General features: G+C 40.6%; 49 protein-coding genes and 1 other annotated feature (1 of these 50 running past the window's edge). Of the genes, 11 read left to right on the top strand and 38 right to left on the bottom strand.

Annotation, left to right across the window (positions count from 1 at the left end; translation table 11 throughout):
* Window positions 1-116: 116 nt before the first annotated feature.
* The 9 genes from D0469_RS11170 to D0469_RS11125 all read right to left on the bottom strand — a co-directional run bounded on the left by D0469_RS11170 (window position 117) and on the right by D0469_RS11125 (window position 9,816).
* Window positions 117-932 (bottom strand): HAD family hydrolase, encoded by an 816-nt coding sequence (locus D0469_RS11170; RefSeq protein WP_117326819.1) that lies wholly within the window; start codon window positions 930-932, stop codon window positions 117-119.
* Between the two features lie 7 nt (window positions 933-939).
* Window positions 940-2,055: a cysteine protease StiP family protein gene (locus tag D0469_RS11165; RefSeq protein ID WP_117326818.1), complete on the bottom strand. Its 1,116-nt coding sequence runs from the start codon at window positions 2,053-2,055 to the stop codon at window positions 940-942.
* A 19-nt stretch (window positions 2,056-2,074) separates the two neighbouring features.
* A complete protein-coding gene (locus D0469_RS11160) occupies window positions 2,075-3,469 on the bottom strand; it encodes a phosphoribosyltransferase family protein (RefSeq protein WP_117326817.1) in 1,395 nt (464 codons plus the stop codon).
* Window positions 3,414-4,607, bottom strand: a complete 1,194-nt coding sequence (locus D0469_RS11155; RefSeq protein WP_199478483.1) for an HpcH/HpaI aldolase/citrate lyase family protein — start codon at window positions 4,605-4,607, stop codon at window positions 3,414-3,416. Before D0469_RS11155 ends, D0469_RS11160 begins: the two co-directional genes overlap by 56 nt.
* Window positions 4,608-5,040: 433 nt before the next feature.
* Complete coding sequence (locus D0469_RS11145) at window positions 5,041-5,619, bottom strand: TerD family protein (RefSeq protein WP_117326815.1); 579 nt, start codon at window positions 5,617-5,619, stop codon at window positions 5,041-5,043.
* 97 nt (window positions 5,620-5,716) lie between these two features.
* The gene (locus D0469_RS11140) at window positions 5,717-6,298 is read right to left on the bottom strand and encodes a TerD family protein (protein ID WP_117326814.1); all 582 of its coding nucleotides are present in this window, start codon (window positions 6,296-6,298) and stop codon (window positions 5,717-5,719) included.
* A gap of 46 nt (window positions 6,299-6,344) precedes the next feature.
* The gene (locus D0469_RS11135; protein ID WP_117326813.1) at window positions 6,345-6,956 is read right to left on the bottom strand and encodes a TerD family protein; all 612 of its coding nucleotides are present in this window, start codon (window positions 6,954-6,956) and stop codon (window positions 6,345-6,347) included.
* 109 nt (window positions 6,957-7,065) lie between these two features.
* Complete coding sequence (locus D0469_RS11130; protein WP_233523029.1) at window positions 7,066-8,163, bottom strand: toxic anion resistance protein; 1,098 nt, start codon at window positions 8,161-8,163, stop codon at window positions 7,066-7,068.
* 9 nt (window positions 8,164-8,172) lie between these two features.
* Window positions 8,173-9,816 carry a YceG family protein gene (locus tag D0469_RS11125; RefSeq protein ID WP_158553433.1) on the bottom strand — a complete coding sequence of 548 codons (1,644 nt, stop codon included), beginning with the start codon at window positions 9,814-9,816 and terminating at the stop codon, window positions 8,173-8,175.
* A 315-nt stretch (window positions 9,817-10,131) separates the two neighbouring features.
* On the opposite strand from D0469_RS11125, the gene D0469_RS11120 reads away from it, so the two are divergent.
* Together D0469_RS11120 and D0469_RS21660 are read left to right on the top strand one after the other, a co-directional pair.
* Window positions 10,132-11,436 carry a VWA domain-containing protein gene (locus D0469_RS11120; RefSeq protein ID WP_117326811.1) on the top strand — a complete coding sequence of 435 codons (1,305 nt, stop codon included), beginning with the start codon at window positions 10,132-10,134 and terminating at the stop codon, window positions 11,434-11,436.
* Between the two features lie 85 nt (window positions 11,437-11,521).
* The gene (locus D0469_RS21660) at window positions 11,522-12,439 is read left to right on the top strand and encodes a thermonuclease family protein (protein WP_233523028.1); all 918 of its coding nucleotides are present in this window, start codon (window positions 11,522-11,524) and stop codon (window positions 12,437-12,439) included.
* Window positions 12,440-12,515: 76 nt separating this feature from the next.
* On the opposite strand, the gene D0469_RS11110 is transcribed toward D0469_RS21660, so the two are convergent.
* Complete coding sequence (locus D0469_RS11110) at window positions 12,516-13,556, bottom strand: ATP-grasp domain-containing protein (RefSeq protein ID WP_117326830.1); 1,041 nt, start codon at window positions 13,554-13,556, stop codon at window positions 12,516-12,518.
* Between the two features lie 252 nt (window positions 13,557-13,808).
* Between D0469_RS11110 and D0469_RS11105 the strand changes: the two genes are divergently transcribed.
* On the top strand, window positions 13,809-14,042 hold the full coding sequence (locus D0469_RS11105) for a hypothetical protein (RefSeq protein WP_117326810.1): 234 nt from the start codon (window positions 13,809-13,811) through the stop codon (window positions 14,040-14,042).
* Window positions 14,043-14,062: 20 nt separating this feature from the next.
* Window positions 14,063-14,215, top strand: coding sequence for a hypothetical protein (locus D0469_RS21115; protein ID WP_158553431.1), 153 nt, complete (start codon window positions 14,063-14,065; stop codon window positions 14,213-14,215).
* Between the two features lie 108 nt (window positions 14,216-14,323).
* Here D0469_RS21115 and D0469_RS11100 read toward each other — a convergent pair whose 3' ends face one another.
* The gene (locus D0469_RS11100) at window positions 14,324-15,727 is read right to left on the bottom strand and encodes an aspartate kinase (RefSeq protein WP_117326809.1); all 1,404 of its coding nucleotides are present in this window, start codon (window positions 15,725-15,727) and stop codon (window positions 14,324-14,326) included.
* 313 nt (window positions 15,728-16,040) lie between these two features.
* A complete protein-coding gene (locus D0469_RS11095; RefSeq protein ID WP_117326808.1) occupies window positions 16,041-17,012 on the bottom strand; it encodes a YsnF/AvaK domain-containing protein in 972 nt (323 codons plus the stop codon).
* 196 nt (window positions 17,013-17,208) lie between these two features.
* On the opposite strand from D0469_RS11095, the gene D0469_RS11090 reads away from it, so the two are divergent.
* Window positions 17,209-17,343 (top strand): BA3454 family stress response protein, encoded by a 135-nt coding sequence (locus D0469_RS11090; RefSeq protein ID WP_117326807.1) that lies wholly within the window; start codon window positions 17,209-17,211, stop codon window positions 17,341-17,343.
* Between the two features lie 250 nt (window positions 17,344-17,593).
* Here the strand turns inward: D0469_RS11090 and D0469_RS11085 are convergent, their stop codons facing one another.
* The 4 genes from D0469_RS11085 to D0469_RS11070 all read right to left on the bottom strand — a co-directional run bounded on the left by D0469_RS11085 (window position 17,594) and on the right by D0469_RS11070 (window position 21,232).
* Window positions 17,594-18,517, bottom strand: a complete 924-nt coding sequence (locus D0469_RS11085; protein ID WP_117326829.1) for a siderophore ABC transporter substrate-binding protein — start codon at window positions 18,515-18,517, stop codon at window positions 17,594-17,596.
* Window positions 18,518-18,586: 69 nt separating this feature from the next.
* On the bottom strand, window positions 18,587-19,345 hold the full coding sequence (locus D0469_RS11080; protein ID WP_117326806.1) for an iron ABC transporter ATP-binding protein: 759 nt from the start codon (window positions 19,343-19,345) through the stop codon (window positions 18,587-18,589).
* Window positions 19,342-20,289 carry an iron chelate uptake ABC transporter family permease subunit gene (locus D0469_RS11075; RefSeq protein ID WP_117326805.1) on the bottom strand — a complete coding sequence of 316 codons (948 nt, stop codon included), beginning with the start codon at window positions 20,287-20,289 and terminating at the stop codon, window positions 19,342-19,344. The genes D0469_RS11080 and D0469_RS11075 overlap by 4 nt, the downstream gene beginning before the upstream one ends.
* The gene (locus D0469_RS11070; protein ID WP_117326804.1) at window positions 20,282-21,232 is read right to left on the bottom strand and encodes an ABC transporter permease; all 951 of its coding nucleotides are present in this window, start codon (window positions 21,230-21,232) and stop codon (window positions 20,282-20,284) included. Before D0469_RS11070 ends, D0469_RS11075 begins: the two co-directional genes overlap by 8 nt.
* A 782-nt stretch (window positions 21,233-22,014) precedes the next feature.
* On the opposite strand from D0469_RS11070, the gene D0469_RS11065 reads away from it, so the two are divergent.
* Window positions 22,015-22,245 (top strand): hypothetical protein, encoded by a 231-nt coding sequence (locus tag D0469_RS11065; protein ID WP_117326803.1) that lies wholly within the window; start codon window positions 22,015-22,017, stop codon window positions 22,243-22,245.
* A 743-nt stretch (window positions 22,246-22,988) separates the two neighbouring features.
* On the opposite strand, the gene D0469_RS11055 is transcribed toward D0469_RS11065, so the two are convergent.
* From D0469_RS11055 to D0469_RS11040, 5 genes are all read right to left on the bottom strand, one after another.
* Window positions 22,989-23,336 carry a hypothetical protein gene (locus D0469_RS11055; protein ID WP_117326801.1) on the bottom strand — a complete coding sequence of 116 codons (348 nt, stop codon included), beginning with the start codon at window positions 23,334-23,336 and terminating at the stop codon, window positions 22,989-22,991.
* Window positions 23,337-23,659: 323 nt separating this feature from the next.
* Window positions 23,660-24,691, bottom strand: a complete 1,032-nt coding sequence (locus D0469_RS11050; RefSeq protein ID WP_117326800.1) for a DmpA family aminopeptidase — start codon at window positions 24,689-24,691, stop codon at window positions 23,660-23,662.
* Window positions 24,691-25,638, bottom strand: a complete 948-nt coding sequence (locus D0469_RS11045; RefSeq protein WP_117326799.1) for a dipeptidase — start codon at window positions 25,636-25,638, stop codon at window positions 24,691-24,693. Before D0469_RS11045 ends, D0469_RS11050 begins: the two co-directional genes overlap by 1 nt.
* 309 nt (window positions 25,639-25,947) lie before the next feature.
* A complete protein-coding gene (locus D0469_RS21110) occupies window positions 25,948-26,112 on the bottom strand; it encodes an RNA polymerase sigma factor (RefSeq protein ID WP_158553429.1) in 165 nt (54 codons plus the stop codon).
* Window positions 26,113-26,251: 139 nt separating this feature from the next.
* A complete protein-coding gene (locus tag D0469_RS11040; protein ID WP_117326798.1) occupies window positions 26,252-28,978 on the bottom strand; it encodes a GTPase domain-containing protein in 2,727 nt (908 codons plus the stop codon).
* Between the two features lie 737 nt (window positions 28,979-29,715).
* Between D0469_RS11040 and D0469_RS11035 the strand changes: the two genes are divergently transcribed.
* A complete protein-coding gene (locus D0469_RS11035) occupies window positions 29,716-30,069 on the top strand; it encodes a hypothetical protein (protein WP_117326828.1) in 354 nt (117 codons plus the stop codon).
* A gap of 162 nt (window positions 30,070-30,231) precedes the next feature.
* On the opposite strand, the gene D0469_RS11030 is transcribed toward D0469_RS11035, so the two are convergent.
* The gene (locus D0469_RS11030) at window positions 30,232-30,414 is read right to left on the bottom strand and encodes a hypothetical protein (protein ID WP_117326797.1); all 183 of its coding nucleotides are present in this window, start codon (window positions 30,412-30,414) and stop codon (window positions 30,232-30,234) included.
* 313 nt (window positions 30,415-30,727) lie between these two features.
* Window positions 30,728-30,973 (top strand) — a binding site (T-box leader).
* Window positions 30,974-31,022: 49 nt separating this feature from the next.
* On the opposite strand from D0469_RS11030, the gene brnQ reads away from it, so the two are divergent.
* The 3 genes from brnQ to D0469_RS11015 all read left to right on the top strand — a co-directional run bounded on the left by brnQ (window position 31,023) and on the right by D0469_RS11015 (window position 35,095).
* Window positions 31,023-32,348 (top strand): branched-chain amino acid transport system II carrier protein, encoded by a 1,326-nt coding sequence (gene brnQ, locus D0469_RS11025; protein ID WP_117326796.1) that lies wholly within the window; start codon window positions 31,023-31,025, stop codon window positions 32,346-32,348.
* Between the two features lie 311 nt (window positions 32,349-32,659).
* Window positions 32,660-33,550, top strand: coding sequence for a glycerophosphodiester phosphodiesterase (locus D0469_RS11020; protein ID WP_117326795.1), 891 nt, complete (start codon window positions 32,660-32,662; stop codon window positions 33,548-33,550).
* Window positions 33,551-34,234: 684 nt separating this feature from the next.
* A complete protein-coding gene (locus D0469_RS11015; RefSeq protein WP_117326794.1) occupies window positions 34,235-35,095 on the top strand; it encodes a transporter substrate-binding domain-containing protein in 861 nt (286 codons plus the stop codon).
* A 1,248-nt stretch (window positions 35,096-36,343) separates the two neighbouring features.
* On the opposite strand, the gene D0469_RS11010 is transcribed toward D0469_RS11015, so the two are convergent.
* The 15 genes from D0469_RS11010 to D0469_RS10940 all read right to left on the bottom strand — a co-directional run bounded on the left by D0469_RS11010 (window position 36,344) and on the right by D0469_RS10940 (window position 49,448).
* Window positions 36,344-37,174 carry a PhnE/PtxC family ABC transporter permease gene (locus D0469_RS11010; protein WP_117326827.1) on the bottom strand — a complete coding sequence of 277 codons (831 nt, stop codon included), beginning with the start codon at window positions 37,172-37,174 and terminating at the stop codon, window positions 36,344-36,346.
* 41 nt (window positions 37,175-37,215) lie between these two features.
* Window positions 37,216-38,001, bottom strand: a complete 786-nt coding sequence (locus tag D0469_RS11005; RefSeq protein ID WP_117326793.1) for a PhnE/PtxC family ABC transporter permease — start codon at window positions 37,999-38,001, stop codon at window positions 37,216-37,218.
* Entirely contained in the window at window positions 37,991-38,779 is a 789-nt protein-coding gene (phnC, locus tag D0469_RS11000; RefSeq protein WP_117326792.1) for a phosphonate ABC transporter ATP-binding protein, read from the bottom strand. Before phnC ends, D0469_RS11005 begins: the two co-directional genes overlap by 11 nt.
* 43 nt (window positions 38,780-38,822) lie before the next feature.
* Complete coding sequence (phnD, locus tag D0469_RS10995; RefSeq protein WP_117326791.1) at window positions 38,823-39,866, bottom strand: phosphate/phosphite/phosphonate ABC transporter substrate-binding protein; 1,044 nt, start codon at window positions 39,864-39,866, stop codon at window positions 38,823-38,825.
* Window positions 39,867-40,003: 137 nt separating this feature from the next.
* A complete protein-coding gene (locus D0469_RS10990) occupies window positions 40,004-40,711 on the bottom strand; it encodes a phosphonate C-P lyase system protein PhnL (protein WP_117326790.1) in 708 nt (235 codons plus the stop codon).
* A gap of 42 nt (window positions 40,712-40,753) precedes the next feature.
* Entirely contained in the window at window positions 40,754-41,932 is a 1,179-nt protein-coding gene (gene phnM, locus D0469_RS10985) for a phosphonate metabolism protein PhnM (RefSeq protein WP_117326789.1), read from the bottom strand.
* 26 nt (window positions 41,933-41,958) lie between these two features.
* A complete protein-coding gene (locus D0469_RS10980) occupies window positions 41,959-42,804 on the bottom strand; it encodes an ATP-binding cassette domain-containing protein (RefSeq protein ID WP_117326788.1) in 846 nt (281 codons plus the stop codon).
* Between the two features lie 14 nt (window positions 42,805-42,818).
* Entirely contained in the window at window positions 42,819-43,661 is an 843-nt protein-coding gene (locus D0469_RS10975) for an alpha-D-ribose 1-methylphosphonate 5-phosphate C-P-lyase PhnJ (RefSeq protein ID WP_117326787.1), read from the bottom strand.
* Complete coding sequence (locus D0469_RS10970; RefSeq protein ID WP_117326786.1) at window positions 43,652-44,785, bottom strand: carbon-phosphorus lyase complex subunit PhnI; 1,134 nt, start codon at window positions 44,783-44,785, stop codon at window positions 43,652-43,654. The genes D0469_RS10975 and D0469_RS10970 overlap by 10 nt, the downstream gene beginning before the upstream one ends.
* Window positions 44,786-45,382 carry a phosphonate C-P lyase system protein PhnH gene (gene phnH / locus D0469_RS10965; RefSeq protein WP_117326785.1) on the bottom strand — a complete coding sequence of 199 codons (597 nt, stop codon included), beginning with the start codon at window positions 45,380-45,382 and terminating at the stop codon, window positions 44,786-44,788.
* 17 nt (window positions 45,383-45,399) lie between these two features.
* A complete protein-coding gene (phnG, locus tag D0469_RS10960) occupies window positions 45,400-45,825 on the bottom strand; it encodes a phosphonate C-P lyase system protein PhnG (protein ID WP_117326784.1) in 426 nt (141 codons plus the stop codon).
* Between the two features lie 288 nt (window positions 45,826-46,113).
* A complete protein-coding gene (locus tag D0469_RS10955) occupies window positions 46,114-46,812 on the bottom strand; it encodes a GntR family transcriptional regulator (protein ID WP_325048949.1) in 699 nt (232 codons plus the stop codon).
* A 68-nt stretch (window positions 46,813-46,880) separates the two neighbouring features.
* Window positions 46,881-47,540, bottom strand: a complete 660-nt coding sequence (locus D0469_RS10950; protein WP_117326782.1) for a DapH/DapD/GlmU-related protein — start codon at window positions 47,538-47,540, stop codon at window positions 46,881-46,883.
* A complete protein-coding gene (locus D0469_RS10945; RefSeq protein ID WP_117326781.1) occupies window positions 47,509-48,414 on the bottom strand; it encodes a PHP domain-containing protein in 906 nt (301 codons plus the stop codon). Before D0469_RS10945 ends, D0469_RS10950 begins: the two co-directional genes overlap by 32 nt.
* A 218-nt stretch (window positions 48,415-48,632) precedes the next feature.
* Entirely contained in the window at window positions 48,633-49,448 is an 816-nt protein-coding gene (locus D0469_RS10940; protein ID WP_117326780.1) for a uroporphyrinogen-III synthase, read from the bottom strand.
* Between the two features lie 276 nt (window positions 49,449-49,724).
* Here D0469_RS10940 and D0469_RS10935 point away from each other — a divergent pair, with 276 nt between their 5' ends.
* The gene (locus tag D0469_RS10935) at window positions 49,725-49,910 is read left to right on the top strand and encodes a hypothetical protein (RefSeq protein ID WP_117326779.1); all 186 of its coding nucleotides are present in this window, start codon (window positions 49,725-49,727) and stop codon (window positions 49,908-49,910) included.
* Between the two features lie 405 nt (window positions 49,911-50,315).
* Here D0469_RS10935 and D0469_RS10930 read toward each other — a convergent pair whose 3' ends face one another.
* Window positions 50,316-50,961 carry the final stretch of a glycoside hydrolase family 13 protein gene (locus tag D0469_RS10930; RefSeq protein WP_117326778.1) on the bottom strand. It continues 1,037 nt past the right edge of the window, so only the last 646 of its 1,683 coding nucleotides appear in the window; its start codon lies off the right edge, out of view; it ends in the stop codon at window positions 50,316-50,318.

Below are 50,961 nucleotides of genomic sequence, written 5' to 3'. Positions count from 1 at the left end.
TTGGCTTATGACCTCGAGGGGCTGGGCGCTGGAGCTAGACATCTGTCCATGTTAAAACAGTATTTATTTAAAAATAAAAAACCTTGTCGTGACAAGGTTTTTTGCATTGCTTAATATTAAATCCCCCGTGCTTCATAAGAGGAAAGCACTGCCTCCAAAATATCTTCAGCCGCCTGAATGCCTTGCCGCCTCGTTCTGCGAATATGTCTACCCAGGTTAAGTGATGTTTCAGCAAGCTCTCCGTGCAAGGGAGCGATTGCGAAGTCAGCTACTTCCAGCATACAAAGGTCCAATAATGAATCCCCTGCTGCAGCCACGAATGTTTTACCCATTTTTTCTTTAACATAAGCTACCGCATCCCACTTGTTGACTGATTCAGGAACAAGATAGAGCTTTCTTCCCTGCAAAGACATCCGCCAGCCCTGACCTTCAATTTCTTTGCGGAAATCCGCCAGTTCATCAAGAGGAGCAAGATCTCTCTGAACGATACAATAATGAAATAATTCATCTGCTGTGCGCTGTGACAGCACCCAATCTTCACGCGCAAGCCTGCTGAAGCTTTTCAGCAGGTCCTCGCTGGCAAGTGAGCTTTCATTTATTTTTGTTTCAATATGCTGTTTCCAATCTTCATCAGCTTTCCCATTAACGAGTATATTGCCGCCGTTGCTCGTCACTGCCAAAGAAGGGATGATTTCTTTTTGAAAAATGGCGATACGCATGAATTGTTCCATCGTTCTTGTCGTTACCGGAAGGAACATCATTTTAGAGTTAACCTCTTTTAATAGATCAATAGCCTTATTGCTCATGAAAGAGATTTCACGCTCTTCATAAGTCTCTACTAAGGTTATCTCAGGTTCTGCCTCCCCCTCTTTCAAACGGAACGCTCTCCTGGAATAAATTAGCGTTTGATCTAAATCACTTGCAAAAATCATAAGTCCGTTATCTCCTTATTGTCTTGATTAACCCGCAGCAGGCATAAGACATGTTTTGATATTCCACTATAGGCACGCCCCTGTCTTCCGCAAGCAAAATGATGTGTTTTAACCTTTCATCATTTTTATCCTTCACAAGGATTTTCCACGGTACTCTCCGCAAGAGGACCCTTGTTGTTTCCCCGACACCGGGTTTAATCATATTAACGTTCTCAATGCCAAATTCTTTTTGAATTTTCTTCACATTATCTAAACCCGTCCACTTAGGCAGTGAATATGATTGCTTAACACAGGATAGCTTATCTTGAATTATTTGAGTTACTTTAGGAAATTCCGAAACAATCCGGTCAATAAAATCATTCGATACATCCTCATTTTCCAGATGGCTATAGTATTTCGCACCGTGAAAATCGCCTTCCTGAATATAATCCTTATTAAGGACGGTGCGGCTAATCAATCCTGAAACCGTAGAATTCAGGCAGGCGCTGGGAATGAGAAAATCCTCCCGGGTGCCATAAATATGAGCGCAGTATCCTGGGTCTGCAAGGACCGCGAGTTTTTCATCGATATCAAAACCATATTCATCTTTAATCTGCTTGCATGATGAGTTTAATTCACGGGTGATAGCTCCTTTTCCTGTCCAGCCATCGACAAATTGAATTTTCCCCTCAGGATGCTGATTTTTGATAAAGCTAATGGCATTCGTATCAATACCTCTGCCGCGAATAATTGACACACTATAATGAGGAACACTGATACCGAGCGCAAATGATAAATATCTTTTAATCAGAATACCAATCGGCGTTCCAGCTCTCGCAAGCGAAACTAACACAACTTGTTCCCCTTTACTCTCGGCGATCTGTTCAGCGACGACCCCCACAGCAACTGCGAGCTTAGATGAATACTCATTAAGTGATTGGTGATAAAGATTCATATATTCAGGAGATGGCTGGTATTCAATAGGCAGCATTTCAGAATAATGGACCCCGGATTGAATCGCCTCTTCTCGGTCTTCCGTACCCTTTTCTATCATTACTTCACTTAAATCCTTTAATAAAAAAGTCACATCATCGACCGGGTAACTGCCCATTGAAGTGAAGCGGTTCTGAGTAGTAATTCTCATAAACTCTCCTCCTCTTTTATTAATTCATGAATACAGTGTACAAGTTGGCAGCACCTGTCTTTTTCAGCTGCGCTAACAGCTGATCCAAGCTTTTCTCATCTACCGTTCTTTCAAAGAAAATATAAATATCATCATATTGCTTGTATTCAATATTATAAAAATAGTTAGTGATCGTATGATCTTCCGGGCAATTGAATGCAAATCCGCTCTTCACCGCATAACCCTGCTGGTTTACCCGATGGATTGGGCTCCTGGTGGTTGATTGATAGAAAAGATTCTCACCCATTGCAGCCGCTATTTTCATAGGGAGATACATAAATTCGCCTGTTCCAAGACATAGCGCCTTTCCTGCAGATCTGGTTTCTGCCAGTAACCGCCCGATTGCTTCGGTATAGTGGTCAATATCTGCCCTCTTACCTGCTGATAGGCCACTGAATCTGCCAGTCATTCCAGAATAAGGCGTATCATTGACTTGTCCGCTGCTGTTCACCGATGTGCAGGAGATATCGGGGATTTTCTTAAAATGTGAATAAGTATGGAGGTTGATTCGATGGATAGAAGGTAGGGCAGGCCGCACAGCACTTTCATACTTCCATTCCTTTTCTTTTTCAACAGGGTCACCATCCACATCGATTTCTCCCGCACATAAAGACACTGACTGAATCGAAATTCCCAGCCTTTTTTCAAGGTCTTTATACTTCTGTCTATCAGCTTCAGATCTCCAGTCAAGGAGTGAGGCGACAATATATTGGCGGCGCGGATATTGGGCATGAAGAGACTCAATGATATTGAGGGCAGTTTTCCCAGTTGTAATTTCATCGTCAACCAATACAATAGGCCCGGTTCCCTCCAGGAGTTCCCTGTTTACAAAACACGCCTGATCAGTGGCATGTGAATGCTCTTCTTTAAAATTAATGCTCGGCTTAATTTCGTTAATTTTTTCCCGTGTCGTATGGATATAATGAGCATTATTAAAAACATCAAACGTGCTATGTCCCAAGGCGGTAGCCGTTTCAGCAAATCCGATAAACAATGTTTCCTCAGGCAGGTCAAAACCTTTCTTGCTCAAGGAGCGATAAACCTCGTCCGCATTTTCATCAAACAGCATAGCCCGAATTACTTGATCCTTATTTCTCGCTGATATCCCATATATTATTTCCATGATGCGCATCCCAAGCAAAGCACCGCTAAGAAGGGATGTCACTGGTTTAACCGGGATATGCTTTCCGAGTATGCGGCTGACAAAGAGAAAAGCCCGCTTTTTATTTTTACGAGCGGCCATCCCAAACAAAAAATCGAGAGGGATGCCATAAGGGTTTTCATTTAACCGTACTTCAACTTTAAGAGAATCAAGGATATTAAATGTAAAGCGTTTCTGGTTCTGTGAGTATGTCGATGTATGAGTTGTGGTCATGGAACACCCCGTAAGAGTTTGCCTTCGCAATAATTTTCTTAGCCCAGTTGTAATGAGGCTTAATTTCATTCATTTTGTTGGAATGCTGGCTTTTCATCACACCTGCTGCACCATTGGCGCTTTCGATTATGCTTTTCGCATCCATATATTCTTCAAAAGTGATAACACTTAGTGCATGTACAGGCTTAATATGAGTAGGGTGAATAACCGTTTTTCCAGTAAGCCCGTTATTTTTATCAAGATTCACTTCTTTAATCAGGCCATCAAGGTATTGGTTAAGCATTCCTTCACGGAAAGATAGTCCTTCTTTCCCCATGCTCTCAAATGGGCTTTGCCGAAGCTGTGGCTTGAATATTCTATCACCTTTTTTAAAATACTCCCACACTGGTCCTGATACAGTATATTCCTTCTCACTCCGCGCAAACAGATTGACAATGTCAGCTATGCAATCGCGTATGACCGCGATATCGTATATGGTGGTATCGCTGCTCCTGCGTATCCCAAAAAGTCCGCTAAAATCTGTGGCACCCATTCTGACATTTAAAATATTGTTAAAATTCTGGTCAAGAAGCTGTTTAATATCGAGCAATGCTGACAACCGTGTTTCTTTATAAATGATTTCAGCCGTTTCTAAAATCGGCATTCCATACAAGTTTAAACTGTTTGTTGCGTTAAGAGCATGGAGTGTATCCAAATACCTTTGGCCGCAGTCAAACGAAAACTTCGGAAAGACAAATCCCGTTAGCATGGCCAAAGAACTGCCGAGCTGCTCTGAAACAAACTGCATTTGCTCTTTATTCCGCACTCTTATGAAGATTAACGGAAGGTCTTCATATGACAACAAGCCTTTTTCGATATTCATTGCCAGCTGCTGAAGCTGAGTAATAACATTCCATTCCGCTTTTCCGATTTCCTTATCGCTGATAGCATCCTCCAGGCACAGTACCAAAGAAGTCAGGCCATCATGCTTATTGGAAAGGATATCAGCACAAATAGACGTACGGGTTCCAGGCATATATAGCGTGGCACCTAATGAATTTGCAAGCATCTCCCTGCCACTGTCTTTCGTAAATCTGACAGGCGCTTGATAAAACACTGCAGCTTCCTTGTCCTTTGATATATAATCAAAATGCCTCAACCGAAGTTCTCCTCTCACGAAAAGCGCAAGCGCCCTGGTTAGCCCTGACAGAGTTGTGCGGCTTTTGGTCACAATACCGCATAAGGCAAGCGGTGACAGAAGGCGCGCTTTTTGCCTTCCGAAGCAATTGCCTTATGACCAATGTTGCGATGGCACTTGATCGCAACACAAGGTTGTGACGACCTTTGGCTGCGGTGGCTTTTGATCGCAATTTGGTCACAACATTCGAGGGGCTTTATTTTCCTACGGAAAAAAAGTTGCCGGGCGCTGGAGCTAGACATCTTTTACTTGTTAACAAGATATACCCTTTTATCTTACAAAAAAAGAAGCAGGATGCTGGATCCTGCAAATTAATCCTATTATATACCGTTGAAACGGCAAGGTTAACCCATTTCTGTTTCCTTTAAGAGGCAAATATTGGACCTCTTGGCTGTTAAACCGAAAGGCCGTAGTTTTGGCATAGTGCGGCAAGACCGCCTGAGAATCCGCTTCCGATCGCGCTAAACTTCCAGTCGGAGCCATGGCGGTACAATTCACAAATAACAACAGCTGTTTCTATTGAGAAATCTTCGCCAAGATCATAGCGTAAAACTTCCTGGCTGTTTTCTTCATTCACTACTCGCACAAAAGCATTTGAAACCTGCCCAAAATTTTGTTTTCTGGCAGCAGCCTCATGGATCGTAACAGTTATTGCAATTTTATGGATTTGGGATGGGACTTTACTGAAATCAATTTTGATTTGTTCATCATCCCCGTCCCCTGCACCTGTTCTGTTATCTCCCGTATGCTCAACAGCTCCGCTCGGATCTTTGAGATTATTATAAAAAATAAAATCAGTATCATTGGGACACTTATTATTTTGGTCAGTTAAAAAGGCACATGCATCCAGGTCAAAATCAAAGCCGCCAGAATAGCGGTTTGTATCCCAGCCTAACCCGATGATTACCCGCGTTAAGCCCGGATTGGACTTGGTTAAATCAATTCTTTGGCCTTTTGCTAACGAGATTGACATCGAATCCTCCCTCCTAGTAAAGCGCATGTGCGCTATAGCTCATCATGCCGAAAAGAGAAACCCTAAATACTAAGGCTTCTCTTTCTTTAAAGTTATATTAGCCTACCTGTAAGCCGTAATCTGTCACAAGCGCAGCCAGCCCGCCCTGGTATCCGCTTCCGATTGCATTGAACTTCCACTCTCCGTTATGGCGGTATAGTTCAGCTACAACAACCGCTGTTTCGATGGAGAAGTCTTCTCCAAGGTCATAGCGGATTAATTCTTGGTTGGATTGCTCGCTTACTACGCGAACAAATGCATTGGAAACCTGTCCAAAGTTTTGGCGGCGAGCTTCCGCATCATGTATAGTGATCGTAAAAGCAACTCTTTCAACTTCAGCAGGAATGGCAGATAGATCGATTTTGATCTGCTCGTCGTCTCCATCCCCTGCACCAGTTAAGTTGTCTCCGCTATGTACAACAGAACCGTTTCCGCCCTGCAAGTTGTTAAAGTAAACAAAATCCTTTTCAGAGCTTACTTTTCCTGAAGCGTTCAGCAGGAACACTGAAGAGTCCAAATCGAAATCATTTCCGCCATCATACTTGTTTGTATCCCAGCCAAGACCGATAATGATATTTTTTAACCCTGGGTTAGTTTTAGTTAAATCTACTTTTTGACCTTTGCTTAAAGAAATCGCCATGAATGAAAACCTCACTTTTTATAATTTTTTATATTATTAAAAAATATTAAATATATTTATTCGCAATCTCAGTGATGGTTGTATCCTTCGTCCCATCACCGACCGCGTTGAACTTCCACTCGCCATTATGGCGATAGATTTCGCCGGCAAAAAGGGAAGTCAATCCTGAATAATTATCGGAAAGATTAAAGTGAATCAGCTCTTCTCCAGTAGAATTATTGACGATCCGGATAAAGGCATTTCGAATCATTCCAAAATCCTGTTTTCTGGATACTGCTGAATAGATGTTCACCACAAATACCATTTTATGAATCGAAGGAGAAACCGCATTCAAGTTAATAACAACTTGTTCGTCGTCTCCATCTCCATCACCGGTCAAATTATCCCCGGAGTGTCTGACACTTCCGTCGGCACTCGTTTTATTGCCAAAATATATTAAGTTATTCTTGTTGGTAAGCTTTCCATTTTCATCAAGCAGGAGTACAGATGCGTCACAATCAATATTAGGTGCACCGCCCCCTCCGAATAACCCGCCAAGAAGCCCCTTCGGTTTATCCGGTGTTACCGGATCCCAGCCCAGGCCAACCATTAACGAAGTTAATCCAGATCTTCCTTTCGTCAGGTCTACCTTTTGGCCTTTTTGCAATGATATTGCCAACAAAATCACTCCCTATATCCTTATTATCCTGGATACTAAATCACGAAAGTCGTGATACATTTATTCTAACATTTCACTTTGTTAATTCAAAATCTAAACCACTATATAATTATTGCTGTATTTGCCTTGTTTGATAGTTATCCCGCAGTTCAAGCAGCCGTCTTGTTCCCTCTTCCCGGGTGCGTTTATTTTCCTCTTCAATGCTCTTCGTTTCTTCAAGTCCCTTAAGGATAATATTCCAAGATTCTTCAATCGTTTCGATTTTTATGCTGGGTGCGCCGGCAAGGCGGGCAATCTGTGTGCTCTGATTGGAGATATTCTGCGCATTGCGGACAAGCATCTCATTTGTGCGGCGGTCAAGCTCGCTCATCGAATCAGCTACAAGCTTTTGCCTCTTTGCAGACACAGCCTGTATCAGTCCATTTTTAAAGATCGGAATCGTAGTGACGAATGCTGAATTAATCTTTCCGATCAGCTTTGTATTCCCCCGCTGTAGCAGCCTAATTTGCGGAGCGGTCTGAAGGGCGACCATCTTTGCCATTTCAAGGTCATAAATCCTTTGCTCAAGCGTTTCTATACCATTTCTGAGAGAATCCAGTTCCATAGCGGCGATTTGGTCTCCGGAAGCAGCCCGCTGTTCATATTGAGGAAGCAGTGTTGTTTTTAGCTCCTCTGCCTTCATTTCAGCAGCTACCGCATACTTTTCAAGAGACAGATAATAATTGTAATTCTGCTCATACATCTGTTCAAGATTTTGAGTGGAGTTCACCATTTCATTTTGGTACTTGGATATCTCCACATATACCTTATCTATTTCCCCGCCCATTGTCTGGTATTTTCCGAATACCTTATCCATCACTTTTTCACCGCGATTAAACACCTTGGCGAGAATCCCCTTTTTCGCTGGGGAAAAATCCTTTTTATCAAATTTATCCATAATTTTCCCCAGATGCTTTAACAGCGCACTTGAATCCTCCATGGAGCTGGATTTCATGGTTCCGAGGATCCGGTCGGAAAATCGGGATATTTCCACTGCAGGCTCTTTACCAAATTCCAGGAGCGACATCTGGTTTTTTATATCTATTTTTTCTGCCAGGCGGATGACTTCCGGTTCATTCCGCAGTTTAAGCTTAATTTCTTCTGCCTTGGTTAAAGAAAGCTTGTCCGTTTTTTCCTCTGTGATGTCCATCATATTGAAATCTGCCATTTATCTCCCTCACTTTTTAATGTTATTTTTCAGGTTGATAAGCTTGCGCCAAATGGATACAGGGCGCTCCTTATATTCCAGATTAAACTCAAATTGGTCCATTAAATGAATGTCAAAAAAGCGGTCATCAATATACAATTCAAGATCTCTAAGTCCAGAAGGATTGAACATCAATATATCAAGCCCCAATTCATTTAAAAGCAGCAATAATGCTGCATCAGATCTTGAGAAGCCTGCAACAGTCCCGCTATTATACAGAATAATCCGCGGCACCTCCTGTGGATAATCAAACTTTAAAAACAGTTTAACGACTGACTCAGGAAGCCGGGTGAACTGGCCAAATAAGTAAAGCTGTAAATCATATGGTGATTCATGATCTTCTTTTAGAAGTTTAGGATTTTCGCATACCCGGGATATTCCCGCAGCAATCGCATGCTGCACACCTATAGGCAGCTGTTTATATTTCCACCAGTTGCTTTTTATTATCTTTTCAGGATCAAGAACACCCTCTCGATTCAGGGAATGATGATAGTGGTATTGCTGGTTCACCGTTACATTGTGGGTGAACGGAAAATAACGGATAAATAATGTCAATTCCCCTGCTTTCAAATCTTCGAGCCGGTCCCAATATTCCTTTTGGCTGGCCATTACTCCTGATATTTTGGCAAATAGGGACGGAATGTAAACTGTTTGTCCTTCGATATGAAAGTTCGGCCTAATGAATGCCTTTTCCCTGCTCATTAAAAAAAGCTCATCAAAGGTTGTTTTTAGTGTAATCGAAGCAGGAACATGGGAACGGTACTGCCATTGCTTATAGATTGGGGAATCATCCGTATGCAGAATCCTTTCAATTTCCTTTGAGGCCTGATAGGCAACTGTTGCTTTGCGTACAGCCCTTGATTTAGGGAATTCCCGCGCTTCCTTTTTTAAGTTATATTCCCTGACAACCATAAGCTTTCTATCAGGATCCAAACTCTTAAATATATCAATGCCCGATGGATCAAAAACGAGCAAATCGAAGCCTATTAATTTGGCCAAATATAAAAAATAGATCTCGCTTTTAGTTGCATCGCCATACCATAAAATGCAGGGCAGCCTGCCATCTGCCATCTGAATTGAAATTGATTCATTCAGATGGTTCCACATCCATTTGATCAAATCAACTATAACTCTCCGGAAATCCGGATGCTGAAATCCTCCTGGATGTTCCTGTATGAACATTTGAAGAACCCTGACCAGGCTTTCACGCAAATGCCTGTGTACAGATTGATCCTTAAGGGCAGGAATCAAATCTCGGCCCTCAAGGAAGGCGATGAACCGATTGACGGAAAGCGACTCACTCTGATTAATCTCCAAAACGGTTTGGATTGCCTGGAACTGCTCCCGCACGATTTCCTTACGCAAATGCCCGCTTAATACATGCACCTGTATACGAGGGTTTTGCGTGAGTTCAAACAGCATGTTGTAGTAATCGTCTTCATCGCCATCTACTCCCAAGAAACGGGCGCATACTTGCCCGAACTGGATGGTGTTATTTTGCGTACTGTAATGCTCCCGTTCGGAAAGGCTTTTTTCCAACAGGCTCAGCCATTCATTATTGTTAAACTGTATCAGCACAGGATTAATCTTTGAGTATTGAACGAATGCGCCCAATTGCAAAATCTCCTTTCCCGGAAAATTCTATTTCTATTATACGATATTTCAGAAAAAAGGTTTCAATTTAGTGCTCTGGTAGTTTCATTTTTTAAACTCTGCTGGCTGTCTAGATTATTAACATTAACACCTCAAGAGGGGATATTGTTAAAATGGAGGAAAGTAAGAAAAGCGCATGCGCCCTGATAGAGGAAAAACAGTTAAGTTATGTCGGCCCTAGCACTTCCTGTGCGTCGAGGCTGGGCACTATAGCTAGACATTCGCACTTGTTAAAAAAGTTATACTTTCATTTCATATAAAAAAGGAGTAGATGGAATGACTCATTTAGTAAAGGGGCAGAGGTTAAACCTGACGCAACAGTTTCCTGATATAAACAAACTAACCATTTCTATTAGTTGGGAAATAAAGCCCGGGTATGTTTCCAGCCTCTATGATATGGATGTTTCCGTATTTATGCTTAATGAACAGCGCAAAATTCCCGCTGAGGAATACTTCGTTTTCTATAACAATGCTAAATCTCCAGATAATGCACTATATTTATCAGGTAAAGAGACAAATTCCAATCAGCAAACTATTACTATTAACTTTGCTGAAATCAGCAAAGAAGTCTCCGAAATGGTATTCGTTTTAACGATCCATGATGCCGATTCTGCTCAGCAAGACTTTAGCCATTTAAACTTTGTCAAAATGTCAGCCTCCGATTCAGAAAACAATCAGCAGTTGTTTACCTTTGTACAGGATCAATTCACGAAAGAAACGGCCTGCGAACTGGCCAGCCTTTACAGAAAAGATTCTGCATGGAGATTCAATCCAGTTGGGCAAGGATACCATGCCGGACTGCAGGAATTTCTGCATCAATATCATGATGAAGCAACCGCTGAAGAACCAGCAGCTCAGCACACTGCCATCCAAGAGGCCGCGGAACCTGTCATGCTGAGCAAGCTGGACTTATTAAAAAAGAAAGTAGATGTGGTTATCCTTAAGAAGTCTTTGCAAAAAACTACTGCCCGGGTTGGTGTAGTTCTGGATATTTCAGGATCAATGCGTACTCTGTATAACAATGGCACAGTGCAAAATGTTGTTGAACGACTGCTGGCCCTTGCCACTCGATTCGATAATGACGGAGTTTTAGATGCCTGGGTATATGACGTACGATTTTCTAGGCTTCCGTCCATAACAGAGGCCACTCTTCCTGACTTTGTTAATCGAGAAATTCTTAATAATAAATCTGTATCCAAATTCAGAATGAATAATGAACCTCCTGTTATGAGGGATGTACTTCAAAAATATTTGAAAGAGGAAAGCAGCAGCCTGCCCGTTTATCTCATTTTTATTAATGATGGCGGAATCAAGAGGTCCGCACGCGGCCAGGATAGTGTAACCAGCATTTTAAAGGAATCCTCAGATAAGCCAATATTCTGGCAGTTCGTTGGTATTGGCAATGGGAACTTCGATGTATTGAGAAAGCTTGACGAATTGAAGGGCCGTTATATTGATAACGCAAACTTCTTCCATATTCTCGACATCGAAAAAGAAACGGACGAAGAATTATATGAGAAATTATTAAATGAATTCCCTGAATGGCTGCGTGAAGCGAAGAAGCAAAATGTTATTCGTTAGCCCTCTCTTGTGCCAGCTGAAAAATATTTTGAGGTTTTAGATTGCTGGCTAAAGGATTAATAGAGAACACCAGGAGGAATTCAATTTGTTTAATTTCTTTCTCATTTTCACAATCTGTTGCATTTTAGGCATAATATTTTGCATCTTTAGCCAAAAGAAACATAAAGTAAAAGTTCATTCCTTCATTTTATTAATCTCTGTGACATTTATTGCGGGCTGTACTGCTGAACCGCCCGCAAAAAAGCCGACTGAAACAGATAATGTTCAAAAAGCAGACGAGTTAAAGCAAGAAAAAGCACAGGAAAATGGTTCTAATCAAACAGCAGAAACAGAAATAAACATCGAACAGCAGTCTGCTGTAAAACCAATTCTGATTCCTGCGGTAGTAACAAGAGTGATTGACGGAGACACAATTGAAATTAACATGAACGGAAAAACGGAAGTTGTCCGCCTGCTCCTTGTCGATACACCAGAAACAAAACACCCTGCTAAACCGGTGCAGCCTTTTGGCCTTGAAGCGAGCAATTTTGCCAAAGCGACACTCACACGCAAACAGGTTGGAATCGAGATTGATATTTCGGAACGGGATAATTATGGACGCCTTTTAGCGTATCTCTGGATTGGCGATAAGATGTTCAATGAAATGCTGCTCGAAAAAGCATTGGCCAGAGTAGCTTATATTTATCCGCCGAACACCAAGTATGTCGACCAGTTCAGGTCAATCCAGGAGAAAGCCCAAAAACAAGCTTTAGGCATATGGAGCCTAGAAAACTACTCATCTGAGGAAGGCTTTGAAACCGACGGGCAAACTGCGGAAGGTCCATCTAACGAATCAAAAACACCTGGGACAGGCTCTTGCAAAATAAAAGGAAATATTAGCTCCAGTGGGGAAAAAATCTACCATGTTTCCGGCAGCCAGCATTATGATATAACAAAGGCCGAGGAAATGTTCTGTACAGAAGAAGAAGCTGAAGCCGCGGGCTATCGTGCTTCAAAACGATGATACGCGATTTTTCATAGCTGCCAGAAAAAATGCCCAAATTCATCTGAGAATCTGGGCATTTTTTTAATTTATAATATCATTTAACTACTAGCCGTTCCTCTTTAGAAAGCATAACTGATTGCTCTATATGTGTTGCAGCAATACCGAGCTTAGGAAATGGAACATCAGCAAATCCTGCCAAAAGCAGCTTAACTGCGAGATAAGGGAAGTTTACACCCGAGAGGCAGGAAATGTGCAAACCGCCAGACATCCGCGGATTAATTTCAAGAAGTTTTGGAATACCCTGGCTATATTTCACCTGGATATTATAAACGTATGGGATTTGATAAATGCTATTGACTCTGTTGGCTAGCTCCAGCAGTTCCGGAACCGCCTCAAGCTTTCTTATCCTTCCGGAAACTTTTTTGCGTGGCACTGCAGCCAGAAGCTGTCCGTTATATGCAAGACAATCGATACTATATTCAGCATCTTCCAAGTACTCCAATACCATTAACTCCTCAAATGAAGATACCGAGGAAAGTATTTTTAGAGCGTTTGAATAAGTGATTTCATGGCTGATGGGTCCGAACAGGTCTTCAACTGTGCTTTCTGATTCTGTCACTACTCTAAAACCTGCTCCTCCTCTGCCGTTCGCAGGTTTAAAGCATACTTTTTTGCCCTTATTCATAATCATCCGATAAGCTTCTTGGAATTCACCCGCATTCCTGACAATTCGATAATCAGGTACAAAGCTTGATAAATCATTCTCCTGAAAGGATTCATACAGCTTTCCTTTATGAGACATCGTGTCCATAAGTCCGAAATCCTCACAAACAAGCACTCTTGTTCCAATTTCTGTAAAACGGGCAAGATCTTCGGAAATCTCAAGCGCATAATGGTAGGGTACAAATACATCAATCAGGTGTCTTCTGCAAAAATCAAGGCAATACTCAATATACTCCGCACCCTCAAGAACCGGCTCGACTTCATAATAATCACAAATTTCAAAGTAAACGGTGTCCTTAATCGGATGCGTACCGTAAATCTCAAATTCAAAACCATCCGGATTATTATTAATAGCCTCCATAAAATGATAGGCAGTAGAAAACCAGCGGTTGAACCAAATTCTCTTCTTCATCTCATTCATCTTCTTTCTGCTATGTTCAAAAATGTTATCTTATTAACTATTGTATCAGTTGCTTACAGTATTGGATTTCTTTTTTTCACGTAAGGGAATAACTAAGGTGATGAACTCTTTAGAATTATGTTTGTTGTTGTAATTGTAGTAATGCTTTCTGCAGTTTTTTTCTCCTATTGGGCTGCAAGCCGGAAGAGTACCCGGAATAAATAACGGCCTGCTTACTCAACTTATAAGCAAGGAGTTGATATAATGCCGGAAGATAGACGTCAGCCACACGTGGAAGCGACACCGCATTTCGATGGTGCAAATGAGGGAATTGAAAATGATCCAACCGGAACAGCAGGATCACAAATGGGAATAGTCGTAGATACAAGAAAGGAATTTTCCCAAAATCGAAATGAAATCCAAATTGATTTAGAAACTTCAGATGACATGAAGGAATTTGAGAAAATGACAAGAGGAAAAAAGCTGGAGAACATCTAATTCGAAAAGGAGCCTTGGTGATGAGCGACTGGAACGAACAAGCAGCACCTAACAACAATCTCGGATCAAGCACTCTGCGCACTGCAAAGACCCCTGTAGGTTCAAAAGGGAATTCAGATAACAAATCGGTCAGTAACCGGAAAAGTAAAAATGGCCCTTGTTGCGAGCGGTAAAAAGTGAAATAAAGAAATTTGCTATAGGTAAAAAAACGCCAGCTTTCCCTTTAGAGGATCAGCTGGCATTTTCATATATAAAAATTCCATTCGCTCGCTATTACAGGTTTAAACAGAGGCCCAATCACCATGAGAATTCCCAGTTTTTGTTTGGTTCTTTTCTCCAAAAAATTCTTCATACAACGCCCTGACAGCGGTGTCTGCTTCATTTTCCATGACTCCGAACATCATGCTGACCTCCGATGAGCCCTGATTAATCATTTCAAGGTTAACTCCCGCCTCAGCTAAAGCCTTGGCAGCACGGGCCGTTGTTCCAACATTGTGGCGCATTCCTTCGCCCACTACCATCACTAAAGCAAGATCATGTTCAATATGAACTTCATCCGCCTGAAGTTCATTTGTAATTCTGGAAATGATGTCTGCTTCCATTTGCTCATCAACTATCTGGTTCTGCCTTAAAATAATCGAAATATCGTCAATTCCAGAAGGGATATGTTCATAAGATAATCCAAAATCCTCAAATATTTGCAGAAGCCTGCGGCCAAAACCTATTTCCCTGTTCATTAAATATTTGCTCACATAAATGCTGCAAAATCCTCCATCGCTGGCAATACCGACAACCGGTCCATTAGTATTGCTGCGCTCGTTTACAATACGTGTTCCCGGAGCAGATGGGTTGTTAGTATTCTTAATATTTACCGGTATCCCCGCTCTGAAAGCTGGTATAAGAGCTTCTTCATGGAACACTGAAAAACCGGCATAAGAAAGCTCACGCATTTCCCGGTATGTCAATTCCCTGATTTCTTTTGGATAGCGGACCAAGGAAGGATTCACAGAATATACTGCATCCACATCGGTAAAATTCTCATATACCTCCGCTTTCATGCCGTTTGCCAGAATTGAACCTGTAATATCAGATCCGCTCCGGGAAAAAGTCAGTACTTCCCCTTCCTTGCTATATCCGAAAAATCCCGGAAAGATTATTAATCCCGGCCACTGTCGAAGTTTATGTAGATTATGGTAAGACTCGGGCAGAACCTGTGCGTTTCCTGGCTCATCGCTTACAAACAAGCCAGCTTCCTTAGGATTGACGTAGCTTGCTTCCACTCCTCTATATTGAAAATAAGCGGCAATCAGCTTGGCATTATTATCCTCACCGGTTGCTTTCACTGCATCTAAATATCTCTCAGGATTGCTTTTATCACCGTTTAGGGCAGCCAGCAGTCCAGACTCTATCTCATCCATAATACTTAACGGCAATTGGAGATCCCTTGCTATTCCCAAATATCTTTCGAGAATGGAATCTACTAATCTATCAGCTTCTACATCCCTTAAATAAGCCTCAGCACAATCAATCAGCAAGTCTGTAACTTTAATATCCTCCGCGTGCCTTTTTCCAGGAGCCGAAACGACAACAGCTTTTCGGGTTGGATCAGATATTACGATATCAAATATCTTTTCGATTTGTGAACCTGATGACAAAGAAGAACCGCCAAATTTTACAACCTTCATTTTCGCATCCCCTAATGCTTTCATAGCAATTTTATTACCATTATTGCGCATTATTTCACAATAATCAAGATTTTTCTTCAGGTAGCGTACAAATGTACTTCTAAAAAATACATTATTAATTAAAAGCGCAGCTCCCTGGCAGAGGAAGGGCGGCTAATTCCGCCACGTCCTGCGGCAGCGCCGTTCTGACCCACGTCGGGTGGGCCTCCGACAACCATAAGACAAGCGCTGACAGAAGGAGCAATTTGCCTTCTAGTAAAAACCAGGCACTTCTCCTGCCAAGGAGAAGTGCCTGTGAAATTTACGAAGTCTATTATAATTTTTCATTATCGCCAAACAGGGTGCCGTTTGTCCGGCGCTTCTCTTTATCAACATGTGCCTCTTCTTTTTTTACTGTATCACTCACATGCTTTGTTTCTTCTACTGTCCGTTTGCCAATAACAATTTCTTCAGTAACGACTGGTTTCTTCGTCACCTGAATTTGTTCTTCGACAACCGGCACTCTAATCGTTTCATTTTCGTCAATAGTTCCTGCATCAGCAGCCGTGCTTTGCGCAGGCCGGCGTTCAACATATACTTCTTCATGCTTAACAGGAACTTCTACAGATTTTTGCTCTTCGACAACTTCTTTATTTACCTGTACTTCGCCGGTTTGAACAGCCTGCTTATTAACCTTAAGCTGTTCTTCCCGCAACTTCATTGTTTTTTCCTCATCAGTCCCTATTTCGGTGTCCTTGGCATACTCGTTTACGCCTTCAGGGTTCCTGGAAGTGCCGAATGTAGCCCGCAAAGAATCCAGCCCCCGATCCGCATTTGTTCCATATGAATTTGCTCTCATTCCTTTACTGCTATCTGTATTAAAAGTGCTTGACCCGAGAGCAGCATCTGTGGACATATCTGAATACGTATCATACGTATTTGCAGCGGGGCGTTTATCCGAATACACCCCTGAATCTACAGCTACCAGAATCTTATCATTATCTAAATCTGTCGCATAACTAGAAACTTCTTTTTCAGAGATACCGTAGTTCATTAAACGTTCACGTGCATCTTTTTCATTGTCCATCATAAAAGAATTTTTAATTTTATCCATTAATGACAGGTGTTCTGAGCTTCCGGATGGACCGTCTACAGAAGCCCCCGTTCGGGATTCAATTGGAAAAACATCCTCCCGGTTGGTAATAACTGATAGATCCGATGCATCATACCCTTTTGATGTTAACGCCTCAATACCTTTAATAGCTTCTTCTGCTGTTTCATATACACCTACTATTTGTCTATTCATATTGAATTCCTCCAGTAAGTTATTTTCTTCAGCAACCTTTGTCGTCGCTATGGAAAAACTTTACCCGAGATATGACATAGTAAACAAAAATTCAATGTTAATAAGTACCAGGCAGCATAGTGAATATTTCATGTTTTAAACCGTATTTTTATTGGTATACAACAGTAAACATCTTTGAAAGGATATGAACTAGTTTATGGTACAAGTTACGATGAAAGTAGATTATTTAGGAAGAACATATCAAACGAATGTCCTTGCAAAGCCAGGGGCAAACGAAGAAGAAATCTATCAAAAGGCACTTGATCAAGTAAAAAAGCAATGGAGCCTATAAGATTCCATTCTAATATGTTCGGTTGTTGCCCAGATGGGGACACTAATAATGATTCCAGAAGCAGAATTAAGTGAAAACTTTGTGTTTTTGTGAATTTTCTGCCGGGGCTTTTATATAGAGAGTAATGCGAGCACAATACTTAATAATTCAGCAATCCGATAAATATGAATTAAATAACTCTAATTATAAATTAGCTTGTAAAAAAGTGCCCGTCGGTATGGACAGGCACTTTTCTAATATCATAAACAGTTTACTCAATCCCTTTATCAATCTCGCTTACCATCTCAGCAACAGAGATTAGTCCGCCGCCCGATAGGTACCAATAGTCGGGGCTTAGGTACACAATATTATCATTTTTATATGCATTTGTATTTTTTACCAGATCATTTTCAATTATATCTTTTGCTGAAGAATGTCCGCCTTCGACAACCGCGCCTCTATCAATAACAAACAGATAATCTGGATTTTTTTCGGTGATATACTCAAATGAGATACTTTGTCCGTGCTGTGATACCTCGATATTTTCGTCAGCCGCGTCCACTCCAAAAACATCATGGATCAAGCCGAAGCGGGAGTTCTTTCCGTAAGCACTGATTTTTCCGTCATTAGCAAGGATGATTAGCGCTTTTTTATCAGAGGCTGATGCTTTTTCATTCAGTTTATTAATGTCTGCTTCCACTTTAGCAAGCTCTTCCTTCGCCTGGTCTTCTTTATCGAAAATTTGGCCAAGCTTTGTAACATTGTCCTTAAACGAGTCCATATACTTCGTTGTATCCAGTCCCATGAAGATCGTTGGGGCTATTTCCTGGAATTGTTCATATGAATCTTGCTGTCTTCCTGAAATGATAATCAGGTCAGGCTGCATTTCATTGATTGCTTCAAAATCAGGCTCCATTAATCCGCCCGCATTTTCATACTTTTCAGCTTTATATTTTTCAAGATATTTCGGAAGGTTGTCTTTTGGGAGGCCGGCAGGCTCTATGCCCAGCTTATCCATTGTGTCCAATGTACCGAAGTCAAATACGACAACTCTTTCAGGATTTTGTTTTACCTTTGTTTCGCCAAGCCGGTGCTTAATAGTCAGTTCTTTTGATTCAGTCTTCTTTCCTTCAGAACTGCCGCTTGCTTTCTCTTCAGCCGTTCCGCATGCCACGGTAAAAATGGCCAGAATCATGATTACAATAGACAATGTTAATTTCTTTTTCACTATAGGTCACTCCTCGGTTTTTTGTTTTTTTAATACTTAAGCATAGTAAACTGCAATCTTATTATCATTGATGTTTTGAATCTTAATATCCATGTCATATAGATGCTTTAATACCGATTGATCAATTACACGATCCGTTGGCGCATCTTTTACTATTTTTCCATCCTTCAAGGCCACAATATGATCAGAATAGCAAGAAGCAAAATTAATATCGTGGATAACAATTACAATGGTTTTTCCTAATTCATCTGCCAGCCTTCTCAGCACCTTCATAATTTGGACGGAGTGCTTCATATCCAGATTGTTCAGCGGCTCATCAAGCAGTATATATTCAGTGTTTTGCGCGATAACCATCGCAATGAACGCCCGCTGCTGCTGGCCTCCGCTTAGCTGGTCCAGGAATTTATGCTGGATATCATCCAGTTCCATATATGCAATCGCCTCATCTACATGCTTCCAATCCTCCTTTGTCAGCTTCCCCTGAGAATAAGGAAAACGCCCGAATGAAACAAGTTCACGTATAGTCAGCCTGATATTGATATGGTTGGATTGTTTTAAGATTGATATTTTTTTAGCTAACTCATTGCTTTTGCACTTACCGACTTCCTCACCGTCAATGTAAATCTCTCCGCTGCATTTGGTCATAATTCTGCTGATCATTGATAGCAGAGTGCTCTTACCTGCCCCATTCGGTCCGATAAACGACGTAATTTTTCCTTTTTCAATAGAAAGAGACACATTGTCTATTACAGTCTTATTGCCATATTGCTTGGTAACCTGTTTTACAGTTATCATGATTTACTCTCCTTTAATAGCAGATAGATGAAATAAACTCCACCGATAAAATTGATAATCACACTTAACGTGGTAGTAAACGTAAACACTCTTTCCACAATCAGCTGCCCGCCTACTAAAGCAATAATGCTTATCAGGACTGAAGCAAAAATTAAGTAGCTGTGGCGGTATGTTTTCATGAACTGGTATGCGACATTGGCGACCAGCAATCCCAAAAAAGTAATCGGCCCAACGAGAGCAGTGGATATGGAAATTAAAATAGCGACAATAATCAGCAGCCTTTTGACCACATAGTCGAAATCGACTCCGAGATTGATCGCCTGCTCACGCCCAAGTGACAAAACGTCGAGATACTTAGCGAATTTTAAGAAATAGATCCCCACACCGACGATTCCTATTCCTGCAATCAACAGAAGGTCTGTATTAATATTGTTGAAACTGGCAAACATTCTGTCTTGAATCACCAGAAACTCGTTCGGATCTATCAATACCTGCATGAAAGATGTTAAACTTTGGAAAAGAGTTCCAAATATTATCCCAATCAGCAGGAGAAAGTATATGTTGGATCCTTCCCTCTTAAAAAGTACCCGGTATAAAATTCCGGAAAAGAGAACCATTAAGCCCACAGAAAGTGCAAAGTTATAGCCTTTATTCATGACTGTCAGGTTATTGGATCCGAATACGAAGATTAGGAACGTCTGGATAAGCATGTAAAGGGAATCCAGTCCAATGATGCTCGGCGTCAAAATTTTATTGTTCGTAATCGTTTGGAAAACGACTGTGGAGAATGCTATCGCCGCACCGGTTATCACAATGGCAAGCACTTTTAATGCTCTTCTTGGCAAAGCATATTCCCAATAGTTTCCCAAATCTGTAAATACAAAGATTAAGATTAATATTGTTGAAATGATAGCGAGTAAGGCTACTCTACTCTTGTTATGCATACGCCTTTCTCCTCATCAGCAAGTAAATAAAGATGGCACTTCCAATGACACCCACCGTCAAACCGATCGGAATTTCATATGGATAGATGATAATCCGTCCGAGAATGTCACATGCCAGGATGAATACAGCTCCCAGCAGGGCTGTATGCGAAAGGCTGTTTTTCAGGTTATCACCCTGATAAATGGTTACAATGTTAGGAATGATAAGTCCCAGGAACGGTATGACTCCCGCTGTCAGGATAACTACCGCTGTGATCATGGCAACCAGTGACAGGCCAATGTTTACCACCTGTTTATATTTAAGCCCCAAATTCACAGCAATCTCTTCACCCATCCCTGCCACCGTGAATTTATTTGCATAGAGATAAGCGATTATCACTAACGGAATACTCAGATAAATCAGCTCATACTGCCCTTGGATAATCATTGAGAAATCACCCTGAAGCCAAGAAGCCATATTCTGTATTAAATCATTTTTATAGGCAAAAAAAGTAGTTATTGAATTTATAATACCGCCAAACATTAAGCCTACCAGCGGTATAAAAATCGCATCCTTATACTTTACCTGATCAAGAATTTTCATAAATATGTAGGTTCCCAGCAAAGCAAAGAGAAAAGCTATCAGCATTTTTACCAATGGGCTTGCAGACATAAAAACCATCAGTGAGACAAGGATCCCAAATCTCGCGGAATCCATCGTTCCGGCGGTTGTTGGTGAAACAAACTTGTTTCGGGTTAGCTGCTGCATGATCAAACCCGCGATACTCATACTTACACCGGCGATAATGATGCTAACCAGACGCGGGATCCGGCTTTCCAGCATAATTTGGACCTTATCATCGCTCAGTTTAAATAAATCAAGCGGTGTAATATCCTTAACTCCGATAAATAAGGAGGTAATGGAAAGTATTATTAAGGCTGCAATTAAGTATCTTTTTTTCATTACCGATCCTGCTCTTTCCCCAATTTTCTCCGCGAAAGAGAATCATTATCAATTAATCACAAAAAAATCAGCTGTTAGTTTCACAGCCTTCATTGAAGAATTTAGCCTATAAATGAATGATAATGGTTATCATTATCTTTTGCAAGGATATATATATATAAAATTAAAATATCGAGATAATTCATACTTTTCTACAAAATTAATCACTCTTCTAACATAAAAAACCCTTTCCTTCTAGGAATAACCAAAGGATGGGTTTTAATAGCTGCATTCAGAAATAGAAAAATGGCAAAGAAACGAAAAAGCTGCCACTTTGCTTTACCAGGTTCTAATTAACTTTAAAGCACGCAATAGTGGTTTACAGATCGTCGGCCATTTTTGCCAGAGAATTAGCTGAAGTGACAATTTCTTGCATGAAGGCGACTTGCTGCTCTGCTGCTGTGAGGACTCCCTAAGTGGCACCGTCCCTATTTTTAATTGTATCTATGAACTAGATGAACATTAAGAATTTTACACAGCTGTAGGCTTTGATATCACTTATTATCAAAAAGCTCTATTCTTCCTTTTCACCTTCCATTAATGCCTGTTGAGCATCTATTATTAGGAGTGCTTGTTTCATTTGATCTCCTCCCTCTCAACAATTTCCCCCCTAAATTTAACTATAAAAACACTAAACTTTATTGAGCTAAAAAAGGAACAAAAAATATGGAGTAATCAACTGATAAAAGCGCTATAATTGAAATAGCCAATCAATTTGACACAAAAAAGGGGAGCAAAAGATCATGGCGAATTATCAAGGGGTAAGTACTGAAGAATTACAATTGCAGCTGGAAGAAGCACGTCAGTATAGAACCAATTGGAAAAATCTATTTCTTCAAGGAGAATTAGATGGAGAAACACCTGAAAGAATAAAATATTATAATGATAAAGCTGAATCTTACGCAGTAGAGGTTACTGCTATAGAAAACGAATTGAAAATGAGAGTCCAGGGAGAAATACTGGCTTCAGCTTAACCTATTAGAATCTGAAATAATGACACATTTAATTTGGGCAAGTTTAGTAGCTGTTATTCTTCTTGTATATGGTTGGACTTTTTTTAATAGTAATCCAATAGCACTCCATAACATAAAAAGGGATGTTACTAACTATTTAATAGATGAAAAAGGTTATAAAAAGGACGATCTACTACCGAGTAAAGCCTACAAAGATTAAGGTTCTGGCCATTATTGCGAACAATTTCATTTAAAGATGAACCCCCTAAGTACATACTACTTTTGGGAAAAATAAGACAGGTGTGAAACAATTTAATTAATATTCCAAACACAAAAAATGAATATAAACTTAGACATTCGTCCTTAGAATAGAAAATAATAGTCCTTAACTAATCTAATCTCACTTTTTATGTGGGATTTTTTTTTACAGTTTAAGTCAACTGCGATATGGATCTTTTAACGCGTTAAGATTTTCAACCTGTATGCCTGGATGTACTTTTTTTTGCGGGTGACAAAGGCTCTTCAAGACCAATAAATTTCCAGACCCAAACCATACTCCGCCTCGCTCTTATAGTACCATCCGGCTTTTCAAGCTCCGCCATTCCAAGAATTTCACAAAAAAATCTCCGATATGAATCCTCGCTTCCTTTTGGTGCAGCCAGTTGAATATGAGGAATCGATTAAAAAACAAATTCCATCTCAGTTCCTTCTCAACAAAATATATCTTAGCTTAAATTATCGTTTATAGGTTAATAAGAAAATGTTTATGAGATGTAATAATTTTTACTTATATCTGATTGTACCGACATCAACAATCCAGTGTAACTTCGCAGCAATAGCCATTTCTCATAGTAAAGCTCTGAAAAAGGTAAGATCATTTCTTCTGAATAAAGAATAAGACAATCTGTCTTCGCCCCACTTTTCTGTAAATCAAATAGAAGCGCATGTGGATTTGTGTAATGTGGATATAATTGGTGGGGGTTTAAGGTGATAATGTTAATGTTCCATTCATCAATCAGTTTTAAAAGGGCTTCTTTTTGCAGCGAAATACTTTCATGGCTCGATAAGCCGTCAATGCTTGTCCTCTCATTAATTAAATAAATTCCGTTCACGATAACACCCCAAACATTCAGATATTATCGTTATGGACGAAAAAAGGGGCGTATATACCTGTTTAGTAAAGGCAAAACAAATTTCCATATACCAAGTTTTTCATCCTGATCTAAAAGAAACTTATTTCCAAAAGCAAAGTTAGTAAGTTGTTGATAAATACATGGCGGACGTTACCCTTTCTTTGTATATGCTGAAAAAAACAAAAGCCAAATAGAAACAGCTGCATACTGTTTCGTATTTGGCTATTATTTGCAAAACATTACTCTTAAACTGAAAACGGTTTTTATGGTCCATTCACCAATATTTTTTTTACAAGGTCAATTTAAAACGGAAATGCACTAACAATGCGCCCATTTCTTCCTGACGTTGTGACAGCCTGTGAAAGTGAATTCAATACCGCCTCTTCCACCGCTTCAGCAGCAGCTGCAAAAATTTCGTTCATAACCGGATGGTCCTCCCTTATTTGATTTCGGGCCTCCGTGCTGCTATTTGAATAGTGCAGTACTTTGTGTGCTGTCGAAAAAGCAATTGCAATATCTCCGCTCCCATGGCTGAAGTGGCTTCCTGTACGGCCAAGGCCTGCCCCAGTGCGCTTTGCTACTCTGAGCAGCTGCCTGTCACTTAATGGGGCGTCTGTAGCAATTACAAGGATGATAGATCCGTCCGAGGTTCCAGAGAGGCCACCTGAATTCTGCTTGTCGAGCGAGTATCTGAACCATTGGAATTCTTCCTTTTTCCCAAAATTGCTTAAAACAAGGCAGCCAATTGTATACCCGTCTGTAATAATCCTAGAGGAAGACCCAATTCCGCCTTTAAATCCAAAGCAAACCATTCCTTTTCCTGCACCGACCGCTCCTTCAATAGCGGTTTCAGAACTCGCTTTTAGTATTGCTTCAATTGCATGCTCCGGCTTGACAGGAAAAAGGCGGATAGAATTTAAATAGCTATCATTGCACTCACCTGCAACAATGTTGATGGTTCCCGTTGCTTCACCGATATCCGGATTATTTTCAAGCATATATTGAAGGGTCCCCTGTGTGACCGCCGGAACCCCAAATGTATTCGTTAGCATGATAGGAGATTCGAGCAGCCCCAGCTCATTTACCTGTATAAGCCCGGTCGTTTTTCCAAAGCCATTAATCACAAAGCCCGCTGCCGTTACCTTTTTTTGGAATAGATTTCCCTCATGCGGTAAAATGGCCGTCACACCTGTGCAGGCATAGTCCTGGCTAATACTATCAAGCGGATAATCGAGGGTAACATGGCCCACTTTTACGCCCTTTACATCGGTAATGCAGTTTTTCCTTCCAGGATTTATTCTTCCAATCTGTATTCCTCTTTCCCTTGCTTTCATCAGATTTCACCAGCAAACACTTTCTTCGGGCGATGGTTCAAAAAGTTTCGGTACGCAAAACCGCTAACCTCTTCTTCCTTGTAATACTTTAATAATTCATTAATTAAATTTTGAGTTTGTGAAGCATCCTCAAGTCCTTTAATAAATGAAGAAATGCCATCAAAGTCGGAACCAAATCCTAGGTGCTTTACTCCGCCCAGAGAGCAAAAATGGTCTATATGCTTCATTAAATCGGAGATTGTTGTTATGCCATCTGCTTTTGTAAAGTAAGGGCAATAAATCACGTGTACCATGCCACCGTTTTTAAACATCGCAATCGCCTGTTCATCAGTCAAATTCCTTGGATGGTCATATATTTTCCGCGAATTGGAGTGACTGGAAATCGGATAATCTGCAATTTCCATGACATCCCAAAATCCTTTTTCACTTAAGTGTGAAACATCTGTCAGGATTTGATGTTCATTATTAAACCGGACAATTTCTTTTCCGAATAAAGTCAGGCCTGCTCCGCGAGGTTCGCCTGCCCCATCGGCTGCAAGGTTGGCATTATTCCATGTCAATCCGACTGACTTAACACCTAGCTGATGCAAAATACTAAGCTTTTTTATATCATTCCCTATTGCATCCACACCCTCAAGCGTAAGCATTGCGCCAATTTCTCCGTCCTGCAGTGAATCAATGTCTGACCAATCCTTTATCGGTTTCATCTCAGGGTGCTGTCCTATTACTTCTTTATAAAATATATCGATCTGTTCAAGTGCGGCCTGAAATTTTTGCTCCTGTTTCATGTCCGGATCGATCCAGATCGCGAAGCCTTGAAGCATTACCCCTCCCTGCTGAAGGCGGTTTTTATTTGTCTGAATTTCAGGGGCATTTCCAAACTTCAGTTTCCCTTTCGAATCCCACAGCCTAAGAAGCGCATCACAGTGTAAATCGATAACTCTCATTAATCCTTCCCCATCTTTATTTAATTTTCTTAAGATTTATATATTAAAAAACGATACCACAATTGCAGTATCGCTTCCAATTTATATATTACTTATTAGTACTATGCCGAACACTTTTTATGCCTTAATTCCGCGCTGTTGCCGATATTCTTCCTGCTAGATGCTCCCCATAATTGATCATGATACATGTGGCTTTAATATTCAATACAGCAAAAAAAGAACCGTCCATATAATACCATTTGCCACTAAGACCTTTTCCTTTTCCGAAAAAACAATGACCGTATTTCTGGTGATTGTAAACACCCAGGCTTATTTTATCGAAATCGTTTCTGAAGGAGCGCTCTTTTCATATACTTTGCGGAATGTTTCACTACCAATGTCATCCGCATCCCATTTGTTCCCTGTTTTTACATATACAAATCGGTAAACATCATCAAAATATGCTTCATATATATGCTTAAACAGCATTTCCACTGGATCCCCCCATAATCTCACATACCTTCCTGCCACATTAGATACGTGAGTTCAGGAAATGTAACAGATTGATCTTACCTAGAGCAAAAAAATCAGGCATCGGTTGGTTTCCCGATAGCCTGATTTTCAGCCAGTGATATTATTGGACATTCATCCATTCGAATTGACGCAGTCTTACCTCAAACAATGTTAATGGGTCCTTATAGCTTTCAGGATTTATATTCATTTCATGCAGTGCTGCTTTTCCTTCCGTAATTTTCTCTCCAGACTGCTGAAGTGTTCTTTCCAGCTCTTGGGCAGGGTTTCTGAAAAACATGGCTACGTCCCGTTCGATCGCTTTTTCAAACATTTCAAATTGACGCAGAAACTTTGTTGTGAACGAGATCGCCTGCTCCTGATAATCCTCGTTTTCCAGAAACTTTTTATAGCTGTTATAAAGCATAGAGTTATTTTGCGGCAGCACCCCAAGCAGCTTTCCGGCACCCTTTAATAGCAGCTGAGATGGTGTATGACGGAGAAGAATGTTCATTTCTTCCATATGAATCCCGTTTGTCATCCTGTCTGCATCCCTGCGCCAGTCATCCAGAACCTTGAAATCACAATCAAGAGTAATTCTTTGTTCTCCGAACAGATTGTTGAATCCTTCTGCCATATCCCACAAAAATTGCTGGCTATGCTTGAATTCATCGCTAGATGCTTCAATCCAATTCTGCAATGAGCGATAAAGCTTTGGCAAAGCAGTACCCCTGACATAATCCTGGATTCTTTCATTCATTTCTTTATTTAGTTCAACATGGATGTTTCTGAAATCGCTGTCCTCTTTAACCAATTCTGTACACCCGCGTAAAATCTCAGGTATTTTGGAGGTAATATCATATTTGACCTCCTCTTTGCTTTCCGCAAAACCAGCTTTAATCGACTTAGCCTTTTCCTTTTCCAGATCTTCTACTTGGTGAATTGCACCATTCAGCTTGGTTGATACTTGTTCATTCCATTCTATTAAGTTTGTCAGGTTATTTTCTGCATCAATTCTGCGCTGGAATAATTCTGATACAATTGCGCGGATAAAATAGAGCAGTTGATCAGTACGTGACGACTTCCTATCCCTGCTTACAAATACAGTATTCAAAAATTGCGAGAAGTCACCAAGCTGTTCCGTGCTCCTGCGTGCCGCAGAAAACGGGAATACCCGTGCATTCGGGAAATATTGCCGCACCCTGACAGTAGTTTCTTCAGCCAGTTTTTGTACTTCCGTTCCACTATATAAAGCATCCATTTTATTTAAAAGGAAATGGATGGGCAGATTCGGCGCTTGTTTCTGGACCTGGAGCAGGGCTTCACACTCCGTATCAGTGAAAGGTGCCGTTGCGTCCAGGACAAACAGCAAGCCGTCCGCTGCGTGAATGTAACTGAACAGTTCATTCTTTGCGGAGCTTCCTATCAAACCAGGTGTATCAATAAATGCAAGCTTATTTCTGTGCAGGAAATCAGAAGCCAGTTGTACCTCCAGGCAGGTTTCCCGATGTCCGCGGATGATCGGCATCTCTTCCTGCAGGAATTCTTCCCGTTCTCTTACTTCCGTCTCGCTTATTTCCCGAACTCCAAAAACGTCTCCATCCTTAACCATCACTGCTCCTGTGGCTGCTTCTCCAAGAATTTGCTCCTGCAAAACTGAATGAATAACAGATGTTTTTCCGCTTTGTTCAGAGCCGGCAATCAATAATTTACGTTCGTTCAAATCTGCGAGCTGGCTGACAAACCATTCTAACCTGCGATCCACATCAAGGCCATGGCTGGCGGCCCATTCCGCGACCGCCTGGAACAATTGGATTCTTTCTTCAAACCCGTCCTCTGCTTCCGCCGCATTCATGATTTTAAACTCTGCATCTTGTATGGTTATTGCCTCCATCGTTTCCGCAAAACGTTCATTCCACGATAAAACGGCCGCCGCGGCAGCCAATTCATGCTTTTTGTCAGCCACCTTAAGCCATTGGGCCAAGACAGCTGGAATCATCCCCTGAATCTCTTTTACTAAATACTTACCGCTTATTAATTCGAGATAGGCCTCTTCATAGCATCGTGACAATTCCCGCCATATATGCGGGGAATCGGTCTCTACATTCATAAATAAACTATTGATAGTGTGGAGCCAGGCAAAATAAGAGTCCGTTTCTTTATAGGTATTCCATAAAGCTACTGCCATTTGTTCAAACCGGTTTAGATCCAAATGATAGAGAGAAAACAAAACGTTAGAATAATACTCAGGCGCACCTCCGCCTGTTATACCTCTATCAATATAGCTTGTTAACAGTTCAAACCAATGGACGGATTCTGATCTAATCCCTTCCTTAGCGGCAAGTTCAACAGCATTTCCCCAATCCTGCTGCTCTTCGAAGAAAGTTCGGGCTATTTCTGCAGCGTTAGGGTAATCCGGATTCACCTCCATAATTTGTTTAATTACAGCCGTAGCATTTTCCATCCTGTTTTCTTCTATGTATAGTGAAAATAACTGCAATGATGCTTCCGTAAGCAGGGAAGGATTTTCGGAATCTATAGACTTATAAATCTCTTCTGCTGCAGCTAAAAGCCCAAGCTCATAATAGGCATCCCCTGAATTTTTTTTGGCCCACATCATCTTTTCATCAAGGATATTCTCCCACTTAAAGATGGCCGTTTCATAATCCCGGCAGTGAAAGTAAATCTCTCCTTGTGCAAAACGGATAGAAGACAGCTCCGCCATTTCCTTCTTCTGTTCTTTAGCATACATTTCACCCAGCACCTGTACAGGATGTCCAGCATCTTCAGAGTTTATTAACGTTTCATAAAAACGTTTCTCAATCATTGTCTTATCCGAAGTCGAAGTCATAGTACTCCCCCAATTTTTCTTTTTCTATTTCTTTTCCCTTTTTTTAATTCTATGTAACCACCAACCATTATTTTAACAAACAAGAAATCCAGAAAGATTTCAGTTTGCTTACAAATAAAAGACAAGAATTGTTAAATTGTAATCATATTTTACTTTATATGGGATTCACTGGAGATAAAGACCCAGAATGAGGACTAAAGAAGAGGAACTAAAGCGATACAAAATATAATATCGTGCAGATTAAAGAATATCCACCCTAAGATGGATTACCTTCCCTTTTTATAATGACGTAATTATGATTTGAAATTACACAAATACTGTATTTATTCCGGCATATAACAGCTCCTTTTTGACAAAATTGTTTCAGGTTTTTTTTTATGGGCTGTAACTGGGCATTTGCCGTGTCGGCTATATCCTTCAGACATATTTTATAGGGTATTTAACCCAAGAGAAAAAAGGAGTGTACCCCGATGAATATGAATTCATTTGGAATTCAGCAAGGATTTTTCCCACAACAATCACAGCAATTAATGCAAGGCCAATTTAATATGCCTCAATCTCAAGGACAATTTGACCAAATGATGCATCAACAACGACAATTCAACCCAATGATGGAGCAGCAGCAATTCAATCCGATGATGGAACAGCAGCAATATAATCCAATTATGCAGCAGCCGTTTGAACAGCAAAATTCATTTGACATGAGACAGCCTGACTATCTTCCTATGGAAAACGATATGGATCAGCACCAAATGTTTATGCCTCAACCCATGGATGCATACAGCATGCCAGACCAATCGGAACATCATGATTACTTTAATATGATTCAACAGCAGCAAGACGAAAGACAGCCACAACTCGAAAGAAGAATTAGAGAACTTGAACGACAAAATGAACAACAAACACGGGAGCTGGCGAGGATAAGCCAGGAAGTTACCCGCATCAATAGAGAAATAAACCGGATTAATCAGGAAATCTCCCGCCTTAATCGCAACGACGAACGGCATACACGTCGCATCCAGCGGTTAAACCAACGGCTGCGTGCTGTCGAAGGCCGGTTGAATATTCCTTATATTGACACTGATTTCTAAATGTTATTTAGTATAAAAAGAAGCAGGACCGATTATGCCGTCCTGCTTCTTTCTGCATGACCTATGATTAGCCGCAGATTTATTGTTTGATTAACATTTATTCAGAGGCTTCTAGTAAAGAAACAGTCCTTCAAAACGAAAGAACCGCCCCGCCTTTTAATCTTATTTTTTCTGGCCGCCAAGTTCAGGGTCAAAGCACTGGAATGCACATAGACAATCGCCATCTACATGAATAAATTTATTATCTGAGAAGTCATCCGGGAAACCTATCCGGCCATCATCACAGAGCTTACCTTTTCTTGCCGGGGATAAACGTCTGCAATATCCTGTGCTGAATTTCTTCATTGGTATGCACCCCAATACGATATTTTCATAAGTTTTCACTGTTTAGTATATCAGGAGTATTTCAAAACTTGCGCCTATGTATCTAATAAACAAAGATTTTCACAATGCAAAATTCTTTTTAGGATAAAATAAGTACAAACACGCCTTATCTTTTTATTTTGAACATATCGATGAAAACAGGTATTACCATCTCTTCTTTTCATTAATATTCCCACTTTCCATCCTAGCTTGTGTTGAGAAACAGAACTGAATTATTAAAAATGTCAAAAAATATTGACATGTCTAATTTATTCTGATAAATTATATTCAAATAATAAAATCAATGACGAGAACGAGTAAGATGGGAACCCTGTTCTACAGAGAACCGGCGGTTGGTGAAAGCCGGTGTCCAGGCCTTGTCCGAAAATCATCTCTGAGATGCAAAGCTGAAAGCTCCAGTAAGCTTTGCCGGGTTATCCGCCGTTACAATGGAACACGTATGATTGTACGTTGACTGAGAGCCGCATGCTTTTTAATATGCGGAATAAGGGTGGTAACGCGAGCGCAACTCGTCCCTATTTTTGGGACGGGTTTTTTGGTTTTGTTAAAACAATAAAGGAGAGATTACTTTGAGAAAGCTAGACACCTTATTTATTGGATTAATGTTATTTTCGATGTTCTTTGGAGCCGGAAACCTTATCTTCCCTCCTTTCCTTGGAGCGGAATCCGGAACTTCCTATTGGGTTGCAATGGCAGGGTTCATTGTTACCGGAGTCGGGCTTCCATTTGCCGTCCTGCTTGCAGTTTCCCTTGTAAACGGAGGTGCCCAGGCAATCGGAAACCGGGTTCATCCTCTCTTCAGTACAGTTTTTATGGTTATCGTTTATTTATCGATCGGGCCATTCCTTGCGATTCCAAGAAATGCTAATGTAGCTTTTGAGATGGGAGTAAAGCCTTTCCTTAATGAATCCTGGAATGTTTCACTAGTGTTATTATTATTCACTGCAGTATTTTTTGCCCTGTCTTACTTGGTCAGCTTAAATCCTTCCAAAATGGAAAAATACATGGGCCGCTGGATTACTCCTACCCTGCTTTTGTCAATGGTTGTATTGTGTGCAGTCGGATTCGTAAAATTGGATGGACAGCTGCCATCACCTTCCGAGGCGTATCAATCCGGTGCTTTTTTCAAAGGATTCCTTGAAGGCTATAACACAATGGATGCCCTTGCTTCATTGGCCTTTGGTATCGTCATTCTTTCAGCCATCCAGCAAAGAGGCGTAACTGAGAGGAAGAAATTAACCAACTATACTTTTAAAGCTGCTTTAATTGCTGGCGTGTTGCTTTCAGCGGTATATGTAAGCCTTGGACTGATTGGCGGAAAAATGGCTGCAAATGGAACGTTTTCCAATGGTACTGAAATTCTTTCCGCTGCTTCGACTCAATTATTGGGCAAAGGCGGAGTGACTCTGCTTGGCTTTATTTTCACACTTGCTTGCTTCACAACAGTTGTTGGTTTAACCTCAGCTTGCGGACAATATTTTTCTAAACTAATGCCAAAGGCAAGTTATAAGATGATTGTTTTAGCAGTAACTCTTATCGGATTCACACTGTCTAACATGGGACTGGCCCAAATCCTGAAGGTTTCGGTACCGTTCTTAGTAACTGCGTACCCGCTAACAATTGTTCTAGTTGTATTAACTTTCTTCAATCGATATTTTAAAGATTCCAAAAAGGTCTACGGCAGTGCCATCTTATTTACCGCAGTATTCGCCGTGATGGATGGATTAAATACATTTGGTCTTGATTTAGGGCCGCTGCAAAACCTCAAGGAAATTTTGCCACTTTCCGCAGTCGGTCTTCAATGGATTGTACCAGCTCTTGTCGGGACAGGAATCGGCCTTCTGCTCAGCAACTCTGGCAAAAAAACTCCGGTTACAGAAGAAGCAGAAGCGTAAAAAGGCTTTGTACAGGAGACTGACCCAAATATGGCCAGAGTAATCGCATTTACCTAAAATGTTTTTTGCGAAATGCCGCACTTTTAGACACATATTAATAGCAGAAGCAGGAAATATTATGATTCCTGCTTCTTTTTTAATTTAATGACGATGTCCTTTGGTTTGAATTGAGATATAAATTAAACCAAAAGATATTAGTGAATAGAGAACTTTACAAGTTTGTAATTCTACTTTAATGGTTTATTTAAGTTGACTTTATATTGCCCTTTTATAATAAAGTTGATTTTAATTTGAAAGGGGAAGTAGGAATTATGAAAGGACTATTAAGAAATGTTTTCATGTCAGCTGCACTAGTTGGAATCGGATCCGGTGTAGTTGCCCATGCAGAGGCGGCTAGTCCTGCGGATCAATTGCAGAATAAAAACAAAGTTTTAAATATTTCACACCGCGGAGCTTCAGGCCATGCCCCCGAACACACCCTTTTAGCATATGAACTAGGGGAAAAGATGAAAGGCGATTACATTGAAGTGGACCTTCAAATGACTAAGGACGGCGAACTCATTGCGATGCACGACGAGACTCTTGACCGCACAACAAATGGGACTGGGCTTGTAAAGGACTACACATTAGCTGAAGTTAAACAGCTGGATGCCGGTTCCTGGTTTAATGAAAAATATCCGGAATTAGCCAAAGAAGAATACGTCGGCCTTCAGGTTCCAACACTTGAAGAAGTAATTGAAACATTTGGTAAGGGCAACCGCTATTATATTGAAACGAAGTCTCCGGAAGTCTACCCCGGAATGGAAGAAAAGCTGCTTGAAGTCTTGAAAAAATATGGCCTTTCAGGCAAAAAAGCCGCTTCCGGCAAGGTTCTGATCCAATCGTTCAGTTCTGACAGCTTGAAGATTGTACATGAATTAGATCCCCAGATCCCGCTTGTGCAATTATTATGGTACGATCACGCAGCAGGAATTACTGATGCTGAGTTAAACAGTTATAAAGAGTACAGCATCGGGGTCGGGATGAACTTTGATATGCTCGACAAAGCATACGTTCAAAAAGTACGGCAGCATGGGCTGGAAATCCATCCTTACACGGTTAACGAAAAAGACGATATGCACAGACTGATTGACTGGGGAGTAACCGGATTATTTACCAACTTCCCTGATCGCTTACAAGAAGTATTAAAAGAGAGAAAATAACGCCAGAAAAAAGGGATTCCCAGTCATAGCGCGAATCCCTTTTTTCTTGGTTTTTCCCAAAAGAAACTTTACTTTAGAGTAAAACTATTATCTCCTCTTTTGTTCTGTAAATTGTTGTTGTTGATTTACTGCCATTAAAAGGACCTGGAATGGTCCTTGAGCAAGTTTGGCTGTTAAACAAAATCATCCGTTGCCAGAGGATTTGATACACCAGATTTAAAAGAATACCTCACTAATAAAATCGAACCATGAAATATGATTCATTTCGAAGCATTTAATAAGTTAAGAAGTAAGAAGTAAGTAAGGAATAAGAATCAAATTAGCTGTATCCCTAATTTTTTCTAGACACAGTTTCCTCATATTTCATAAACTGGAAATGGAAATCTATCATTCTAGCTATGGAAAAATACACGGAGGAAACTACTTAAAAAAACATGTCATCGGAAAAATGGGGCTTTCTTCACCTTCGTCCTCATGTTCTGCTCATCCCTGTCATCAGCAAAGGCACACTAAAACGAAGACCCGAACTTGGTTACTATGCTCTATGACACTGCACATTACCATCAATGGGCTGAAAATTCCAGCCAGCCAATGCGAACAGCCACAGCATCGCAAACTTCACCTACTATGGAAAGTAACTAAAGCACGTTGTCTGACTAGGGAAGAAAATGGAGGGAAACTAATATGTTTAAGAAATGGAAAAAAGTTATACTGGCAGGCGCTATCTCGTTATCCTTGGTAGGTACAGGCTATATTGGCCACGATCTCATCTCCACACCAAACGTATCGGCTGAATCCGCTTCAGCAATTTCACCTGGCCATCTGAAAAATGCTGCAACTTCACAGTTGGATGAAATTATCGACCGAGGATACATTCGGGTAGGTATGACCGGAGATTACAAACCTTTTACATACCTAAACCCGAAAACAAATGAATACGAAGGCTACGATGTTGACGCTGCCAAAGAACTCGGAAAAGACCTCGGCGTGAAAGTACGTTTAGTCTCAACCACATGGCCTGACATGATGAAAGACCTGCATGCGGACAAATTTGATATCGCTGTCGGCGGCGTAACCCGCAATACAGCAAGACAAAAAACGGCTTATGTATCTCAAGGCTACATTACATTTGGCAAGGCTCCTTTGGTACGTGCAGAAGACAAGGACAAATACCTTACGATTGAAGATATCAACAAGCCTGCCGTGCGCATCGGCGTAAATCCAGGCGGAACAAACGAAGTATTTGTTCGTCAGCATCTGAGTAATGCAAATGTAACCGTTGTTCAAAACAACCTGGATATCCCGCATCTAGTTGCGGACGGAACTTATGACGTTATGATCACAGACACTGTAGAAGCAATGACATATGCGAAAGCGGATCAAAGACTATATGCCGCTCTGACTGACGATCCTTTCACCAAGAATGAAAAAGGTTATATGATCCCCCGAGGTGATTTCATTTATGCCAGCTACCTGGAAATGTGGATGGATGAAATGAAGTTGCAGGGCAAATTTGACGCTCTCTACAAAAAATGGATTGAATAGAACTTAATATCAGTAGCATACATAAATGAAAAAAGCTTCCCACAGTACTGCGCCAGCAATTTTCCGGGAAGCTTTTTTCTTTGGACAAATAAGATTTTATTACCATTCCTACTGTGTTTCTTCATAAATAAGATAAGATCCTTTAATATTCAATATTTGCTATTAATACGCAATCCGGTCATCCGTATTCAAAGACTATGTTAGTGATAAAAAATTCCTTCAACTCTATGACCAGTTAAAAGTGAGACCGCTCTTCAACTAACCTTAGCTGAACACACCTTCTCATCTATTTTACAAATATTCTTCGTAATGTCATGTTATAGCTTATTGTTGTTTGACACTTTGTTAATGTCTAGCTGCGGCGCCCAGCAACTTTTTTACGGAGTAAATAAAGCCCCGACGCCCAGGACGTGCTAGTGCCGACGCTGCCACAGGACGTGGCGAACTTAGCCGTTCTTCCTCTGTCAGGGAGCTTTCGCTTTTCTATATTGCAGCGGAAGGTGCGAGACTGCGGGAAAAACGGGTCAAGGGAGACCCCAAAGGCGGAATACACTGCCCCCGAACTGCCGCTATAGCGGAAATCAACAGGCAAGCTTAACAGTTCCTAAATTTTACCAAATTAAAAAATCTGAATAAAGCGAAATTTTTTAAACATAGGATAATAAAATGAAAATCACCAAAGATAACACTAAAGTATTAATATCAAAGGAGAATTTATCGATGTTTCTAAGTTATAAAAATAAACTTCAAACAATTATTGGTCTTGGTATATTGGCCGCTTTGCTAAGCAGCTTGTTTAGTACTGCCATCATCTATTTACTTCTAAATATAAAGAGCTCTTTAAAAAGCGGCTAAGGTAACATTTTACATATTTATACTTATTCAGGGTATGAAGATTCACCGCCACAGACTATCACTCCCATGGGAGTCAGATTAACGGAAAGTCTCTAAGTCACCATCTCCATCAACCTTGCTTACAAGCCTTAGAAAGAGTATCGATGAATTCAATCCATCCTCCTTCTCAGTTGTTTAGCGCTTAAGCTGCATGAGTTGCTATTCAATGGTTTCATTCAAATAACCATACAAAGACCGAAATTAATCTGTCTCTTTTCATTGAAATGACACTTATCATTCCCTGCTATTGAATAGGAGTACTATTTCGATTAATTCTTTTCGAAAAAAACGGCCAACTGTGCGAAGGAGAAGGTTTCCCAGAGAAAAACACATTCTATTTTAAAAGGAGGTGTACTATGCGCTGGTTTTAAGGTTCGTTTTGACTTTTGTAGCAATTAACTCCAACGCTATCGCGAATGCCAGAACGAAGTAGGTTATGACACCGACCTCCCTGAGATCAAAGTAAAACCCGCTCGCCATGAACATATCAAAGCCGATTCCGCCTGCACCCGCTGCAGCGCCCATGGCCACTGCAACGGCAAAGTTCACTTCAAACCGCAGGAATGTCCAGGAGATAATATACGTCATAGATGATGGGATAACTGCCTGAAAGATTATCTGCCACCAATTTGCACCACTTGCCTTCAAAGCTTCAATTACTCCCTCATCCAATTCCTCAAATGACTCAGAATAAGCTTTGATTAAATAGCCGACGGTATGAAAGGTCATGCCAATCACAGCTGCAACACTGCCCAGCCCGGCAGCTACCGCAAATATTAATACCCATAACACTGTTGGAACAGATCTGATAACAGCAACAAATCCCTTAATCGCAGCTGAAACAGGTTTTGAAGATAAATTCCGGGCTGCAAAAAATCCTAAGAACAACGCAATTAAAGCACCGAACAGCGTTGTCAAAAAGGCCAGGCCAAGTGTAATCATTACCTGGTAAAGTGCGGTAACAAAGGAGAAATGCTTAAAGTGGGGTTCAAGGAACATTATTTTAACGTTTTGAAAGGTTGAGATGATTCCTTCAAACAGATTAATATCAGAATAATCAAAGCTGATAAAAGTATAAATTGTCACTAAGACTAGCGAAATAATCGTGAGTTGAATGATTAAAGACGCCTTATTAAACGGCTTCACTTTGATGCGCTTTTTTTCATTTAAATGAAAGCTATTGATTGAATCAGCAGAGACCGTTTTGACGGATTGATCAACTCCCACTACAAAATCACCCTCCTTACGTAATTTGAAATATATTCAATTGTTAAAATCGTTATCACAATGACGATAACAACCAGGCTCGCCGTATGGTAATTCAAACTTTTATAATACAAGTCAAATGCAAAACCGATTCCGGTTCCTGTAAGAATCCCTACCAAGGTGGCGCTGCGAATATTTGTTTCAATCATAAATAGTATCCAACTAATCATTTGTGGAATGCCAGAAGGGATAACTGACTGGAAGATAATTGAAAAATAACCTGCACCTGTGGCCTGCAAAGCTTCAACTGAACTACTGCTAACCTCATCAATGGTTTCAATGAACGCGCGGGTCAGGAACCCAAACGATCCAAAAAACAGTGCAAAATAGCCTGTTAACGCACTTTGTCCAAAAGAAAACAGCAAAATCATTGACCAGGCGGAAATATCAATGTTTCGGAAAATGGTTGCAATTCCTCTGCTGACTTTGCTTAACACCCCATTAACTTTAGTTGTCCTTGACCCAAATAATGCAAATAAAAAGGCGAAGATAGCTCCTACTGTGGTAGCAGCAACCGAAATCAAGACTGTTTCCCTCAGTTTGTTCAAAATATCGGGAAGCTTTGTCAGTGCCATCTCATCAGGGTAAAAATTTGTGAATCCCCATTGTAATGCTTTAGGTAAAGAAGCAAGCCCTTTTGCCATATTAAATTCAGTAATAACGATTGAGACAAAAGTAACAACGAGTAATATAAGCAAAAAAATGAAGGAATTCCACCTTTTCTTCACGAACACATCAGCCTGCATATTGCCCTCCCAGGTCAAACATCAGATCCCCTGCTTCAGATCCATAAATAGCTTCAATGATTTCCGCCGTTATTTCGTTTGGGGGCCCATCAAAAATCAAGCTGCCCTTGTTTACACCAATGATTCTGTCGGAATACTTTAATGCCACTTCAACTTGATGCAGATTGACCAGGACAGTAATACCCATTGAAGCAGAGATATTTTTCAGGTGATCCATTATAATCTTTGATGCATTGGGGTCAAGCGAAGCAATCGGTTCATCACATAGGAGCATTTTCGGGTTTTGAATCAAGGCTCGAGCAATCCCAACACGCTGCTTTTGCCCGCCGCTTAACTGGTCTGATCGCTTGTAAATCTGTTCTTGCAGCCCGAGAACCCCTAATATCTGCAGCGCCTGCCTTTTTTCCTCTTCTGTATATAACCCTAATGCCCCAGCCAAGGTAGATTTGAAGCCAAGCCGGCCATGGAGGACATTTTCAATGACACTTAATCTATTAACAAGATTATAATGTTGAAAAATCATTCCGATTTTCGTTCTGGCTTTTTTTAAATCCTTTTTCCCCAAACCTGCTATATCAACGTTATCAAAAATGATTTCTCCGCTGTTAGCATCAACCATCCGATTGATGCAGCGAAGAAGAGTTGATTTCCCCGCACCCGATGGGCCAATGATGGAAACAAACTCTCCTTCTTTCACGGAGAAGTTAACATCAGATAACGCCTTTGTATCATTACCATAGTGTTTTGATACATGATTTAGTTGTAATAACGTCGTCATAGTTAACTCCTTTTTAAAATTTTCCTGGAGCATCTCTCTAATCTTATTTGGATAATTCTCTGATCGGATTGAACCACTCATCTTCTACAGGAACCAAGCGTTCATTTCCAGATTTCTTGCTAAACAGTCCTGAAAACTCTGATCCTTCCGGAACAAAAATCTTTTCATTGCTTGCTACCTCATCAGATGTAAATACTTCCTGCAGCTTCTTCAGGTCTTCTTCGCTGACCATTTCTGTATTAGCCACAAATGGAGCATTAAGCACTGGTGTAACAGATATCAATGAAAATTCTTCACCCGGAACTGTGTTAAAAGGCTCTGCAGCATCTTCTTTAACCTTGTAAAGCGCTCCCGGCTTGTTAGCAGTACCTTCCGCCAATTCTACGTAGTTTCCGACACATGTATCACAGAAGGCCGCAACATCAGATTTTCCTGTCAGAAGATTTACTGCTGAACCTTGGTGAGAACCACCATAAAGCACTTCACTGAAGAATTTGCCTTTACCACCTTCAAGCAAATCCTCTGCAGTCAAATTTTTGTATTCCTCTTTTTTACTGAAGTACTCTACAACTCCTGTTGACGGTACTTTAAAACCTGAAGTGGAGCTATTTGAAACAAAGGAAAACTTCTTGCCGGCAATATTATCAATGGTAAATTCACCGCCACTTTTATACTTGTCCTGATTTTCTTTCTTAACCGACAGCCAGCTATAATACACTGCATCTTCCAGCGTACCCGATTCACCACTCGGAACAGCTAATGGAATAACCTTTTCGTTTTTATTGTGAGCCTCGATATAACCTTGAGCCCCCAGGAATGCAACATCGGCATTGCCATTAGCGACTGACTCGATGGCAATAATATAGTCTGTTGTTGTTTTGTGTTCCACTTTCTTGCCTGTTTTTTCTTCAATGACTTTACCTATTTCTTCACGCGCTTCCCCCATATCGGCACCGGATTCGTTAGGCAGCCATGCAATTGTTAACGTGTCATCACTAGCGGCTTGTCCTTTCGATCCGGCTACTGATGAACAGCCTGTAATCACTGCAAGACATAAAGACATCATAGCTAAAAACGCCTTCTTCATTTATAAAATTCCTCCTGGTTTTAATAGACTGTATTACCAAAGTACTATCCAACAATGTTTACTATAACGGGCGATTATCAACACACTATTAACATATTGATAATATTTATTAAAAAATTATAAATTTTCTGTTAGAATTAATTAGCAGATATTAAGAATTCGCCATTGTGGATATGATATTCACGGTGGCACAAGTCCTTCATGAACTCAAGATCATGGAATATTCCAATCATTGTCGTTCCCCCATTTATTAGCTGTTGAATGAGTACCTTCACTTTTAGCTTTGAAGCATGGTCCAAACTGGCAGTCGGTTCATCCAAAAGCAGCAGACGCGGCCTTTTCACCATAGCTCTGGCAATATTAAGGCGCAGTTTTTCCCCACCTGAAAAGGTTGCCGGGTAACTATCCCAAAGTTCCTGATCCAATTCAAAATGCTCCAGCATTTTTTCCGTTTCTTCTTCGGCAAACCTGTCATTATGGCCCATTTCTAAAATAGACTGTTTCACAAGCTGTCTTGCGGTTGTGCGTGGCATTACACTTAAGAACTGCGACACATATCCAATTTCATGTTTTCTTAAATAGATAATTTCCCTTTCTGATGCTTGTGATAGATTGATTGGTCCAAATTTTTTTGAATCATACCAAATATTCCCTTCCTGAGGGGCATATGTACGGTAGATGGATTTAAGCACAGTTGACTTGCCGCTGCCGCTTTTTCCTGTAATTCCCACAAACTCGCCATCCTTCAAACTGAAATTGATGCCATTCGCTGCTTTAATGTGCTTATTTATGTTGTGCAGAATAAAAGACTTGGATAAATTTTCAATCGTCAAAATGTTGTCCACTTTATCACCTCACCCAAACTTATTTCTCTTATTAAAGAGCTATTATATTCGGTAATTTGTTTTCTGGATTAGCTTACCGTCAACGAAAACCGCTGTTATTACCGGGAAATCGGGATTTATCTTTTCAATAATCAATAAATCTGCCTTTTTTCCCTCTCTGATTGAACCGATTTCATTGTCGAGATTAACTGCTCTTGCTGGGTTGATTGTAAGTAATTTGACCATTTCAACAAGGTCCAGTCCATACTCTTTATTCATTTCAAAAATAGAGTGGAGCATCGCCGCAGGATAATAATCACTGCAGAGAATATCGATGGCCTTTTCCTGAATCGCTTCTGCAGCAGATAAGTTCCCGCTATGAGATCCTCCCAACAGGACGTTCGGTGCGCCTGCGATCGTATACATCCCTTTTTCCTTTGCTTTTTTAGCGATGTCCATCGTGATCGGAAACTCACTTATAATAGCACCAAAGCTTTGTACAAGGTCCAGTTTTTCGACGGAATCATCATCATGGGATGCGATGGCAATGCCATTTTCCGCTGCAGCTTCAGCTAACTCCCTGATTCCATCAATAGTTACCTTTTCCTTTTGCTGATGCTTCACGATAATTCCTTGAATTGCTTCATCGCTTAGATCGTTATATCCTCTTACCGTGTGTTTATAAATTTCTAAATCCCTGTATTGGCCCTGGCCCGGCGTGTGATCCATAAATGAAATAAGGTGAACTTTTTTTTCATTAATATAGGCTTTTAAATTCTCAATTTCCTCAACATTGTCAATTTCAAATCTGGCATGGAACCTGTGGCGCACCAAGTGCTTGCTGCTGTGAGTCTGTTCGATCAGATCAATAAATTTCCTTACATTTTCCGGTTCTCGAATCGGCTTATATGCATACTCAGTAGATTTATATAAAGAAAGCGAATGATACATAGTCGTGATCCCATGTGATATTAGTTGTTTTTCCGCTTCTCTGATGCTCAAATGGAAATCCATGAGAGAAGTAGGCCTTGGCGCTGCCATATGCTCAATATAATCTGAATGAAGGTCTATGAAGCCAGGCAATATATAACCGCCCTCTGCATCAATTATTTCCGTATATTCATCGTTTTCAAGTTCACCTTGCATGGCAATTCGTTCGATTTTATCTTCGATTATAAGCAAGTCAAAGCCTTCCAGAATGGCCTCTTCTGTGATGATGCGTCCATTTGTGATGAGATACATCTTTTTCCCCCTTTTCTCCCCATGACTTAGAGCAGTGAATGCACCAATTGCTGTGTATAGCGGTCTTGCGGATCCTCGAGAACCTGATCTGTCAGCCCATGCTCAACGACCTTTCCATCAAGCATAACCATTGTTCGGTCAGCCATCATCCGGATAACGGCTAAATCGTGTGAAACAATAACAATACTTACATTTAGCTCCCTTTGCAGCTCTTTAATTAGATCGAGTACACTTGCCTGGACGGATAAATCCAAACCTGTGGTCACTTCATCCAGTAAAAGAATAGGTGGATTATTTGATAATGCTTTTGCGATCTGCACCCTTTGCTGCATGCCCCCCGAAAAATTCCTTGGGGCTTCCTTCATCCGATACACTGGGATGTTCACATACTCGAGCAGTTCCCTTCCTTTTGATTCCATTTCGCCTACATGTCTAATCCCCGCAGCAATTAGCTTTTCAGCTATGTTGCCAATGGATGAGAATCCCATTCGTAAACCAAGCATCGGGTTTTGATACACTTTTCCCATCAGATGGTTCCGGATGTATCTTTTTTTCTGTGAAGATTCTTCGAATACATTTTTGCTGCCCATTTCATAGGAACGAAGATATGCTTCACCACTCGTAACATCCTGGTCAAAATAAAGGCTTCTCATCAGGGTTGATTTTCCGCTGCCGCTTTCCCCGACGATGCCTAATACCTCTCCTGGATAAAGATCGAATGAAACATTCCGGCAGGCGTAAACAGTACCGCAATCCGGACAAAAGTTTCTTATCAAATGATTTTCATTTACATCCCTGCAGTTGCTGCATCCTTCGCCAAAATGCTTGCTTAAATTCTTCACAGACATAATCGGAGTTTCATAATCACTCATTTATGCGCACCTCTTTATACGGTTTGGTGATTTAATCTTGCTACACAATAGCTCGTATCATTGCATTGAAAGTATGTTGTTTCCGTTTCATCATCATAGATTTCATCCATAAAAACACCTGCAGCGCCGCATTGTTTACAATGGTTATCTTCGAAGGACTCTACCTCGAACGGATAATCATCAAATGCCAATGATACAACCTTCGTATAGGGAGGAACTGCATAAATCTTCTTTTCTCGCCCTGCCCCAAGCAAAATCAGGGCTTCTGAATAGTTCATTTTTGAATTATCAAACCTCGGAATTGGGCTTGGCGCCATAACATATCTGTCATCAACCATTACTGGATGATCTGCGTCCGTAGCTAAGTTCCCATATTTCATGATTTGCTCAAACAGCATAAGCCATGCCCCACTGTATTCTTTTTCAGCATGAAGCTTTTTCGTTTCAAATTCACTTGGTTCATAGAATCTCAATGGCTCAGGAAGTGGTACCTGCAACACCATTATTTGTCCATCCTTAAGAGGTACTTCCGGAATTCGATGGCGTGATTGGATGATGGTTGCCTCTGAAGTTTCATCCGTTGTACTAATTCCGGTTGTTTTCTCAATCAGCTTTTTTATATTCACAGCGTTTACCGATTCATCCGATCCCTGATCAATGACCTTTACAACATCGTCTTTTCCGACGAGCGAAAGAGTGAGCTGCAGGCCGCCGGTTCCCCAGCCTCTTCCGATTGGCATTTCTCTTGAAGCAAACGGAACCTGATATCCGGGAATCGCGATAGCTTTTAAAGTAGCTCGTCGGATTTCTCTCTTAGATCCTTCATCGAAAAACGCATAATTGTAATCTATTTGCATAAGCTGCTCTCCTCTTTACTTTCCGCTTCCTGTTTTTTTGTCTTCCGGACACTGTCCAGCTTCGACTGAAAAGTCACATAATGAGGCATTTTTAGGTGGGAGATAAATCCTGTTGATTCAACCGAATCAATATGATAAAGGACAAATTCCTCGTCACCGGTTGGATATTCCTTATTTCCTGTTTGGAGGGCATGGTCGAGAATTCCCATCGCTATCGCCTTTGTTTCATTTTGCCCAAGGCAGATACCGTATCCTATTTCAAACTTTATTTCCTTTTTCCCTCGTTCTTTTTCAACTGTTACAGGAATCAGCATCTCAGTTTCCGTCGCTTTTATTTCACCAATATAATAAGAATCATCCTCGTCGTTGTATTGATTAAAAGGATTATCAATACAGACTGGCAGGCTGCCAACACGCAATTCACCAACAGTGGGGTGCAGCGCTCCATAGCCACGGATAACCGCATATGCCAGGGAAGTGAGGGCTCCTGTTTGGCCCCGTGTCAAAATTTGCAAACGCTGGCTGCGGGTACTAGGAAATTCGAGGCTTTTTTTTGTCACATCATCCGGCTCCCGATCATCATCGCTGCACTCTGGCATAAGACCTTCTTTACGCAAGTAATCAAGGACCTTCGGCAATTTAGCCAGGTCTGTAACATTCTCCTGCTGACCATTTTCCTCTTCAAAGCCTTCCAGCCACTGGAGAGCCTCTTCCTCAGATTCCATCATTAAACCGAAGTCAAGCAAACGGTGGGTATAATCGGTAGTTGCCCCTAAAATCTGGCCTCCTGGAATATCTTTAAAACTTGCGGATATCCTGCGTTCAGTAAGCATATCCTCTGAACTAATCGTCCGTGAATAATGTTTCCTTGAAAGAGTTGAGCGGTATGCCCTTAAGAGGAATACCGCTTCTTCCGGATTTCCCTCTGCCTGCTTTATTGCAATAGCTGCAAGAATTTCGCTAAACAGGCTGCTTTCCGACATTACCTGGTCGATCAGACCTCGCATTCCTGTTTCTATTTTATGGACATCTAGAACTGTACCTTTCTTTACTCTTTCGAACTTTAGCCGTTTAATTGATTCTTCTATCGCCCTGGTTCCGCCTTTTACTGCTACATATCCCATTTATCCAGCCACCCGTTTCAGGATTTGTGACGTTCTTGGCAAACATAAAAGTTCATGATTTTCATCTGTAAGAATAAGATCGATTCCCAACGGATATTCCACATTTTTTTCCGCCAAAATTTCAAGCCATTCGCCTGTCATATTCACCCTGGCAGTGGTTTCCATTGCTATTCCAGGCCCTGTTAAAACGAATTCATTGCCGTTAGTTACCGATGAAGTTTCAATAATCACTGTTGCTGATTCATGCGGATTTTTTAAATCGCCTACCTTTGCAATTCTTAACACCTTTTCCAACTGACGTGGATCAGCATCGCCCAGCACAAATAAATAATCGGCATTGTCTGCTTCTGCTGCTTTGGCATATGTGAGCTGATTGATCAATTTAGTGATTTCGTTTGCTCTTTTTGACATCACATGAAATGTGACTTCTGTATCCAGCAGCATAAACATAAGAATAGTTGTTGAGGGATAAAAGCCAGTCTCTATGTCAACTCTGGCTGCCTGTTCACCAATATTGGAAACTAAGCCTGGCCTTGACATGGATTCAATAAGTTTTCGATAGGATGACTGGACATCATGGACAACATCCAACTTCATATACTTTCAACTCCTTTTTATTGAACATCCATAGTTTCAAAGTTTACTTTTGTCTTTAGAACCGCACTGCTGAATGATTGTTTTTTTCTATTAATCTCCTGCTGTTGCAAAAGCAGCGCCTCTTCCCACTTGAATGTCTCTATTAAACCGGCGTTGTAAGCCGCATCGATTACAGCCAGATGATGTGCAAGTTTTGGGTCATTACCTTTCAATATCCCGATGCCTAAGCACCTATTAATTTGGACTTTGCATTCTGTAACAAATACTTCTCCTAGATAAAATAGGCTTCTTTTAGAAGTTTCTCTCATTTTCATCATAACTAGGCCTGGATTTGGTTCTTCAATCATAATCACTTCATATTTATCCACGATTTCCTTTGCTAACTGTTCGGCAAGTTCCGTTGAACCGTTTATTAAAATTCCCGTTCTTTTTCTTCTATTCATCCTCTTGCCTCCTTTTTGTTTTCCTCTATGCTTTTACTCTACCTTGTTGCCAAGTTCGTGAACGTAAAGTATCCATTAACTCCGTTAAGCTTTTATGAATGGTTTGTAAATAGAAAAGCGGAAGCGCCCTGTTTAAAGGAAGGACGGCTATGTTCGCTTCGTCCTCACAAAGATAACTTTATTTTGTGATTGTATCGCTCGTCCCATGTCCTGTGGCAATGCGGTTCTTACCCACATCGTCTTATCTATTAAGATAAAAAAATAAGACCAGCGGTAAATCTCAGCTGGTCAAATGACATATGTGAAACTATCACTTCGGTATAAAATTTTTGTATGCTCCAATACCGTATCTGTTTTGATGTCGATACAGCCTGACTCTAAAGCTAAAAGCGGAACCAGGCTAGAGCATTCCAGGATGTCCCGTTCAACGGCTGAAGGGAAAACCACACTCAAAACACTGGATTTTGACGAAAAATCCCTATAACCTTTGCGGTTGTAGTATCCAAACATTGAAGTAATTTTTTTCCCATCGATATCAATATCATTAAAAATCGACTTTGCTACATAAGAGATGTGAAGAGCGATGGGTCTTTGATCAACAAGTCTTAGCCTTCCTACTTTGAAAACCCTCTCTGCTTCAGTCACACCCAGAGACTGATAAATCTTCGGATTATGATTAATTTCTTCACAAAATATATTTTTGGATTCAAATTGATAACCCTGCTCCGCCATTTTCTTACTAAAACTTACATCCCCGGACAAAACGAGAGGAATTTGGCACTTCCTATCTTTCACAAAACTTCCCTTTCCCTGCTGGGAATAAATATAACCCAGTTCTTGAAGTCGCTCGTAAACTTTCCTGATCTTAATTCTGGGCACTTTAAAGCGATCGGCCATTTCGTTTTCCGATGGCAGTTTATCATCGGCTCCATACTTTCCTGCATTCATATCGATAATCAGGGCATCCACAATACCCATTTCTTCCATAATTCATCCCCCCTCCGGCATACTAAGTTATGAATCTCAAATATGATGATTTTACGGAAAGTATTTGCCTATTTACTCAATACAGCTGTATTAATTTCTCCATATTTCTCTATAAAGCTGTTAATATCGTTTAATTCATTAAAACGTTCCTCAATAACCTTTCGCGGCCATTCCCACCAGGAAATTTCCAGCAACTTTGAGACAATATCCCGGGGAAACCTCATTTTAATTGGCTTAGACGGTACACCTGCCACTATTGAATAAGATTCTACATCCTTCGTTACAACTGAACCTGCACCTATCACCGCCCCTGTCCCAATCTTAACTCCTTTCATGATAATCGCCCCATGCCCGATCCATACATCATGACCAATCTGTACCCGGTTTAAGCGACGCCACTTGAATATCGTTTCATCGTCAGTCTCAGCAAAATCAAATGCTGCCCTTCTGTAAGTCATATGGTGCTGAGTGACACGATCCATAGGATGGTGAACAGGATTAATACACACATGGGAAGCTATCGAACAATACTTTCCGATTTCAGTATAATTAACTGTGACATCATCCATCGTATAGGTGTAATCGCCGATCTTTGATTCAATAATGTTATTATACTGACCAATAGACGTCCATTCGCCTGCGCAGCTATTGATTATATGGCTTGTTACATGGATTAGCGGATCTGCAGAAAGAGTTTCATTTTTTTGAGGACTGTGAATATGCTGCATATGTGTCCGCTCCTTTATTATTGAAATTTTTATTTCTTCTTTCTTTTAAAGCCTCAACTGCCTCCACACCCGGACTTTTAGACCCAAGCCTAATTTCTTTTTCTCCATAATAACCATGGAAATCCGATCCACCCGTCATCACAAGGCCGTATTCAACAGCATATTGTTTTGCTTTTTCTTCTTCATTTGGCCCATGCAACGGATGCCATACTTCTATTCCCTTAAGTCCTGCTTCAACCAATTCCGGAATAGCATCGAAATTATGATACTGTCCCGGGTGGGCAAGAACTGAAACACCACCGGCCTGTTCAATAGCTTTTATCGCTAATCTTGCATCAACATATTCCAATGGCACAAAAGCAATTCCGGGTGCAGTCCCATTTAGGCCACGAGAAAACAGCTCTTTATATAACTCCCCATAAATGGTGTCTGTATATCCGTTTTCAATCAATGCATGCATAATATGCTGCTTATAGACCCCTGTCCCGCCAGCAGCTAGGTTCATTACCTGTTCCCAACTGATCACGTATCCAGCTTGGATTAATCTCTGAACCATAATATATGATGCTTGATGCCGTGCTTCCAATAGAGGGTTACAGATTTCCTGAATTGCGGAATGAGCCTGTTCAATAAAATACCCAAGAATATGAACCCTTGTTTGCCGCTTAAAATCATAAGCCGATATTTCAATACCCGGTATAATTTCTATCCCAAAACGCTCGCCATTAATGATCATCTCTTTGAGGCCCTTTGTAGTATCATGATTTGTAATGGCCAGGTAGCGGACGTCTTCCTGTAATGCTAGCTCAAGAATCTCATTAATTGAAAAAGAGCAATCCGATACATTGGTATGGCAGTGCAAATCTGCTTTCATCATAAACCTCCTCTATAATCCCTGAATTTCGGCGCTGTTTATGAAAATAAGTGTATTAATTCTAATTAAAGCCTACCTTGATGCCATGTTAAACGGGTTAAACTATTGTAAAATTCGTGTAAAAAAACAGTAAGGAGACTTACTGCCTTAATCAAACGTTTGATTAAATGCTTGATAACACGCAAAAAAAGAGTGAACATATCCGTTCACTCCAGAGTCTATTGAATGTTATTTTTCTGATAGTATTGGCCCAAAGCCACTATTGCGCTTCCCATCCGTTCATTTTCGGGAACAATCACCCGTTCAATCCCTTCCTCTCTTAAAGCTTGGGCTGTCACCTTTCCCACTGCAACAGCAACTACTCCGGTAGAGAAGGCATGCAGGATTTCTTGTTCCACTCCTTTTTCCCTGGCAAAGCTCATTAAAAATCTGCCTTGAGGTGTACTTGTAAAATTCACCGCATCTATTTCCCCACTCTGTAATTCAGAGATTAATTGCTCCATCACCTCAGGCTGCGGCGGAACATGTTTGTAAGGAAGTATTTCTTTATAGTCACATTCTTGTTCATCCAGCCAGTCGATTAATCGCGGTGCCGGATCACCATGTAATTGCAGAGCGACCTTGCATCCACTTAAATTATGGGCGGCAAGTTCACGTACCAACCCCGCTGTACTTCCATCGTCATCACGCACAACCGGTGTGATACCCAGCTTTTTAAGAAAATTAACCGTTTTATAGCCACGGGCTGCTATATTAGCTTTCTCTAAAGCTTTGATAAATTCCTTATCCCGGCCCAACTTCCCCGCAATGCTGTACAATGTATCCATTCCAATGCCAGTTGTACAAATTATCCAATCAAAATTGCCTTCTACCAAGGATTTTATATCTGATTCAATATTGGTTTCATCAAGAAAAACGGTTCCCTGAGCAGGACGAAGAACAGGTATGCCTCCTAAATTCTCTACTAATTTACTAAGCTCCTCAGTTTTGCGCTGGCTTACTAGAGCAATTTTTTTGCCTTCTAAACTTTTCAAATAAACTCCCCCGTCGTCATTGTTTTAAATAGTATACATCTTTTATATAAAGCCCTACAATCCTTGTGTCCTTACGGGAATTAAGGAAGTATTTCACTGAATTATTTACTTCACCCTAAATTTAGATGCCTAGCAATAACAATATCCATCCGTTTTCCTCATGATTTCCCATCTTATTCAAAGAACCTTTCTTAATGCCCGAATTATAATAATACTTTAGTTTGATAACACACGATATTGACGTTGCATATATTAATCTTAAAGGAGGGATAAAAGATGGATAGAATAATCCTTGCACTATTAGCCGGTGTTTTAGCCGGATTTTCACTATTAAAGGTCTCTTTCGCAGATACTTTCTTATTTAGCTTAGAGCCGATTTTTACTATCATAGGAGTATTGGCAGTAACAGTGTTTTCATTGGTCCTGATTTTTAAAGCCGTTACAGCGTTATTTAATAAATAACGTTACGGGACTCAGTTTTTATACTGAGTCCTTTTTTGATAGCCAATTAATCTTCTTGCTTCCTAAAATGACGAAAAATACTGTCGGAATTTTCTATATATGTCTTGCAGGGTAAAACCGAATCCACGGAGAATAGTTATTTTAAAACACGCATAAGGAGGAAATATAAATGAAATGGATTAAATCCCTTATCTGTTATTTTAAGGGCAATCACAAGCTTAACATTTATAATCGGACATGCCTTCGATGTGGAAGAAAGAGCGTTATGCAGTAAATAGCTTTCCTTTGAAATCAATGTAGCCGTTTGACTTTCATTTTATAAGAGCGGGATTGCCGCAGGAAAAGGCCTGCTCGGTCACTTCGGCAGGCTTGTTTTTATTACAGCAGGAATTGTTTTGCTATTAGTCACTTTAAGCGGTACACCCTGGCTTCATAAGGTTTAAGAGCTAAATTTTGAATGGATTGCTGTGCGTTGACATCATAATTTGAGATTAATAATTCTTTCTCTGAAAATTGTATTGTTTCAGGAAGGGTAAATTCAGGTGTTTCCTGGCTGAAATTACAAATCACCAACAATTTTTCATTTTCTAACGTCCTTGTGAAGGCATAAATTTCCTCATCATTTTCCATAAGCAAATCATAACTGCCATACACAATGATTTCATTATCTTTTCTTAGCTGAATCAATTTTTTATAATAGTGAAAAATAGAATTTTGATCGTTTAGTACAGCCTTAGCATTGATTTTTTCATAATTTGGATTCACACTGATCCAGGGAGTTCCAATTGTAAACCCGGCATTGGGGCTTCCATCCCACTGTACTGGGGTTCGGGCGTTATCACGGCTTCGTTCATGTATTCCCTTAAATATTTCTTCATTCGATAGGGAACCATCGGTCAAATCGTGGTAGGCATTAAGCGTTTCAATGTCACGGTAATCACTTATGCTATTAAATTTGACATTCGTCATGCCTATCTCTTCTCCCTGATAAATATAGGGTGAACCTTGAAGCATATGGAGACATGTGGCAAGCATTTTACCAGAAATCTCC

Source organism: Peribacillus saganii, from assembly GCF_003429095.1.
In the GTDB taxonomy this organism is placed as follows: domain Bacteria; phylum Bacillota; class Bacilli; order Bacillales; family DSM-1321; genus Peribacillus; species Peribacillus saganii.
The sequence above is the reverse complement of the archived record's forward strand: the minus strand, read 5'-3'. Positions and strand labels throughout refer to the sequence as shown.

Bases quoted from the DNA above. Each gene is read 5' to 3' on its own strand.
- D0469_RS11170 (WP_117326819.1), bottom strand. From the start codon at position 932: ATGATTTTTGCAAGTGATTTAGATCAAACGCTAATTTATTCCAGGAGA.
- D0469_RS11165 (WP_117326818.1), bottom strand. From the start codon at position 2,055: ATGAGAATTACTACTCAGAACCGCTTCACTTCAATGGGCAGTTACCCG.
- D0469_RS11160 (WP_117326817.1), bottom strand. From the start codon at position 3,469: ATGACCACAACTCATACATCGACATACTCACAGAACCAGAAACGCTTT.
- D0469_RS11145 (WP_117326815.1), bottom strand. From the start codon at position 5,619: ATGTCAATCTCGTTAGCAAAAGGCCAAAGAATTGATTTAACCAAGTCC.
- D0469_RS11140 (WP_117326814.1), bottom strand. From the start codon at position 6,298: ATGGCGATTTCTTTAAGCAAAGGTCAAAAAGTAGATTTAACTAAAACT.
- D0469_RS11130 (WP_233523029.1), bottom strand. From the start codon at position 8,163: ATGGCAGATTTCAATATGATGGACATCACAGAGGAAAAAACGGACAAG.
- D0469_RS11120 (WP_117326811.1), top strand. From the start codon at position 10,132: ATGACTCATTTAGTAAAGGGGCAGAGGTTAAACCTGACGCAACAGTTT.
- D0469_RS11110 (WP_117326830.1), bottom strand. From the start codon at position 13,556: ATGAAGAAGAGAATTTGGTTCAACCGCTGGTTTTCTACTGCCTATCAT.
- D0469_RS11105 (WP_117326810.1), top strand. From the start codon at position 13,809: ATGCCGGAAGATAGACGTCAGCCACACGTGGAAGCGACACCGCATTTC.
- D0469_RS21115 (WP_158553431.1), top strand. From the start codon at position 14,063: ATGAGCGACTGGAACGAACAAGCAGCACCTAACAACAATCTCGGATCA.
- D0469_RS11100 (WP_117326809.1), bottom strand. From the start codon at position 15,727: ATGAAGGTTGTAAAATTTGGCGGTTCTTCTTTGTCATCAGGTTCACAA.
- D0469_RS11095 (WP_117326808.1), bottom strand. From the start codon at position 17,012: ATGAATAGACAAATAGTAGGTGTATATGAAACAGCAGAAGAAGCTATT.
- D0469_RS11090 (WP_117326807.1), top strand. From the start codon at position 17,209: ATGGTACAAGTTACGATGAAAGTAGATTATTTAGGAAGAACATATCAA.
- D0469_RS11085 (WP_117326829.1), bottom strand. From the start codon at position 18,517: ATGATTCTGGCCATTTTTACCGTGGCATGCGGAACGGCTGAAGAGAAA.
- D0469_RS11080 (WP_117326806.1), bottom strand. From the start codon at position 19,345: ATGATAACTGTAAAACAGGTTACCAAGCAATATGGCAATAAGACTGTA.
- D0469_RS11075 (WP_117326805.1), bottom strand. From the start codon at position 20,289: ATGCATAACAAGAGTAGAGTAGCCTTACTCGCTATCATTTCAACAATA.
- D0469_RS11070 (WP_117326804.1), bottom strand. From the start codon at position 21,232: ATGAAAAAAAGATACTTAATTGCAGCCTTAATAATACTTTCCATTACC.
- D0469_RS11065 (WP_117326803.1), top strand. From the start codon at position 22,015: ATGGCGAATTATCAAGGGGTAAGTACTGAAGAATTACAATTGCAGCTG.
- D0469_RS11050 (WP_117326800.1), bottom strand. From the start codon at position 24,691: ATGAAAGCAAGGGAAAGAGGAATACAGATTGGAAGAATAAATCCTGGA.
- D0469_RS11045 (WP_117326799.1), bottom strand. From the start codon at position 25,638: ATGAGAGTTATCGATTTACACTGTGATGCGCTTCTTAGGCTGTGGGAT.
- D0469_RS11040 (WP_117326798.1), bottom strand. From the start codon at position 28,978: ATGACTTCGACTTCGGATAAGACAATGATTGAGAAACGTTTTTATGAA.
- D0469_RS11035 (WP_117326828.1), top strand. From the start codon at position 29,716: ATGGATCAGCACCAAATGTTTATGCCTCAACCCATGGATGCATACAGC.
- D0469_RS11030 (WP_117326797.1), bottom strand. From the start codon at position 30,414: ATGAAGAAATTCAGCACAGGATATTGCAGACGTTTATCCCCGGCAAGA.
- D0469_RS11020 (WP_117326795.1), top strand. From the start codon at position 32,660: ATGAAAGGACTATTAAGAAATGTTTTCATGTCAGCTGCACTAGTTGGA.
- D0469_RS11015 (WP_117326794.1), top strand. From the start codon at position 34,235: ATGTTTAAGAAATGGAAAAAAGTTATACTGGCAGGCGCTATCTCGTTA.
- D0469_RS11005 (WP_117326793.1), bottom strand. From the start codon at position 38,001: ATGCAGGCTGATGTGTTCGTGAAGAAAAGGTGGAATTCCTTCATTTTT.
- phnC (WP_117326792.1), bottom strand. From the start codon at position 38,779: ATGACGACGTTATTACAACTAAATCATGTATCAAAACACTATGGTAAT.
- phnD (WP_117326791.1), bottom strand. From the start codon at position 39,866: ATGAAGAAGGCGTTTTTAGCTATGATGTCTTTATGTCTTGCAGTGATT.
- phnM (WP_117326789.1), bottom strand. From the start codon at position 41,932: ATGTATCTCATCACAAATGGACGCATCATCACAGAAGAGGCCATTCTG.
- D0469_RS10980 (WP_117326788.1), bottom strand. From the start codon at position 42,804: ATGAGTGATTATGAAACTCCGATTATGTCTGTGAAGAATTTAAGCAAG.
- D0469_RS10975 (WP_117326787.1), bottom strand. From the start codon at position 43,661: ATGCAAATAGATTACAATTATGCGTTTTTCGATGAAGGATCTAAGAGA.
- D0469_RS10970 (WP_117326786.1), bottom strand. From the start codon at position 44,785: ATGGGATATGTAGCAGTAAAAGGCGGAACCAGGGCGATAGAAGAATCA.
- phnH (WP_117326785.1), bottom strand. From the start codon at position 45,382: ATGAAGTTGGATGTTGTCCATGATGTCCAGTCATCCTATCGAAAACTT.
- phnG (WP_117326784.1), bottom strand. From the start codon at position 45,825: ATGAATAGAAGAAAAAGAACGGGAATTTTAATAAACGGTTCAACGGAA.
- D0469_RS10955 (WP_325048949.1), bottom strand. From the start codon at position 46,812: ATGGAAGAAATGGGTATTGTGGATGCCCTGATTATCGATATGAATGCA.
- D0469_RS10950 (WP_117326782.1), bottom strand. From the start codon at position 47,540: ATGCAGCATATTCACAGTCCTCAAAAAAATGAAACTCTTTCTGCAGAT.
- D0469_RS10945 (WP_117326781.1), bottom strand. From the start codon at position 48,414: ATGAAAGCAGATTTGCACTGCCATACCAATGTATCGGATTGCTCTTTT.
- D0469_RS10935 (WP_117326779.1), top strand. From the start codon at position 49,725: ATGGATAGAATAATCCTTGCACTATTAGCCGGTGTTTTAGCCGGATTT.